The following is a 55,753-nucleotide window of genomic DNA, read 5'->3' on the forward strand; positions in this document are numbered from 1 at the left end:
CCTGAGGAGACAATCGCTGTTTTGATTCAGGGCGAAAAGCCTCCTCCATCAATGAAGCATCTCGATGGTGCGGAGCTCTGTTTTTATTCGGTACGAAAAAAGTACGTGCAGCTTATTGAATGGGATGCCTTAGGACGAACTAAAAGGCTGCGCAGTCCGATAGAGCCTAAGCAAGATTTATAGTTTTCTTGTTTTTTATCCAATACGTTATTATTGCAAAGTTACTATGTTGATACTCGCGTACCCAGACTATCCAAAGCACACAACACTTTTTGACTGGTTGAAAAGCATCCCCGCTGGTGGCGATAAAACCACACGACTCGCGCGAATTTTCTCTGCGATTCGTACTGAGGCAATCTTGAGCAATGGATTGATGATGCTGATTTACGGACCAAGAGCGTGGGGATTTTCGATGAACCGGATCCCAAGAAGCTCGACTTACTACTCCGCTCCCTGGGACGAGGCTTTGCTGGGGGCTACTTGAACGCTATTCAGCAAAAGCGGATTGAGCATTTTCTTCAAGAGGAAGCGTTAGCCTTCAGCAGTTGGTTTCGGCCTGTGAGTCCAAATGCTCCACAGACGAGACCGATGCTACCTGATCCTGATGATTCTATTGCTCTCAATCAAGCCCCAGATCCTTATGATGACGATGATCGACCCACGTCCCGGGGCGCCTATCCCAGAGTCTAGATTGAAGCCTAAATCGTCCCTGGCCTCTTAGGCACCTGGAATGGCGGCTTAGGGTCGGAAGCGGTCGGTCATGAGCGGCCGCTTCTGGCCGATTCTGTTGAAAAAGCCGTACTCGCTTAGCCAAGGTGACCGCCTGCATCAATGAATAGCTTGCGGAGTTTTTTTCGAGCCGCCTCTGAAAGACGCTGTGAATAGCGTTGAAACTCTTCTTCGGCTGTATCGGGCTTGCCGTTCATGGCCAATACAAACGCGTATGCAAGAGGATGTTGTATGTAGTTGTAGAAACCCAGGCCACCCGTCGACAAATGCTGCTTGACCCGCTCGAAAGCACCAGGCAGGGCGGCTATCGAACGAGCCTCGTCCCAAAACGATTCAGCTTTTGGAATGGCAGCCCGGAGGATATTGGGTGCGCTGGTTGCTATGGCATCAGGTCCGTAGCTGCATGAGATATCAAACGCTCGATCGCGCACATCGAAAGTCAGATCAGGTCGTGCTGATTTTGACGTCCTGTGCCATTTGATTTCATTGCCGGAAAGATGGGGAACGAAGTCCAGTGACAGAGCCCATGACGGCGCTAGCGCGCCGCCTTTCCACTGCTCAAGGCGAAAGAGTTGGCGAATGGGAGCATCGACGCTACGAAGCCAGGACAGCGGGCCCTGAACTTCGAATCCTAACGGCTGTAAAAGTGACTCTACGGTTGGCGAAACAATTTCGTGGATCTGATCTATTCGCACTATCTCGAACGTTTTTCCCTGCATCGGCGGCCCCATGCTCAAAAGTAATCCCATTTCGACAACTTCGGTCGTTGGTTCGACCTCAGATAATTGATGGAGTCTTCTTCATCCTCATTCGGGAATCAAGGCACACGAAACTTCTCTCGGCGAACTGTCTTTTACATCTGGCAGATAGTGAAAACGTGGTCTGACCCCTTTTCCGTTGTGGTCCTTGCGTAGAAATCACCCACCCCCTCCCTGGATAGCTCCCCGCCTTACCTGGCTCAAATCCTGCCTGCATCACTCCCACCAAGTCGCTACTAACTACGCGGACGACTCTTTTGAGCCCCGCCGCCCAATCCCCGCCCCCGATAATCAAGCATCCCCTTACCACCGCCGAGGCCTTCCCCCATGACGAGCCCATCCACCGACCAGGTCAGCCCCCAAACCCTGCGCAGAGTGATCATCGCCGCCGGCATCGGTAACTTCGTGGAGTGGTTCGACTTCGCCGTCTACGGCTTTCTCGCCACCACCATCGCCCAGCAATTCTTCCCCAGCGGTGACGCCAGCGCGGCGTTGCTCAAGACCTTTGCGGTGTTCGCGGTGGCCTTCGCCTTCCGGCCCCTGGGCGGGATTTTCTTTGGCATGCTCGGCGACCGGATCGGGCGCAAACGCACGCTGGCCATGACGATTTTGCTGATGGCCGGCGCCACCACGCTGATCGGCCTGCTGCCCACCTATGCCGCCATCGGCGTGGCGGCGCCGATTCTGTTGTCGTTGATTCGCTGCGCCCAGGGCTTTTCCGCCGGGGGCGAATACGCCGGGGCCTGTGCCTATCTGATGGAGCATGCGCCCAGTGACAAGCGCGCCTGGTATGGCAGTTTTGTGCCGGTGTCGACGTTTTCTGCGTTCGCTGCGGCGGCCGTGGTGGCGTACGCACTGGAGGCTTCGCTGTCCGCCGAGGCGATGGGCAGCTGGGGCTGGCGCTTGCCGTTCCTGATCGCGGCGCCGCTGGGGCTGGTGGGGCTTTACCTGCGCTGGAAGCTGGATGAGACGCCGGCCTTCCAGGCGGTGAAGCAGGAGCACGCGGTCGCGCACTCTCCCCTCAGGGAAACCTTGCGCAACCATGGTGCGGCGATCTGTTGCCTGGGCGCTTTTGTGTCGCTTACGGCGTTGTCGTTCTATATGTTCACCACCTACTTCGCGACGTATCTGCAGGTGGCGGGTGGCTTGAGTCGGGCGGTGGCGTTGCTGGTGTCGCTGATTGCGCTGATTTTCGCGGCGGCGATCTGCCCGCTGGCGGGGTTGTATTCGGATCGGGTGGGGCGTCGGGTCACGGTGATGACGGCGTGTGTGTTGTTGATTGTGGTGGTGTACCCGTCGTTCCTGATGGCCAGTTCCGGGTCGTTCGCGGCGTCGGTGGTGGGGGTGATGTTGCTGGCGGTGGGCGCGGTGTTGTGTGGAGTGGTGACGGCGGCGTTGTTGTCGGAGACCTTTCCGACACGCACTCGGTATACGGCTTCGGCGATTACCTACAACATGGCGTACACGATCTTTGGCGGTACGGCGCCGTTGGTGGCGACGTGGTTGATCAGTACCACGGGCAGCAACCTGTCGCCGGCGTTTTATCTGATTGCGGTGGCGGTGCTGGCGTTGGCGGGCGGGTTGGCGTTGCCGGAGACGTCGCGGATTTCGCTGCATGAGGTGGGCGTGGAGGAAAAAGGCGCAGCGCCGGTGTTGTCGCGCTAGGTTCGGCTGGTGTGAACGCAATGCCCAATCCAACAAAGATCAACTGTGGGAACGGGCTTGCTCGCGAATGCGGTCTGTCAGTGAAAAATGTGCTGACTGGCCCACCGCATTCGCGAGCAAGCCCGCTCCCACATTGGTTTTTCTTTGCTTGTTAGATCTCCACTTCCGGACTGAACAGTGTGGGCGTCAGCCGGCGTAACTATTTAGCCACTTCCCCAATCGCCCGCGCCGCCTGAGCCAAACGCTGCGTAGCGACGCGGATTTCCTCCGAATTGAGCGAGGCGAAGCCCAGGCGCAAGGCATTTTCAGGATGATCAAACGGTGAAAACAGGCGACCGCTGCGCACCACCAGGTCCAGCTCCAGTGCTTTTTCGGCCAGTCGGTCGACGTCGATTGAGTCGGCGAACTTTACCCACAGCGCCAGCCCGCCTTCGGGTTCCTGCACAGAGATCTGCTCGCCAAAAGCTTCCAGCAAACAACTGAGCAGGGTCTCCCGGCGCCGACGGTATTCCCTGGAAACCCGCCGCAGGTGCTTCTTCAATTCGCCATCGTTGATCAGGTCCGCGAGCATCCGCTGCATCACGGCATCGCCCTGGCCCAGGCTCACCGCCGCCGTACGTTCGAGCACTTCGATGAGGTTCGACGGGGCAACGATATAACTGCAACGGAAGGTGCTGCCCAGGGACTTGGACAGCGAGCCGATGTAGATCACATGACGCTGCGCGCTGTCACTGGCCAGAGGCAAATAGGGCCGTCCGGCAAAGTGATACTCGTGGTCGTAGTCTTCCTCGATGATGCAGAAGTCATGCAGCCGGGCCAGTTCCAGGAGCTGCTGGCGACGTCCGGCACGCAGGCTGACGGTGGTAGGAAACTGGTGATGGGGGGTGACGTACATCATCCGTACGTCATGCAGGCGGCACAGCTCGGCGAGCTGGTCGACCCGGCAACCTTCGTCGTCGAGGTCCACGGTGACCAGTTGCGCACCCAACTGGCGGAAAATCTCCCAGGCCGGTGGGTAACTCAGGCGTTCGACCACCACCACATCACCGGGTTTGAGCAGCGCGCTGGCGGTCAGGTACAGCGACATCTGCACGCCTTGGGTCAGGCAAATCTGCGGCGCGCCGACCGTCAGGCCGCGATTGTGGCGCAACATTTCGGCCAGGGCGTTGCGCAGGTACTGGCCGCTGCCTTCGCTGCCATGGCGCACGGTGTTGGTGGTAAAGCTGTTGCGCAAGGCATTGCGGTAATAGCGGTGCAGCACGGCTTGCGGCAGCAAGCGATGGTCACAGGCGCCATTGTCGAAAAACAGCGCGCCGGGCCGGTGTTGCAGGGCTGTCACCTGTTCGCCTGGGGTGAAATAGGCCGCCGCAGGCACCTCCCGCAATGCCGGGGCAAACGACTTCGGTGCGCGGGTGGCCGGCACCGCGCCTGTCGCCAGCTGCGAACTGACGAAGGTACCGCGACGTTGAAGGCTGACCAGCCAGCCCTTGGTCACCGCCTCCTCGTAGGCAAGGATCACCGTCTTGCGGTTGACGTCCAGAAGTTGCGCCATCTCCCGCGTGCCGGGCAACAGCGCTCCGGGGCGCAGGCGGCCCTCGACAATCGCGCTCACCAGGCCCTCGACGATCTTTCTGTAGGACGCCTGCGGCTGCTCCCCATCGAGTTTGAGCAGCGGGCGCCATTTGCGAAGCTGGACCATATGAATTATCCAAAACTGGAGGTTCTCCTGGTCCTAGTCTACCGCAACAATCGAGCCTCAATTGCCCCGAGGTGTTTATGCAAAACCGCCATGTCGTTGAATTGTTGCCCTCGGGCAAATCCTTCGAAGCTGCCGATCAATTGCTGCTCGACGCCATGCTGGCCAGCGGTCTCGCCGTACCCTTTTCCTGCCGGCGCGGCGCCTGCGGGTCGTGCAAGGTCAAGGTGGTGTCGGGCCAGCACCGGGAAAAGCTGCGCACACCCGACACCCCTGCCCCTTCTTATCCGCTCGCGGCTGACGAGATGTTGCTGTGCCAGAGCCATGCCTGCAGCGACATGCGCCTGGAAATCCCCGGCTGGTCACTGGACACGCCCGCGCTGGAAGCCAGCGCACAGGTGATCAGCAAACGCGCGTTGAGCGCCGACATCGTCGAGCTGGTGTTGCTGACTGCCCAGCCACTCGAAGTCCGGGCCGGCCAGTACCTCAGGTTTCGCCTCGACGATGGCGACAGCCGCTGTTTCTCCGTGGCCAATCTGCCCGCGCAGGATCAAGGCCGGTTGGTATTTCATATTCGCCAGGTCAGCGGCGGCCTGTTTTCCGAACGCATCCTGCCGACCCTGCAAGTGGGCGATGCCGTGAAACTCGAAGGCCCCGTGGGCGCCTGCACCTGGCAACACGACGATGGGCGCCCTGTTGTGCTGTTCGCTACCGGGACCGGTTATGCCGGTATCAAGCCCTTGTTGCTGACGGCCCTGGCCCGCCAGGCCGAGGTCACCCTGTATTGGGGTAACTCGGCACCGGCGGACTTCTACGACGTCGAGTTTCTCGAACGGGCCAGCCAGGCCCATCCACGCTTTCTCTGGCATCGGGTTTTGTCGGCAAACGCCCGCGTACAGCAGGTCGCGTTGACACAGCCCCATGACTGGGCCGAGAGCCAAATCTACGCCTGCGGCAATAGCACGATGATCAACCAGGCCCGCGAAGCCTGCCTGGCGGCAGGTGCGCAGGCGCATCGTTTTGTCGCCGAAGCCTTCGTCCCCAGCGGTGCATTGACGCCAGCGGAGTCGCTCAACACGCGGCACCCGGTGCTGGAAAAAGTCGGCCCGCGCTACTCGCTGGACGGCATGCTCGCGGCCCGCGAGCAAACGGTCAGGGCCCTGGCCGCCATCGCCGATCAATTGAAAGTCGGCATGACCACGGCGCAAGCCCTCGCAATGGCCAGTGAGACATTGCAGGCCATGGGCGCGTCTCACACCTGGCATCCCACCTATATCCGCTTTGGCGAAGACACCGTCCGCACACCCCGCCAAGGCATCGACCTGCTGCGCAAGCTGCGGCCCACCGATATCGCCGTGGTGGACCTTGGCCCGGTGTGGGATGGCTATGAAGGCGACTATGGCGACACCTTCGTATTCGGCGAGCACCCATTGCATGACGCTTGCACGAAGGCCCTGCATGAAGTGTTCGACGAGACCCGCGATGCCTGGCACCGCGGGCTGACCGGGCGCGAGCTGTACGACTTCGCTGAGGGTAGCGCCCTCTCCAAGGGCTGGCGCCTTGAGCGCAACCTGGCCGGACACCGCATCGCCGACTTCCCGCATGCCCTGTTCGGGCAGGACAAGCTGGCTGAAGTCGAGATCGTACCGAGCGAGATGGTCTGGGTGCTGGAGATACAGATCTGCCATCCCACACAACCGGTCGGGGCGTTCTTCGAGGATATTCTGATTGGCGAGGCCAACGGGGGCGTGTAGGGACGGGCCGTACGGTGGACCCGGTGAGTCCAGAGCGGTAACGTTATCCGGGCATTATCACCTCAGCAAAAAGGGAGTTTGCATCATGACCGACGACACAAAAACAAAAGGGCCAGCGTCGTACTTCCCCTCCATCGAAAAAAACTATGGGCAACCCATTAGCCACTGGCTGGATCTGCTCAAGGCCGCCAGTTCCAGGAAGCATATGGAGCTTGTGGCCTTGCTCAAGACTGAACACGGCATGGGCCATGGTCACGCCAATGCGTTGGTTGCGTACTTCTTGGCGGCTGAAAAAGGCAATTGATCCACCTCCCGGCGGGCGGTGAACGTGCCTACCCGCCGGGCGTTGCGGCTGTCTCTTGCAGCGTTCGTTCAAGTCGTCGCAGGTGAGCATTCACGATGAGTTTGTGCGCTGGCCCCACTGACAGCATGTAGAGGCGCCCATAGGTGTTATGGGTGACAACCGACGAGGTGATCGTGAGTACACGGTCAGCGATTGAAAGGCAGATCATCACATCCAGGTGCCGGTCACGTTCGGTCAGCACCAGCATGTCGGGCGCGCTGCGTTCCACCAGGAAGAAGTCCAGCCGGTCGCCGACCTGCACAGCCTCGCGCAAGGTGCCGGAGAACCCACCGATGCGCTTCACACCAAACAACGAGGAAATGGCATCCCTGATTCGGAAAGCCACCTGCATCAACGGCCCCGGTTCGCCGGTCATGATGTTCCAGGCATCCAGCGCGGTGATTTCAGTAGGCAGCGGGGCTGACCGGGTGTCGTAGTAATCAAGCTCTGACGGTGCACGCAGCGTGTGAACAACATCGGTAGTCGTCAACATTATCTTCCCTGACTGCTCGGTTAGAGCGGCTGACCTACATCAATACGATTCCCGTCCGGGTCTTCGAACACAAACGCCCGCAACCCGTAATCCTGATCCTTGAGACGCTTGATGATCCTCGCCCCATGCTGCACGCAAGCGGCGTGCAGCCTGTCGACATCGTCCACCATCAGGTGGGCAATCGTGAACGCGGCGGCTGGGTGGTTGGGTTGCAAGGTCAAATGCAGCTCGCCCTGGTCGCGCTGCAGAATCATGAAGCCGATCGGGTTTCCATTTTCGAAGGCTTTCGTAAACCCCAGCACCCTGGTGTAAAAATCATGGGCCCTGCCCATGTCCTTTACGGGAAGCGTTACTGCAATTCGTCCGAAACGGACGCCATGATCAACGACTGCGCTCATCGCAGAACCTCAACGTGCAAGCACCATGACACCTGCCAGGCGGTGCTGGTGAGTGTGAAGCGCCTTGCCAAACCTGAAGGAGCAGGACGGTGCCTGCGAGGCAGAGGTTATTTTGCGCAGCTACTGAAGTAAAGAGAGATACGAGGGTCGCTGCCGGGCAATGATCAGCAGGCGGTCGTTCAGCTACGATTGCTCGGAGTCGGAACTGAGCCCAAAACCAGCAGGATTGATCAAGCGAACTGAAAGGGGGCGAAGCGCATGCGTTTATTCTCGCCCCCTGCCTCTAACACGGTTTCAGAGATGAAACGCCGGCCCCGCCTCTGCACCTTGTGGAGGCGCTTCAACCTTCACCTTCAGCGCAATCAACAGTGCCGCCAACAGCATCAAGATACCTGCCGCGACAAAGACCCCGCCGATACCACTGAAACTGAACATCGCGCCGCCTGCCGCCGCCCCGGCGGCAATCGCCGACTGCACTGAAGCCACCACCATGCCCCCGGCGCTTTCGGCCTGGTCAGGCACTGCCCGCGCCACCCAGTTCGACCAGGCCACCGGCACCCCGCCAAACGCCAGGCCCCAGAGCATCAACAACCACACCTGGCCGGTCACGGTTGCCGGCAACAGCGCCAGGGCGAGCGCCGCAACGCCCACCAGCGCGGGCATCAGCACCAATGTTCCACGCGGCAGACGCACCAGCAGCCAACCAGCCAGCAGCGTGCCGGCAAAGTTCGCAACGCCAAACCCCAGCAACATCAACGCCAGCCCCTCGGCATCGACGCCAGTGGTGCTTTCCAGGAATGGCCGGATATAGGTGAACAGCGCAAAGTGCCCGGTGTGCACCAGCACGCACCCCAACATGCCCACGGCAATGCCCGGACGCAACAGCACTTCCAGCACCGTCCTCAAGCGGGCGGTCCTGCGGGGTGCGAGCGGCGGCAGGGTGAACAGCTGGAACACCAGGGTCACGCCGCCCACTGCTGCGGCGGCGAGAAACGCGCTGCGCCAGCCGTACAGCCCACCCAAAAAGCTGCCCAGCGGCACCGCCACGACAGTGCCCACCGCGATGCCGCTGAAGATGATCGACAAGGCACGCGGCAGCAGGGCCGCCGGTACAAGCCGCATCGCCACCGCCGCCGCCATGCTCCAGAAGCCACCCAGGGCGATGCCCAGCAGGACGCGCATCAGCAGCAACACCGTGAGGCTCGACGAGACCGCCACCAGCAGGTTGGAGCAGATCATCAGTGCGCTGAAGCACAACAGCACCACGCGCCGGTCGATCCCGCGGGTCAGGCCCGGGACCAGCAACCCGGCGAACAACGCCACCACCGCCGTGACTGTCACCGCCTGCCCTGCCAAGGCTTCCGAGACGCCGAGTTCGGCCGCCATCGGCGTCAACAAACTGGCCGGCAGGTACTCCGCCGTGAGTAATCCGAACACGCCCATCGCCAACGAAAACACCGCCATCCAGGCCGGTGTCGCGGGCGCCACATCTGCACCGATTACGGCGTCACACACACAACTGCTCATCACTGGTCACCCTCCAAAAGTTATCGCGACCGCCAGTCTAGGTACGCAGGGCAGGATGATCTATGATGCAAAATCTTGAATCCTTTACCGAAACCCCGAAAATGATGCCTCCAGAACCGTTCGACGTGTCCTCTGACCTCATCAACGAGCTGTTGCGCGGCATGCGCCTGCGGGGCGTCGAGTACCGCCGTATCCAGGCCGGGCCGGCGTTTGGCCTGGGCTTTGCGGCCAAACCCGGGCATGCGTACTTCCACCTTGTCGCCGCCGGCGGCGTCACCCTGCGTACCGAGGACGGCACGCAGTACGAACTGACGCCGGGCAACGCCGTGTTCATCTCCCACGGGGGCGCCCATCAGTTGCTCTCCAGCCCGGAGGTGCCGGTGCAGGACATCGACAGCTTCAACGCCGCAGCCCTCGGCGATGCGGTGTGTGCCGTGGATGCCCGCGCCGATGCAGGCGTGGCTCAAAGCACCCTGCTCTTCAGCGGCTGCATGGAGTTTGAACTGGGGAGTTTGCACGGCCTTGGCCGCCTGATGCCGGACCTGATGCTGATCGACGCCAAGGGCCAACGTTATCCGGGGTTGATGCCGATCCTGGCGGCCATGGAGCGTGAAGTCAGCAGCGCCCGCATCGGCTTCGCCGGCATTCTGGCACGCCTGGCGGACGTGGTGGCGGCCATGGTTGTTCGGGGCTGGGTCGAATGTGCCTGCGGGAATGCGTCCGGCCTGGTGGCCGCGCTACGCGACCCGCGCCTGGCCAAGGCCCTGCTGGCGTTGCATCAACAGCCTGGGCGCGACTGGACGGTGGAAGAGCTGGCGGCGCAGTGTCATACCTCGCGCTCGGTGTTCGCCCAACACTTTCAAACCACGATCGGCACGCCACCGTTGCGCTACGCCACCGAACTGCGGATGCGCCTGGCCAGCCAGTGGCTGACGCTGGAGCGGCTGCCCATTGAAACCGTGGCGCAGCGCCTTGGCTATAACTCCCAGGCCGCGTTCAGCCGGGCATTCAAGCGCGTCACCGGGCAGCCACCGGGGGCCAGCCGGCGATCTTGAGCCGCTAGGAAAAGTGCGTGATCAACATTTCTCGCACTGCACTGACCAGCGAAGCCTCGCCCGGACGCGGCGGTAACAGGCTGAACTCGACATCGGGCAACGCCGGAAGCGTTTGAATCGTCCGGCATGCCTCGGCCCCGGCAGGCACGGCCGAGCTGTTCAGGCACGCCACGCCCAGCCCCGCCAGCAGTGCCGATTGCAGGCCCGCCACCCCGGACGCGGAATGCGCGATGACATACGGCACCCCGCGCGCATCCAGCAGGTCGATGGTGAACCGCTGCAAGCTGCAATCCTGGGGAAGTACCACCAACGGCAGCGGCGCCGCGAGTTGGTGCTGTGCGTCGAACCCACTGAGTGCCACCCACCGCAGGGCCTCTCGTCGTACGGGAATGCCTTCGGGAAGGCTGCGACCATCGAGGATGCGCATCGACAGGCCAATGTCGAATTCGCCGCTGTTGGCGCCCTTTTCGATTTGCAGGCTCTTGCGCACCGAAACATGCAACCGAAGCTGCGGATATCGCGTGCGCAAACCCTTCAACATGCCCGCGATGGCGCTCGGCAAAAAATAGTCGGTGATGGCCAGGCGCAGTTCGCCGCTCAAGGTCACGCCGCGCATGTCCTCAAGCACGCAGTCACTCAGCGCGAGCAATTCACGCGCATGTGCCAGCAGGCGCTCTCCGGCAGGTGTGGGGCTCACGCCTTTTTTGCCGCGCTCCAGCAGCGTCACGCCGGTGAAGGTTTCCAGCTTGCGAAGTTGCTCACTGAGCGCGGACTGGGAACGGCACAGCTTGGGCGCGGCCGCCGAAAGGCTGCCGGATTCCAGGATGGTGACGAAGGAGCGCAGTTGCTCAAGGTCAAAGGGGCGCATGTCTAACCTGCGTTTTTTCCGATAGATATCATTATATCTTCCCGTTTTTCAGATCCGAATAATTTTCTTAATCTGGCACCTCACCCTACCCTTACGAGGAATTCGCCATGCCAGGCATCACCCTGAAAATCTCCGGAGAACGCAATCCCGAACTGGTCCGCCAGCTCGTCCCGCAGCTCACTGCACTGACCTGTGAAGTGCTCGAGAAACGCCCGGAGCAGACCTTGCTGATTCTCGATTTTGTGCCGCACGACCAGTGGTTCATTCATAACCGCTCGCTGGCCGAACACGGGCGCAACGCATTCCGCCTGGAAGTCACCGTGACCGATGAGACCAACACCAAGGCGCAAAAGGCGCGTTTTCATCGTGAGGCCTACACGCTGTTGGCGGAGTTGATCGGCAACCTGCACCCGCACTCCAATGTGCACATCATCGACTGCCGGGCCAGTGCCTACGGCTATGAAGGGGTGACTCAGGAGTACCGCTATCAACACACTTGATAGGCCGGGAAAAAGCCGCGCATGCATGTCGATCAGGTCAATGCGCGGCTCATCAAGTCCGTGAACAGTTGCAGAACCCGTTCATCATCCACGTCCAACAATCGGTCACCCACATAGCATTCGGTCTTGCACCATCCCGGTCCATGAACGACAGCACGCCCAGCCGCGACACCAGGTAACGCCCCGGCAAAAGGACCGTCGACGCGGGCTTTTATGACAAAAATTTCATACAGCTAAACTGTACAGTTTTTCTGCACGCATGCTAACGTCCGGGCATGAACAAACCTTCCATCACCTCCGAAACCCAATCCGCCGCCCTGGCTGCCGAGCTGCGCATCTCCCTGGGCAAGCTGATACGCCGGCTTCGGGAACAAACCCATCCGAACGATTTCACTTCCGCCCAGAAGTCGGTGCTGCTGCGCCTGGACCGAGACGGGCCCAGCACCGTCTCGGCCCTGGCCCGGGCGGAGAGCGTGCGGCCGCAGTCCATGCGCATCACCGTGGCCGGGCTGGAAACGATGAAAGCGATCAGGGGCAAACCCGACCCCAGCGATGGGCGCCAAACCCTGATCGAGCTGACTCCCGGCTTTCGTAAACACCTCATCGCCAGCCGCGCAGCCAAGGACGATTGGCTGCTGCGGGCGCTGCAGGAGCAACTGTCTGCCGAAGAGCAAGCTGAACTCGCGGCAGCGGTAAAGCTGCTGGAGCGCCTCGCCGACTTTTGAGCCACTTCTATCCGTTCGAGGACCTCCCATGGCCGTCACCTTGCTGGATCCCAACACCGCGCTGATCATCGTGGACTTGCAAAAAGGCATCGCCGAATACCCGTTCATCCACCCCATCGGCGCCGTGGTGGAACGCTCCCGTGCACTGCTCAACGCGTTCCGTGAGCGCGGGATGCCGGTGGTGCTGGTCAACGTCACAGGCTTCGCCCCCGGGCGCACCGAGCGGCCACGGCGCAGTGATGTGTTTCCACCAGGATGGGCCGACCTGTTGCCCGAACTCGATCAGCAACCCGGCGACATTGGGGTGACCAAACGCACCTGGGGTGCCTTCGCCAGCACTGATCTTGAGGCGCAACTCAAAGCACTCGGCGTGACCCAAGTGGTGATCACCGGCGTTGCTACCGGAACCGGCGTGGAGTCCACCGCGCGCCAGGCCTACGAGGCCGGCTTCAACGTGACCCTGGCCGTCGACGCCATGACCGACGCGAACGCCGAGGCCCATCACTACAGCCTGAACCAGGTATTCCCGAAGCTGGGGGAAACCGGCACGGCGCAAGAGATCATCGGCTTGCTTGCAACAAGGGGGGCGTGACGATGCAATGGCATGAGCTGGTGTCTTATTTCTTCGGCGGCGTATTGCTCGCCAACGCGCTGCCCCATTGCCTCAGTGGCTTGATGGGCCAGTCCTTCCAGACGCCGTTTGCCAAGCCGCGCGGCCAGGGGCGGTCCTCCTCGACGCTGAATGTGCTCTGGGGTTTTCTCAACCTGGTGATCGGCTACGTGCTGGTCTGCCGGGTTGGGGACTTCGACCTCAAAAACACCGCTGATGTGCTCGCCCTCGGGCTCGGGGCCTTGGCCCTGAGTGTTTTCCTGGCGCAGCATTTCGGGCGCTTCAACGGTGGTCATTCCTCAGGGCCGGTGTGAGTTCGATGGGCATTTTCCGCTCGCTGCGCAGCGTCAACTACCGCATTTGGGCCGCCGGCGCCCTGGTGTCGAATATCGGCACCTGGATGCAACGCACGGCCCAGGACTGGCTGGTGCTGACCCAGCTCACGCCGCATAACGCGTCGGCCGTCGGCATCGTCATGGCGTTGCAGTTCGGGCCGCAATTGCTGTTGCTGCCCTGGACCGGCTTCGCCGCCGATCACTACGACAAGCGCAAGCTGCTGATGGTCACCCAGGGCGTGATGGGCGTGCTGGCGCTGATGCTGGGGGTGTTTACCCTGACCGGCATCGTGCAGCTGTGGCACGTGTATGTGTTCGCGTTTTTGTCTGGCTGCGCCTCGGCCTTCGATGCACCGGTGCGGCAGATATTCGTGGCGGAGCTGGTGGGCGAAGCGGACCTGTCCAATGCCATCGCGCTCAATTCCACCTCGTTCAACATGGCGCGCATGATTGGCCCGGCGGTGGCCGGCGTGACCATCGCATCGGTGGGCACCGGCTGGGCGTTCCTGCTCAATGGCGCGAGTTTTTTCGCGGTGCTGGCCTCGCTGTTTCTGCTGCGGGTTTCCGGCCTGCACACCAGCCTGCGGGCGCTGCGCACCAAGGGCAGCCTGACTGAAGGCCTGCGTTATGTGTGGGCGCGGCCGGACCTGATGGCGATCCTGATCATGCTGTTCTTGATCGGCACCTTCGGCATGAATTTTCCGATCTTCATCTCGACCATGGCCGTCACCGTGTTCCACGCCGATGCCCGCGGCTATGGCCTGCTGACGTCGACCCTGGCCATCGGCACCGTTGCCGGGGCGCTGCTCGCAGCCGGTCGCGAGCGGCCACACTTCAAGGCGTTGTTGATCGGCGCGCTGGTATTCGGGGTGGGCTGCACGCTGGCGGCGATTGCCCCGAACTATTGGTTGTTCGCCGGGGCGCTGGTGATCATCGGCGTGGGCGCCCTGACCTTCAGCAACACCACCAACAGCCTGATGCAACTCACCACCGAACCTTCCATGCGCGGCCGGGTAATCGCCCTGCGGGTGGGCGTGGCCCTGGGCGGCACACCGATTGGCGCACCGATTGTGGGCTGGGTGGCCGACCATCTTGGCCCGCGCTGGGCGTTGGCGGTCGGCGCGGCCTCGGGCATCCTGGCGGCCGGAGTGGCGGTGTACACCATGACGCGCAAGCTGGATCGGCCTAAAAATATCTGATGGGCAACACAGCTCCCACAGTTGATCTTCGCAGGCTTGCACAGTTGATCGTTCCCACGCTCTGCGTGGGAATACATCCTGTGACGCTCCGCGTCACCATTGCGCAGGACTTGAACCTTGCATCGTCAGCTGGACGCAGAGCGTCCGAGACGGCGTTCCCACGCAGAGCGTGGGAACGATCAATATCTGAAGGGCAACACGAATCCAGTGTGRGAGCTGTCGAGCTTYAGCGAGGCTGCGAAGAGGYCCTGTCAGGCAATAAAGATGTCGCCTGCCAGTCCGCCATCGCAGCCTCGCYAAAGCTCGACAGCTCCTACAGTKGATCTTCGCAGKCTCGCACAGTTGGATTGTTCCCACGCTCTGCGTGGGAATACATCCTGTGACGCTCCGCGTCACTCACTCATATCAGCGCACGTTCAGCGTGAACCCAACCCGCGTCAGCCACTCGGCTTCCTGGGCGAAATCCGCCTGGGTCAGCTGGTTTTCATCCAGCCAGTTCTTCGGGAATACCACGTCCAGGCTGTCGGCATTGGCCCGCAGGACCACTTGCGGCATTTCCTGGGTACCACGGATGTGGTGGAACAGGATCGCAAACCGCAGCAGCGCGCACAGGCGAATCAGCTTGATGCCCTCGGCACCGAACTCGGCAAACTTGTCCCGCGGGATGTTGCGGCGGTGGCCGCGTACCAGCAGCGCGAGCATCTGCTGGTCTTCACGGGAGAAACCCGCCAGGTCCGAGTGCTCGATCAGGTAGGCGCCGTGCTTGTGGTAATGGTAGTGGGCGATGTCCAGCCCCACTTCATGGACCTTGGCCGCCCAGCCCAGCAGTTCACGCCACACGCCGTCTTCCAGGTCCCAGTCCGCTGCGACCTGGTCGAAAGCATGCAGCGCCTTGCGTTCAACCCGCGCCGCCTGTTCCAGGTCGACGTGGTAACGCTCCATCAACGAGCTGAGGGTGCGCTCACGGACGTCTTCATGATGATGACGGCCCAGCAGGTCGTAGAGCACCCCTTCACGCAGGGCGCCATCGCAGTGGTCCATGCGTTGCAGTTCAAGGGCGTCGAAAATCGCTTCGAGAATCGCCAGGCCCGCCGGGAAAATGGTGCGGCGATCAGGCTTGATGCCTTCGAAGTCGATCTTCTCGGCATCCCCCAGCTTGAACAGCTTGCGCTTGAGCCAGGCCAGGCCTTCGGCGTTGACCTCGCCAGTGCCATGGCCGCCGGCCTTGAGGGCCAGGCCGATGGCGCGGATGGTGCCGGACGAACCGATGGCCTCATCCCAGGTCAGGCGGTGCAGGGCGTGCTCGATGCTCATGATCTCCAGCCGCGCCGCCGTATAAGCCTGGGCGTAGCGGGCCGGGGTGATCTTGCCGTCCTTGAAATAGCGCTGGGTGTAGCTGACGCAGCCCATTTGCAGGCTTTCGCGCAGCAGCGGCTCGAAGCGCTGGCCAATAATGAATTCGGTACTGCCACCGCCGATGTCGGCCACCAGGCGCTTGCCCGGAGTGTCGGCCAGGGTGTGGGACACGCCGAGGTAGATCAGGCGTGCTTCCTCGCGGCCGGAGATGACCTCTACCGGGTGCCCGAGGATCTCCTCGGCGCGGCGGATGAACTCGCCCCGGTTGCGGGCTTCGCGCAGGGCGTTGGTGCCGACGATCCGCACGGCGCCCGGGGGCATGCCGTTGATCAGTTGGGCAAAGCGCTTCAGGCAATCGAGCCCGCGCTGCATGGATTCTTCATTGAGCTGACGCTCGTCGTCGATCCCGGCAGCCAGCTGCACTTTCTCGCCGAGCCGCTCAAGGATGCGGATTTCGCCGTTCTGGGCCTTGGCCACGACCATGTGAAAGCTGTTGGAGCCCAGGTCGATGGCGGCGATCAGGGACAGATTCTTGGCTTGGGATTGCGGCATGGTTAAGGGGTCTCGGTCGATAACCTCGCCATCGTGCCACGATCAACCGCTGACGCCAACGCGTAGTGCTTCCGGAATTCGCTCATCGGTGTCTTGGAGGAAAATCTGCAGGATATGTAGGGCGATTCTTGATGCGCCTGGCGATTGTTCCGTAGGGCAAGTGGAGTAACGGAAATCTCCAGCTTTAATAGGCTTCCTGAATATGCCTACATGGCTGGGTTATTTGTTCCAGTCGATAATTAAGTCAGGACTACTGCAAGGATGATCTAAGGGGACATTGTTTTTTTACCGCTCTGACACTAGTTCAGGCGTCGTCTCATTCTTTCTTCGGGTGTTTACGAGAGAGACTGTCACTCGGCAATTAGGCCGTGGTGTTAACTATTTGTAGTTTGCCTATCAAGGTTGATAGCAGTTGGGCATGGAATAGCCCGGCGAACCACATGCACCTGAGAACTTCAGTGACAGGATGAACATGAACAGAACATTTGGTTTGGCAATAGTTGTCGTTGGCCTGGCGGTAAGCATGGGTACTCAAGCAAATACAAGTGGTGCCGGGAACCTGAGAGTCACCGGAACCATTAAACCAGCTGCATGCACGGTAAACCTCGGCGCCACAGGCGGCACCGTTGATTACGGTACGATCAATGCGTCGAGCATTCCGCTGACCTCTTTCTATCCTCTGCCGGAAAAGTCGCTGCCGTTAAACGTCAACTGTGGTGCGGCGGCTGCCCAGATGGCACTGTCCGTTACTGACTCACAAACAAACAGTGTCGTAAGGGGGATCCTGGGAACCGGCTTCACCGACAACCACAACTTTGGTCTTGGCGCGGTCGGAACCAGGAATACCGGTGGCTATTCGATCAGGCTCGCCACCTTGACCACTGTCGGCGCTACGCTGTACCCGCTTAGAAGGACAAGCTCCGGCGGTGCCTGGAGCACCAGTGACGGCAAGGTCGAAAAATCTCCTTACCAGCACTCCTGGAGCCGTAATAACAACACAACTCCAGCCGCGGTCTCTTCCGTTACCGGCACTCTCGTAGTCAAGGCTGTGATCAATCGCGGCGATGCACTGGATCTCAGCAGGGATATTCAATTGAATGGAGCTGCTACTTTGGTAGTAACTCGAATCTAACTCTATAAACATGGCCAGCATTTAGCAGGCGGTCGCGCACCGTGGCTTCGTGCTGGCTCTTTATATGCGTATAGGTATTTCGTGATTGTCAACGGTGCGTTATCTGGTTGCGGGTAGAGTTCGATGAGTCGTCTTTTAAATACAGTTAATGCTCTGTTCTGGTGTGCGAATCTTTATTTTTTGGTTTCTGGCAGTGTAAGAGCGGATGGAATGGAGCCGGAAACATCCGTTGTTATTCTTTATGAAGAGAACGGTGAAGCGACGATCAACGTAAAAAATACGGACGCTGGCCCTGCTTTACTTCACACAGTCATTCAAAACGTCCCGGAAGATCCGGAGACACTCTTGATCGTTACGCCTCCTATCGCCCGTGTCGAACCGGGCGAAACACAACTTGTGCGGTTTATCAGTACCTTGAAGCAGCCGCTCAAGACTCAGCGATTGAAGCGCGTCACCTTTGAAGGTATTCCGCAGGCGCGCGCCGAAGGGCGCTCGACCATTGGAGTGACCATTCGACAGGACTTACCGCTGATCCTGCATCCCCAGGGCTTGCCGCGGCATCAGGAGCCATGGAAGTTGCTGAAGTGGAAGCTGCGGGGAAATCGGCTGACGGTTCATAACGACAGTGCCTACGTGGTCCGGATGGGGCTGGAGGTGCACCTGCTGCCGTCGAGGCACCCGGCGATATTGCCGCGCACCTATATCCTGCCTGGCGAAGTGTTATCAACCCGCATCGAAGAGGCGATGGCCCAGGTCAGCGGTGTCGAGATTCAACCGGCGACGGTCTACGGGTATTCGGCAACCGCCTACGAAGCCTCCGTTGTTGTCGAGGCGGGTTGAGCGGTCTATGAGAAATGCTACCCATGCAAACGATTGGAGCCTCTCTGTACGACCCATTCGAACCTCGGTTTCCCGGACTTGTATCGGCCTGGCAACGCTGTGGAGCCTTCCCGCCTACGCGCTGGAGCTCGGATCGGGTTTTGATCTGGCGGTCTTGTCGGCGAACGGGATCGACCCGAAGGTTGCCCATTATTTTCGCAGTGCTGCGCGATTCCGCGAGGGCGTGCACGTGGTGGGGCTGCAGGTCAACGGCACCTCATTGGGCCTGGTGGAGGCACGCTTCGATTACCAGGGGCAGTTGTGTTTTACCCCGGTCCTGCTGGACAAGGCCGGGTTGCGGTTGCCAGCCGCGATTATTCGGCCGGGCATTGCGCCCGATCAGGCGTGTCATGACTTTCTCGGTGCTTACCCCGCGACCATCGTCAAGTTGCGCCCCGGCAGCGATGAGGTATCGCTGGTGGTGCCTACTCAGTCAATGCGCGAGGCCGAATGGGATGTCGGCAGTTTCTCCCAGGGCGGCACGGCAGCCTTGTTCAATTACGATGTGCAGGGGTTCGAAGAGCGCTTCAACAGCGGCTCTTCCCGCTCGGTTTCGGCCTACACCGAGGCGGGATTCAATATCGGCAACTGGATCGTCCGAAGCCGCCAATTCTTCGTCTCCGATAACGGCAAGCGCAGCAGCGAGCATGTGAATGCCTACGCCCAGCGCGATTTCGCGCCCCTGAAGTCGACCTTCCAGGTCGGGCAGATTTCCAGCAACAACCCGGTGTTCGGTGGGTTACAGCTGTCGGGTTTCCAGCTCTCGCCGGATGGCCAATCGCGCAGTCCGGGTGGCAGCAGCGTGGTGGTCGAAGGTTTGGCCCAGAGCCCATCCCGGGTCGAGATGCGCCAGGCCGGGGTGTTGATCCATACCACACTGGTACCGGAAGGCCCGTTCACGTTGACCGGATTACCCATACTCAATGGCACCAGCGATCTTGAGGTCAGTGTCATTGGCACTCGCGGTGGCAGGCATGGGTTCACCGTCCCTGCCGCGTCCTTTGCGGGGGCGGTACCGATAGAGCCCGGTTATTACTTCTCCCTGGGCAAGGTGCGCGGGGCAAATCCGGGTGCCGGGGAGCCTCCGGTCGTGGCGATGGGCAGTGGGACCTGGGGATTGGGGCGCAACTCGTCACTGGGATTCGGCCTGTTGAGTACCGACGAATACCAGGCGGCGGGTGGCGTGTGGAGCAGTGTTTTTTTCCAGCACCTTTCGGTTGGCGTGCGCCAGAACCTGTCTCGCGATGGCCGGGACGAAGTTACCGGGGCTCGCAGCTCAGTCACCGTGGGAAGTCCGCTGTTCGCCGGCATTGAAATGACGTCGAGTGCCACTACCCAGACGCGGGATTATCGCGAAGTACTGGAAGTGGGGCAGTCGACGCGGCGTGACCAGCGGGATGCCCGCTTCAAGGACCAATACACGGTAGGTTTGAGTTGGGTCGACCCGTCCCTGGGAGGCTTTTCCGTCAGTTATTCCCGCAGCTCGCAATTTGATGATCGCTCCGCCGAACACGTCTTTGCCTCATGGAACCAGCAGTTCAATGGCACCCAGGTGGCTTTGATTGCGGATTCCCGGGTGGGCGGCTCTCGACCGCGCAAGGTCAAGAACACCGTTCGAGACGAGCGCAGCGATGTGTCGGATAAGGGGCTTTCGCTTCGGTTGCAGGTCACCGTGCCGTTCGGTGGGGATCGCCGCGTCACCTCGTATGCCAGTCGGCGGGGCGACAGGTTCGATCTTGGGACCGCCTTCAGCGATCGGGTCAACGACTATGTGAACTATGAAGTGGGGGTTGCGCGTGAGCAGGCGAGCCGTACACAGGCTGTTCACGCCCGCGTGAATGCCATGCCGCGTTACACCCAGATAGGGTTGGGTGTGCGACATGATTCATTGAGCACCGGGTATACCGGCCAATTGCAGGGCGGCGTGGTGGCCCACGACAGAGGCATGACGTTCTCGCCCTATGCCGTCCAGGACACCTTTGGAATTGTCTCGGTGGGTAATGTCGGGGCAGCCAAGGTTTCGACGCCGCAGGGGCCGGTCTGGACTGACTACCGCGGGCAGGCGGTGATCGCCAGCCTGCCTGCCTACCGCAGCAGCAATGTCGAGGTGCAAACCCAATCCCTGCCCAAGCGCATCGATCTGAAAAACGGCACCAAGGTCCTTGCGGCCGGACGCGGTTCTTTCAACACGATCGATTTCGAAGTAGTGAAAGTGCGCCGTGTATTGCTTGAGGTCCGTGACGCGCGGGGCCAACCCTTGCCCCAGGGAGCCTCGGTTTTCGACAGCAACAATGCTTTCCTGACCAGCGTCGTGGGCGAGGGCATGGTCTTCCTTAACAGCCTGGATGAGTCGCGAGCGCTGAACATCTCCTTGCCAGATTCAAGCACCTGCTTGTTGCAACTGAACCTTGAGCCAGAATCCAATGACGACAAATTCTATGAAACAGGTTCGGCGCTCTGCCGTACCCTCTGAGCCGGTGGGGCCTTTTGACGGTGGACGCCTGCGTCATGGGCTTATCCTTTACCTGCTGCTGTTTGTCGTGGTGTTGGCCAATGAGGCGCGGGCAAATAACTGCCAGGTGTCCTTGAGCCAGCCCCGGGTTGATTACGGTCTGGTTCGCCAGGCCGAGCGGGGCGACCCACAGATCGCGCTGGGCAAGCGCACGCTTCGCCTGAGCATGGCCTGTGAGGTGCCGGTATCCATGGCGCTGCGCTTTACGGGCGTACCCGCAGGCCTGGAGGGCTTTCGGTTTGGGCGCCAGGGGCATTTCACCCTGAGCCTGCAGTCCGCTCAAGTCGATGGAAAATCCGTTGAGCTGGTAATGCCGCACCTGTCTGAAGAGCCGGCGACCGGACGATTGCTGCCGGGCCATAGGCTTGTTGCACACGTAGCGGGTATGCCGGTGCATGGGCGCCGCTTCACCGCCCTGGTCAACGTCGAGACCTTCCTGCCTGCGGCTTTGCTGGCCGTCAGGGATGAAACGACATTTGAGGGGCAGGGCGGTTTTGAGTGGGCGCCCGGGGCTTGATGCCTCAGTCCGTGCGCTCCACCGAACCAATGAAGTTGGCCAGCTCGGCGGTCTGCGGATTGGCAAACAGGATTTTCGGGTCGCCCACTTCATGCACCTTGCCCTGGTGCATGAACACCAGCTTGTCACCCACTTCCCGGGCAAAACGCATCTCATGGGTGACCATGATCAGTGTCATGCCATCCTTGGCCAGTTGGCGCACTACGCTGAGCACTTCGTTGACCAGCTCCGGGTCCAGGGCCGAGGTGATTTCATCGCACAGCAGCACTTTGGGCGACATCGCCAGAGCCCGGGCGATTGCTACCCGCTGCTGCTGGCCGCCGGACAAACGATCGGGGAACGCGTCGAACTTCTCCCCCAGCCCAACGCGCTCGAGCATTTGTCGCGCCAATTGTGCGGCCTTGGCTTTCGGCACTTTCTGCACCACTTGCGGCGCAAGCATGACGTTTTCGCCCACCGTCAGGTGTGGGAACAGGTTGAACTGCTGGAACACCATGCCGACTTTCTGCCGCAGGGTGCGCAGGTCGGCGCGGGCGGCGTCGAGGTATTCGCCGTCGACCTCGATCACGCCGTCGTTGATCGACTCCAGGCCATTGAGGGTGCGCAGCAGGGTGGATTTGCCCGAGCCGCTGCGACCGATGATCGCCACCACCTGGCCTTCTTCGACACTCAGGTCGATGCCCTTGAGTACGTGGTGATCGCCGTAATACTTATGCAGGGCGGAAATTCTAAGCAGAGGCATGCAGTCTCCTTTCCAGGTAGCGCGCACTGAGGGACAAGGGGTAGCAGAGCAGGAAGTAACCCAGCGCCACCAGGCCATAGACCATGAAGGGTTCGAAGGTAGCGTTGGCGAGCATGCCGCCGGTCTTGGTCAGCTCGGTGAAGCCGATGATCGAGGTCACGGCGGTGCCCTTGACCACTTGCACCGAGAAACCCACGGTTGGCGCCACGGCAATGCGCAGGGCCTGGGGCAGGATCACGTAGCGCAATTGCTCCAGCGGGTTCAGGGCCAGGCTCGCGGACGCCTCCCATTGGCCGTGGGCGATGGAGTCGACGCAGCCACGCCAGATTTCGGCCAGGTAGGCGCTGGTGAACAGGGTCAAGGCAATCGCCGCCGCCAGCCAGGGCGAAATGTCCACGCCGAGCAAGGCGATGCCGAAGAACACCAGGAACAGTTGCATCAACAGCGGCGTGCCCTGGAACAGTTCGATATAGGTGCGGGCGACATTGCGCGGGAACGCCTTGGTGCTGATGCGCATAGTCATCACCAGCAAACCGATCACGCCGCCGCCGATGAACGCTACCAGCGACAGCAGCAAGGTCCACTGCAAACCGGTGAGCAGGTTGCGCACGATGTCCCAGAACGAAAAATCACTCATCGGGCGTTCCTCATGACATAGCGCCGGCCGATCCAGTTCAGCAATTGGCGGATCATCAGCGCCATGCACAGGTAGACCAGGGTCGTCAGCGCATAGGTTTCAAAGGCGCGGAAGTTGCGCGACTGGATAAAATTGGCGGCAAAGCTCAGTTCCTCGGTGGCGATCTGCGAGCAGACCGCCGAGCCGAGCATCACGATGATGATCTGGCTGCTCAGGGCCGGCCAGACCTTGCCCAGCGCGGGCAGCAACACCACATGGCGGAACGCCTCGAAACGTGTCATGGCCAGCGCGGCCGCCGCTTCCAGTTGCCCGCGGGGGATCGCCTGGATCCCGGCGCGGATGATCTCGGTGGAGTACGCCCCCAGGTTGATCACCATCGCCAGCACTGCCGCCTGCCATTCGGTAATTTTCAGGCCGAGGGACGGCAGGCCGAAGAAGATGAAAAACAACTGCACCAGGAACGGCGTGTTGCGGATCAACTCGACGTACACGCCGAAGATCCAACTGAACGGCTGGATCTTCCACGCCCGCACCACGGCGCCGACGATTCCCAGCGCCACGCCCAGTACTGCACCGATGGCGGTCAGTTCAAGTGTGAACAGCGCGCCGCGCAGCAGCAGATCGGTATTGGCCAGGACCGGCACAAAGTCGAATTGATAGGCCATAGGCTAACCCTCGTTACCGCGCTCAGAGATCAACCGGCAGCGGCTCTTTGAGCCACTGCAATGCATTCTTTTCCAGGCTGCCGTCGGCCTTGGCCGCGACCAGGATCTGGTTCACCTTGTCCAGCAGCGCCGGCTCGTTCTTGTTCACGCCCACGTACACCGGCGAGTCCTTGAGCTTCACTTTCAGTGCCGGCACGCGCTTGGGGTTGCGTTCGCTGATGGCCACCATCACCACATTGCCGCTGGCGATCAGGTCCACCTGGCCGGCGAGGTAGGCGGCGATGGTCGAGTTGTTGTCTTCAAAGCGCTTGATCGTCGCCTCTTTAGGCGCCACGGCGGTCAGCTCGATGTCTTCGATGGCGCCACGGGTCACGCTGATGGTTTTGCCCTTGAGGTCGTCAACGGTGCTGATCGGCGCATCGGGAGGGCCGAATACGGCGAGGTAGAAGGGCGCGTAGGCCTTGGAGAAGTCGATGACCTTCTCGCGCTCGGCGTTCTTGCCCAGGCTGGAAATCACCAGGTCGACCTTGCCGGTGGTGAGGAACGGGATGCGGTTGGTGCTGTTGACCGGGGTCAGTTCAAGCTTGACCTTGAGCTGGTCGGCCAAAAGCTTTGCGGTGTCGATGTCCAGGCCGCGGGGCTTCATGTCCGGGCCGACCGAGCCGAACGGCGGGAAATCCTGGGGCACGGCCACCTTGAGGGTGCCACGGGCGACGATATCGTCCAGACCGTTGGCCTGGGCGGGCGCCTGGCTCAGCATCAGGCTGGCAAACAGGGCAGTGAGCAGGGCGCTGCAACGCTTGGTCATGGCGACTCTCCGAAAAGGACGAAAGGTTTTTCCGGTTTTTGCCAGTGCACAGCCCATGCCAGCACCGCCGTATTTCGCGCCAGAGCCGGTGGCTGTTGAGTCTTGGCGGTCTTACTGGTCTGAACAGTTACTGGGTTTTCTGCACCCTTTTCGAGCGCCGTCAAAACCGCGCGAGCCCCTTTGGGGCGTGGCTTGCCGGGCGCTGCGAATAGCTTTACAACTAGCCGCTCAGTTGACTGGAAACCTGAGTTTCTTATGAATTCCATCGCCCAAGCCGTACCGGAAGTGGCGCTACAGGCCATCCGCAAATTGATCGCTGACGAGGGCTTCGGGCCGGGTGATGCGTTGCCCTCCCAGCGCGACCTGGCGCTGCAATTGGGCGTGAGCCGGGCCTCTTTGCGTGAAGCCTTGTCGTCACTCAGTGCCTTGGGCGTGGTAAGTGTGCAGCCGGGCAAAGGCGTGTTCGTGCAAGCAGTCGAAGAGCTGCCGGGGTTGGCCTGGCCGTTTACGGCGCAGGCGACGCCGCTGGATATCTTTCAACTGCGCTACGCCCTGGAAGGTTTTGCGGCGGGGCTGGCGGCGGTGACGCTGACCACCGGGGAGTTGGACATCCTGGAAGATAACGTCGAGGCGATGCGCAAGGAGCTGAAGGCCGGTGATTTCGAGGCAGCCGCCCGGCTGGACTTCGAATTCCACCGGCGCATCCTGCTGGCCAGCGGCAATCAGGCGATGGTGAGCATCCTCAGCGCCAGTGCCGAGGTGTTCCTGGAGAGCCAGAAACTACCGTTCATCCGGCCGGAGCGGGCCATGGAGACCTGGCAGGAGCACCGCAAGGTCCTCCGTGCCCTGGCCCGACGCGCCAGCGGGGCGGCGCAGAAAAGCATGCAGGAACATGTGCGTAACGCGGCGTTGCGTACAGGGATTGCCTTCATCACTCCCGTAACTCCATGAGTTGGGCTATACCCAAACTCATGCGTCATCATAGGAAGAGTCAATCAGCTGCAGCTTCCTGAACGCGGGAAGGGCGGCTATGATGGGCAACGTTTTTTTTGCTTACAACCCGGAGACATCCATGAGCAACGATCTTATCAAGCACGTCACCGACGCGACCTTCGAGGCCGAAGTACTGAAGGCCCAGGGCCCGGTGCTGGTTGACTACTGGGCTGAGTGGTGCGGTCCTTGCAAAATGATCGCTCCGGTCCTGGACGACATTGCCACCACTTACGAAGGCAAGTTGACCATTGCCAAGCTGAACATCGATGACAACCAGGAAACTCCGGCCAAGCACGGCGTGCGTGGTATCCCGACCCTGATGCTGTTCAAGAACGGCAACGTCGAGGCCACCAAGGTCGGCGCGCTGTCGAAGTCCCAGCTGCAAGCTTTCCTCGACGCCAATATCTAAGCGTCCTCAAAAAGCCCCGCAATTTGCGGGGCTTTTTCGTGAAACAGGGCTAGACGCTCTGAAACTCAGGTGGTACATTCGGCCCCGCACTGGTTTCTCCACTGCCCCCTGCAAGCCGTCGCCGACGCTCTCCTTTTCGATTAGTACGCGATCCTGTCGCCTTCTCTGCGGCGCGGCCTCATTAAGCCAAAAGCTTAATTTCCCCCCCTCCATAAATGATTACGTCATTCCTATATGAATCTGACTGAACTCAAGCAAAAGCCGATTACCGAACTGCTCGAATTGGCCGAACAGATGGGCATAGAAAATATGGCCCGTTCGCGCAAGCAGGACGTGATTTTCTCCCTGCTGAAAAAGCACGCGAAAAGCGGCGAGGAAATCTCCGGTGATGGCGTGCTGGAGATTCTCCAGGACGGCTTCGGCTTCCTCCGCTCTGCAGACGCTTCCTATCTCGCCGGCCCAGACGATATCTACGTCTCGCCGAGCCAGATCCGTCGCTTCAACTTGCGCACCGGTGACACCATCGTTGGCAAGATCCGCCCTCCAAAGGAAGGCGAGCGTTATTTCGCCCTGCTCAAGGTCGACACGATCAACTACGATCGTCCCGAGAACGCGAAAAACAAGATTCTCTTCGAGAACCTGACGCCGCTGTTCCCGACCGTGCGCATGAAGATGGAAGCCGGCAACGGTTCCACCGAAGACTTGACCGGTCGTGTCATCGACCTGTGTGCCCCGATCGGCAAAGGCCAGCGCGGCCTGATCGTGGCCCCGCCGAAAGCCGGCAAGACCATCATGCTGCAGAACATCGCAGCGAACATCGCCCGTAATAACCCTGAAGTTCACCTGATCGTGTTGCTGATCGATGAGCGTCCGGAAGAAGTAACCGAAATGCAGCGCACCGTGCGCGGCGAAGTGGTTGCCTCGACGTTCGATGAGCCGCCAACCCGCCACGTGCAGGTTGCCGAAATGGTGATCGAGAAGGCCAAGCGCCTGGTCGAACACAAGAAAGACGTGGTGATCCTGCTCGACTCCATCACCCGTCTGGCCCGTGCCTACAACACCGTGATCCCAAGCTCCGGCAAGGTGCTCACCGGTGGTGTCGATGCCCACGCCCTGGAGAAACCGAAACGTTTCTTCGGCGCTGCGCGGAACATCGAAGAAGGCGGCTCGCTGACCATCATCGCCACCGCACTGGTTGAAACCGGTTCGAAGATGGATGAAGTGATCTACGAAGAGTTTAAAGGTACCGGCAACATGGAACTGCCTTTGGACCGTCGTATCGCCGAGAAGCGGGTGTTCCCGGCCATCAACATCAACCGTTCCGGCACGCGCCGCGAAGAGTTGCTGACCGCCGATGACGAACTGCAGCGCATGTGGATCCTGCGCAAGCTGCTGCACCCGATGGACGAAGTTGCGGCCATCGAGTTCCTGATCGACAAGCTGAAAACCACCAAGACCAACGACGAGTTCTTCCTGTCGATGAAGCGCAAGTAACACGACGCTTCGGTCAAAAAGGATGGCGCCCCATGGGGCGCCATTTTTTTTGTTTCTGGAAAAGGAGGTTTGGCTTTAGTGTGTGTCTGTTTAGAAACAAACTCGCGTGTGTGACTACACTCGCTGTCCATCCGATCAGGCAAATTACAAGATTTTATGACCATTCTCGCTTATCGCAGGGACATTGACGGCCTGCGTGCCATAGCTGTGCTCGCTGTTGTGCTGTTTCATTTTGGTGTACCGGGCTTTACCGGCGGCTTTGTCGGCGTCGACGTGTTTTTCGTGATCTCCGGCTACTTGATCACCTCGATCATCTGGCGCGAGCGTGAGGCCGGCCGTTTCAGTTTTGTCAGCTTCTGGGCCAGGCGAGCGCGGCGTATCCTGCCGGCACTGTTCGTGATGATGCTCGGCGCGCTGGTGGTGGGCTGGTTCCTGCTGGCGCCCAAGGATTACAGCGAGTTGGGGCGCTCGATACATAACCAGGTGGTGTTTATCTCCAACCTGTTTTTCATGCGTCAGGACGGTTACTTTGATGTGGCCTCCGATATCAAACCGTTGCTGCATACCTGGTCATTGTCGGTTGAAGAACAGTTCTACATCCTCTTCCCACTCCTGCTGACACTGCTGTCGAGCCGGCTCAAATATTGGCGCACGGCGCTGTTCGTGTTGTTGCTGGTGTCATTCGGCATGAGTACATGGGCGGTGGCCCACGCTCCGGAACGAGCCTTTTTCCTGCTGCAGATGCGTGCCTGGGAGCTGTTGGCGGGTGCAATGCTGGCGGTAATGCCGGTACGCGAGTACCGCGCCAGCCCGGCGTTGGCGCAGGCCGTCAGCCTGGCCGGCCTCGGCCTGATCCTGCTGGCGGTCTTCGCGTATGACCCGAGCACGCCGTTTCCCGGCGCCGCAGCGCTGTTGCCGGTGGCGGGCGTGGTCTGCCTGATTTGGGCCAACGGCCAGCAAACTACCCTGATGAGCAAGCTGCTGGGTAGCCGCTTGCTGGTGGGGATTGGCCTGATCTCCTACTCCTGGTACCTGTGGCACTGGCCGGTGTACGTGTTTGGCAAGTACGCCAGTGTCGACGGGCTGGGTCCGTGGGAGCTTGGTGCACTGTTTGTGTTGAGCCTGGTGCTGGGTTATGCGTCCTGGCGGTTTGTCGAGGCGCCGTTCCGTGAGCGTCGGCTGTTGGCAGGGCGCAAGCAAATCCTGGTGGCGGCTGGTATCGCGCTGCTTGGGGTGGGACTGCTCGGCAAAGGCCTGGTCTTGACGAAGGGCTTGCCTTGGCGCCTGTCGCCCGAGGCGCTGCAATTTGCCCAGGCGCGCGAGTGGAGCCCGGACCTCATGGCCTGCCTGGTGGATGGTGGGAAAAATCGCCACCATGGATTTTGTCATTTCGGACCTCAGTCCGCGCCGACGCGCGCGCTGGTCTGGGGCGATAGCCATGCCACGGCGCTGGTTCCGGCGTTGCGAGACGGCGCCAGCAAGTACGGTGTCAGCGTCACGCAGGCAGGTTATGCCGGTTGCCTGCCGTTTAATCGCAAGGAAAGCGTTCCGGGCTGCCTGGCCTTTAACCAGCAGGTCACGCAGTTGCTCGGCAAGGAAACCTTTAGCGACGTGGTGCTGGTGGCGCGCTGGAGCCTGTATGTCTATGGGCAGCGCGATGGTGACACCGAGGCTTCGTTGCTGGACCCGGCGACCGGAACCTATGACCGCGCCTTCGCCGAGCGGCGCTTCGCTGAAAGTCTGGGCGCCCTTGTGCAGCAATTGCGCGCCAGCGGTCATCGGGTGTGGCTGGTCAAGGAAGTCCCCCTGCAGGAATTCAGTCCGCCTTACCGCCTGAGTCGCCTGGCGATGCTCGGCCGGCCCACCGACAAAGAAGGCATGCCCCTGGATGAGCACCTCCAGCGCCAGGCCTATATCAGTAGCGTATTCGAGCGCATGGCGGCGGCTGATCCCGGGGTAAAGGTAATGGATCCGGCGCCCAAGTTATGCAGTGCGAATGACTGGTGCCGGGTGGAACTGGACGGTCAGTCGCTGTACACCGACGACAATCACCTCTCGGCGGTTGGTTCGCGGTATGTCGAGGCGTTTCTTGAACCCTTGTTCAAAGCCTTGCGCGATGAAACCCAGGCATCGGCTCTTTGAGTCTGTGTCGTCGGCAATGCTGCTCAATAAGCTGCCAGCGACCGTAAGAGCAGGTAGGATGTACGCCTATTTTACGGGTGGCATGGTTAATGAAATTCAAGGATCTTCGGGATTTCGTGCAGCAACTTGAGCAGCGCGGAGAGTTGAAACGTATCCAGGTGCCGATTTCCCCGGTCCTGGAGATGACTGAGATTTGCGACCGCACCTTGCGCAACAAGGGCCCGGCGCTGCTGTTCGAAAACCCGGTGGGCTTTGATATCCCGGTGCTCGGCAACCTGTTCGGCACTCCCGACCGCGTGGCGTTTGGCATGGGCGCCGAGTCGGTCAGCGAACTGCGCGAGATCGGCAAGCTGCTGGCCTTCCTCAAGGAACCCGAGCCACCCAAGGGGCTCAAGGACGCCTGGTCGAAGCTGCCCATCTTCCGCAAGATCATCGCCATGGCCCCCAAGGTCGTGAAAGACGCGGTTTGCCAGGAAGTGGTGATCGAAGGCGAGGATGTCGACCTCGGCATGCTCCCCGTGCAGACCTGCTGGCCTGGCGACGTCGGCCCGCTGATCACCTGGGGCCTGACCGTCACCAAGGGCCCGAACAAGGACCGCCAGAACCTCGGCATCTACCGTCAGCAAGTGATCGGCCGCAACAAGGTCATCATGCGCTGGCTGAGCCACCGTGGCGGCGCCCTGGATTTCCGTGAGTGGTGCGAAAAGCATCCCGGCCAGCCATTCCCTGTTTCCGTGGCCCTGGGCGCCGACCCGGCGACCATCCTCGGCGCCGTCACGCCGGTGCCCGACAGCCTGTCCGAGTACGCTTTCGCCGGCCTGTTGCGCGGCAATCGCACTGAGCTGGTGAAATGCCGCGGTAACGACCTGCAAGTGCCGGCCACCGCCGAAATCATCCTCGAAGGCGTGATTCACCCGGGCGAGATGGCCGATGAAGGCCCCTACGGCGACCACACCGGCTACTACAACGAAGTCGACAGCTTCCCGGTGTTCACCGTCGAGCGCATCACCCACCGGATCAAGCCGATCTACCACAGCACCTACACCGGCCGCCCGCCGGATGAGCCGGCGATCCTCGGCGTGGCGTTGAACGAAGTGTTTGTGCCGATCCTGCAAAAGCAGTTTCCGGAAATCACTGACTTCTACCTGCCGCCCGAAGGCTGCTCGTATCGCATGGCCATCGTGACGATGAAGAAGTCGTACCCCGGCCACGCCAAGCGGGTAATGCTGGGTGTGTGGTCGTTTTTGCGACAGTTCATGTACACCAAGTTCGTTATTGTCACCGACGACGACATCAACGCCCGGGACTGGAACGACGTGATCTGGGCCATCACCACGCGCATGGACCCCAAGCGCGACACGGTGATGATCGACAATACGCCGATCGACTACCTCGACTTTGCTTCCCCGGTATCGGGCCTCGGCTCGAAAATGGGCCTGGACGCCACCCATAAATGGCCGGGTGAAACCACCCGCGAATGGGGCCGCGTGATCGTCAAGGACGAAGCGGTCACTGCCCGTGTCGATGCGCTCTGGAAAGAATTAGGAATAGATTGATGCGTGTAACCCTGCAGCCTTCCGGTGCGGTACTTGAACTGACGCCCGGCGAGCGGATCCTCGAGGGTGCGCGCCGCCTGGGCTACGATTGCCCCCAGGCCTGCCGCAATGGCGTGTGCCACGTGTGCGCGGCGCTGCTGGTGGAAGGCCGGGTGCAGCAAGCCGGTGAGGTGCGTGACCATGGCGAGTTCTATACCTGCATTGCCGAACCGCTGGAAGATTGCATTGTGTTGTGGGATGGCGTGCTGGCGCCGGGAGAATTGCCGGTGCGCAAACTGTCTTGCCAACTGAGTGAATGCGTCGAGGTGGGCGGTGACGTCTGGCGCGTACGCCTGCGGGCACCAGCCGGCAAGGCGGTGCGCTACCACGCCGGGCAATACCTGATGATCGAGCGGGAAAACGGCGAGAAGTCGGCGTTCTCCCTGGCCTCGGCGCCCCACGCCGGGCGCGAGCTGGAATTGCACGTGCTGGCCCGGGAAGACAGCGCCCGCAGCCTGCTGGAGCAGTTGCAGCGCAACCAGATGGCCCGCATCGAAATGCCGTTTGGCGACACCCACCTGGCGGAACTGCCCGACGGCCCGCTGGTGCTGATCGCCGCCGGCACCGGCATGGCCCAGATGCATAGCCTGATCGAGCACTGTCGCGCCAGTGGCTTCAAGCACCCGGTGCATCTGTATTGGGGGGTACGTCGACCGGAAGACTTCTACGACATCGAGCACTGGGACCAGTGGCTGCAACTGCCCAACCTGTTCCTGCACAAAGTGGTCAGCGACCTGTGTGGCTGGGAAGGGCGCTGCGGGCTGTTGCATGAAGCGGTGTGTGAAGACATCAGCGACCTCAAGGCCGTGCATGTCTACGCCAGCGGTTCACCGGCGATGATCTACGGCACCCTGGATGCGCTGGTCGAGGCCGGCATGGATGCGCACCAGATGCGTGCTGACGTATTTGCCTACGCACCCCGCCCGTAACGTGTGGCGAGGGAGCTTGCTCCCGCTGGGCTGCGCAGCAGCCCCAAGACAGTCGCTGTGTTCTATCTGTAAGACCGCAGAACTTCAGGGGCCGCTTCGCGACCCAGCGGGAGCAAGCTCCCTCGCCACAGAAGCCCTTCAGTGGCTTGATCAGAAACGAACGCCCGTGGTCACCATCGCCGCATTGAACCCGAGCAACACCAGCTCGGCGGCGACCGGCCCGTAGTGGGTGCCCACCGAGGGGATGATCACCGGCGCTACCCCCAGTCCATTCAGCGGAATCTTGTCGCGGTACTTGCCGCGATAGCCCTGGATCACACCCCCTGTCAGCTTCAAGTACACCGGGTAATCGGGCATGTCATAGCGTTTGCCGGCATAGGCGTAGTACGAACGCTGGCTGAACGAGTTGCGAAACGTCGCCCCGCCATACACCAGGCCTGACGCTTCATTGCGCTCCAGGCCGATCAGGTCCTGGTTGTTGTTGTGGTCCTTGTCCGGCGCAAAATGCCGGGTGTAGACGCTCGTCTGGGCATACCAGAAGCCTTTTTCGTCCTGGGTCGGCACTTCCGCCGCCAGGGCGGTGGTGGCCTGTGCCAGGAACAACAGGCTGGGCAGTCGGTATTTCATGGAGTGACCTCGGTAGTCGATTCGGTTGGCGGCCAGGTGGGTCGTGACAGGCGCCTATTTTGAAGGCTCAGCGTGCCCCCAGGCTGAACCTGCGCTGAAACTACAGGGATTGAGGCAGCCAATCCTGATGAGCGGAGCGGCCTGGGCTTATGCATTCGCTTATTCTTTAAAGGTATTTAATTTGTTACATAAATATCATTAAGCTATATGCCAACGGACTACCGACTTTCTGCCAATAACCAATAAATGACCGCCACCGTCCGCCACACGGATCGATCGTACGAGCTCAGAGCATTGACGTTCTGGCTTTTGATTCCAAGGGGAGCGGTATGGGGAGCAACAAGCAGCACCTGCTGTACACGGCGATTTTGTCGGCTAATTTGCTGACCGCTGTGGGATTCAGTCCAGTGGCATCCGCCGAAACGGCCACTGCCGATGTACCCAAACTCGATACAGTCATTGTCACCGGCACCCGCGCCCAAGAGCGCACCGCCAGTGCCTCGTTGTCACCTATCGATGTGATTTCCGGCGACACCTTGCGCAGCACCGGCTCTGATGAGTTGGGCGCGGTGTTGGCCCGATTGATTCCTTCCATCAACTTTCCACGCCCGAGCCTGGTAGACGGTGCCGAACTGGTGCGCCCGGCGCAGCTGCGTGGCCTGTCACCGGACCAGGTGTTGGTGCTGGTCAACGGCAAGCGCCGCCACACCAGTGCCTTCGTCAATCTCGGCGGTGCGGTTGGGCGTGGCTCGGCGCCGGCGGATTTGAATGCGATCCCGTTGTCGGCGGTCGACCATATCGAGGTGCTGCGTGACGGCGCATCGGCCCGCTACGGCTCCGATGCGATTGCCGGGGTGATCAACGTGATCCTCAAGCATGACGACCACGGCGGCTCGATCACCAGCAAGTTTGGTGAGTACAAGAAGGGCGACGGTATCCAGCGCAACCTCAGCGGCAACACCGGTGTGGCGCTGGGCGATAACGGGTTTATCAACATCTCTGCCGAAGGCGCCGACAACGATTACACCAACCGCGCCGGCAAGGACCTGCGTCCGGGCAGCGTTGGTTCGACGACCTACGGCCAGCGGGTGTTCCGCCAGGGCGAGCCGGCCACTGACCAGGGCAAGCTGTTTCTCAACTCGGAATATTCCTTCAGCGATGCGGCCGAGTTCTATGCGTTTGGCGGCTACAGCAAGACCCGCGGCGAGACGGCGGCGTTCTACCGGGCCAGCAACGCGAGCAACAACATTCCTGCGCTCAACCCCAATGGTTACCTGCCGTTGATTCGCGGTGACGTGGAAGACACGTCCCTGGCGGTCGGCCTGCGCGGCTTGTTGGCCTATGACTGGCACTACGATGTGTCGGTCAACTACGGCAAGAACCAGTACCAGATCGGTACCGAAACCATCAACACCTCGCTGGGCCTGGCCACGCCGCGCAAGTTCGACAATGGCACGTTGGTCAATGACCAGAAGCAACTCAGCCTGGACCTGTCGCGGGAATTCAGCCTGGGCTGGTTGCCGTATCCAGTGTCGGTGGCGTTTGGCGGCGAATACCTGGACCAGGGTTACCAGATCAAGGCGGGCGACCCGGCGTCCTACTACCAGACCGGCAGCTCGGGCCTGGGCGGCTTCCGTGATTCCGACGCCGGCACCAGCACGCGCCACAACTGGGCGCAGTACCTGGACCTGGAAACCAACTTCACCGAAAAACTCAGTGCCTCCGCCGCCGTGCGTCACGAGGACTACAGTGATTTTGGCTCCAACGTCAGCGGCTCGCTCTCGGCGCGCTACGACTTCACCCCGCAAGTGGCCTTGCGCGGCAGTGTATCCAACGGTTTCCGTGCGCCGTCCCTGGCACAGCAAAACTTCGCCTACACCTCGTCGCAACTGATCGGCAACACCATCCAGGAAGCCGGCACCTTCCCGGCCAACAGCCAGGTGGCGCGCCTGCTCGGCGCTGAAGACCTGAAAGCCGAGAAGTCCCGCAACTACAGTCTCGGCCTGGTGCTGGAGCCGACCGACAACCTGACCGTGACCGCCGATGTCTACCGTATCGACATCAGCGACCGCATCAGCCTGTCCTCCAACCTGGACCTGAGCAAGAACCCGGCTGCGCTCGCGTATCTGCAGGCCAATGGCGTCGGCAACATCAACTACACCACGGTGCGCTACTTCACCAACGCCACCGACACCACCACCAATGGCGTCGACCTGGTGGCCAACTATCGCTACCAACTGGACAACGGTGTGCGCTGGAACAGCACCGTGGGCTACAACTACAACCACACCAAGGTCACCGACGTAAAAGCCAATCCGTCCGTACTGGATAGCCTGGGCGCGAGCCTGGTTCGGGTGGACCGTCGCGAGCGCATCGGCCTGCTGGGCGATACCACGCCACAGCACAAGCTGAGCCTGGGCAACGACCTGAGTTTCGGCAACTGGGCGCTGCACAGTAATTTGGTGCGCTATGGTTCATTCACCAGCTACCAGGCCGACCCGACCAACGACCAGAGCTTCAAGGCCGCCTGGCTGTTGGATCTGTCAGCCGACTACAAGCTGAAAAACTGGACCTTCACCGTTGGCGGCGACAACGTCACCGACAAATACCCGGAAAAACTCAATGCCTACGCCAGCAGTGGTGGCAATTTGGCCTATAGCACTTTTTCGCCGTACGGTTACAGCGGCGCGTTCTATTACGGTAAAGTTGCTTACAACTGGTAACAGCTTCTCGTAACAACAAAGGAGACCTAAGCGATCTGCCATGACCGCCATTGAATCTGATCTTTTGCAATTGGCTTACCCTCCGCGGCTCGATCTGGGGCCGCAACTCACTCACGAACAGTTGATGAGCTCGATGCAAGCCACCATGGCGCTGCACAAGGGTGGGCCGGTCTGGCTATTCGCTTACGGTTCGCTGATCTGGCGGCCTGAATGCTCGTCGACACAACGCATGCGGGCGCGGGTCCACGGTTATCACCGGGGCTTGTACCTGTGGTCTCATGAGCACCGGGGCACGCCGGAAATACCGGGGTTGGTGTTTGGCCTGGATCGCGGCGGCTCGTGCAGCGGGTTTGCCTACCGCTTGCCGGAAGATCAACTGGAGGCCTCGCTGTATGCCCTGTGGCAGCGCGAGATGCCGTATCCCTCTTACCGGCCGCACTGGCTCAGCTGTCGTCTGGAAGATGGCAGCCAGGTGCAGGCATTGGGATTTGTCCTGGAACGGCACCTGCCCAGTTATGCCGGCAATTTGCCCGACATCGTGCTGAATCACGTGTTGCAGAGCGCTTGCGGGCGTTACGGCACTACGCGCGATTATGTCGAGCAGACCGTCAACGCCCTGCGTAGCCACGCTATGCCAGACAAGAATCTGGAGGCGCGGCTCAAGCGGTGTTCCAAAGGCTGTTCCGACGATTAACGTGCGGCACTGACGCTATTGGTGTGCCACAAGGTGGGGATCAGGAACGCGATGGCCAGCAGGCACGCGCCGATCAGCAATACGAAACCACCGTCCCAGCCGAAATGGTCAACGGTGTAGCCCATGGCCGCACTCGCTGCCACTGAACCACCCAGGTAACCGAACAAGCCCGTAAAGCCCGCTGCGGTACCGGCGGCTTTCTTCGGTGCCAGTTCCAGCGCCTGCAGGCCGATCAGCATCACCGGACCGTAGATCAGGAAGCCGATGGAGAACAGCGCGATCATGTCGATCATCGGGTTGCCCGGCGGGTTGAGCCAGTAAACCAGGGTCGCCACGGTGACCAGGCCCATGAACACAATGCCGGTCAGGCCACGGTTGCCACGGAAGATCTTGTCCGACATCCAGCCGCACAGCAGCGTGCCCGGAATGCCCGCCCACTCGTAGAAGAAGTACGCCCACGAGGTTTTATCCACGTCAAAGTGCTTGGCTTCCTTGAGGTACGTCGGTGCCCAGTCCAGCACGCCGTAGCGCAGCAGGTAGACGAAGACGTTGGCGAAGGCGATGTACCAGAGCATTTTGTTGCGCAGCACGTACTTGACGAAGATTTCCTTGGCGCTGAATTCGTCTTCGTGGCTGGCGTCGTAGCCTTCCGGGTAGTCGTTCTTGTATTGCTCGATAGGCGGCAGGCCCACCGATTGCGGGGTGTCGCGCATGGTGATGAAGGCAAATGCCGCCACCAGCAGGGCCACGGTGGCCGGCACGTAGAACGCCGCGTGCCAGTCGTTGAACCAGGCCATGCCCAGCAGGAACAGCGGGCCGATCAAGCCGCCGCCGACGTTATGCGCCACGTTCCATACGGAAACCACACCGCCGCGCTCCTTCTGCGACCACCAGTGCACCATGGTCCGCCCACTTGGCGGCCAGCCCATGCCCTGGGCCCAACCGTTGATGAACAGCAAAATGAACATCATGGTCACGCTGGACGTAGCCCAAGGTGCGAAACCGAAAATGAACATCACCCCGGCGGACACCAACAGGCCGAAGGGCAGGAAGTAGCGCGGGTTGGAGCGGTCGGACACCAGGCCCATGAGGAACTTGGACAGGCCGTAGGCAATTGCGATCGCCGACATTGCCAGGCCCAGCTGGCCACGGGTGTAACCCTCGTCGATCAGGTACGGCATGGCCAGGGAGAAGTTCTTGCGCAGCAGGTAGTACCCGGCGTAACCGAAGAAAATACCGGCGAAGATCTGCCAGCGCAGGCGTCGGTACGTGCTGTCTATTTTTTCTTCAGGCAGGGGCGCCTGATGTGCGGCAGGACGGAAGAAAGCAAACATTCAAGAGCTCCAGATTTCTTGTTTTGACTGCGGATGCGAATGTTACAGTTTCGTTACCGAAAATAGCACCGCCTCTTATCTGCGGGCATAGGAATTGAGTGCAATTGCATGTTCTTTTACGAACATGTCGCTTAGAGGCAAGTGAGGGACGTTTTCAGGAGGGGATGCCAAGAAGCTGTGGTGAGGGAGCAAGCTCCCTCACCACAGGCAGTGATTCGGTTCAGTTGCCGTTGGCGGCTGCGATATCACCTGGAAGCAGGTGTTCCTGGATCTTCTGGCTGCGGGATTCCACCAGTTGACCCTGGTCGTCGAAGCGCAACACGATCAGCCAGTCATACACATTTTCCGGCCATTTCTTCATGCCGGTCAGCGCCGCGCCGTCACCGCCGAAGGCCTCGATCAACTTGTCGATATGCCCGTGATGCCAGGCGATCAACACGGTCTGCGCCTGGTTGGACTTGCGCAGGGACTTCACCAGCTTGCCGACTTGATCATCTGAGTAGGGGGTTTCAAGCGGGAGCTGCAGGCGCTGGGCCAGGGGTGTCAGGGTCAGGCGCGGGCGAGAGCTTTCCTTGCTGTCGCTGGTAGCGATCAGCCGCTGGGGCACCACGGAGATGCCGTTCAACAGCAGCGGGTCGAAATAGCTGGCGTAGGCCGCCGCCCGCTGTTCGCCCTTGGGGCTCAGCAACGGACCTTCATCGGGTTTTTCCGCATGGCGCACGATCAGCACCGTCACGTTGTTCAGCCCGCGTACATCCTTGCCCTCTTTATGGGCAAAGGCGTGAGCCGACACCATCATCAACAACCCCAGAAACAGCGCGCGCAGCGGTGTGACCATTATTCATTCCTGCCAGTGAGTGCCTCGGCCGATCATGGGCCCAGGCACTCCGCGGACAAAATGAAACAATAGTCAGCGTAGCTGCACCACGACCTTGCCCACAGCCTTGCGCTGGCCGAGGTCGTTGATCGCCTGCGCCGCCTGCTCCAGCGGGTACACCTGGGACACCAGCGGCTTCAACTTGCCCTCGGCGAACCAGCCGAACAGTTGCTGGAAGTTGGCGGCATTGTCCTGCGGCTGGCGCTGGGCGAACGACCCCCAGAACACCCCGACCACCGCCGCGCCCTTGAGCAGCGCCAGGTTCACCGGCAACTCAGGAATGCGCCCGCTGGCAAAGCCCACCACCAGCAGCCGGCCATTCCAGGCGATGCCGCGAATGGCCTGGTCAAACAGGTCGCCGCCCACCGGGTCGTAGATCACATCCACGCCGTTGCCGCCGGTAAGGCGTTTGATCTCGTCCTTGAGGCTGGCTTCGCTGTAGTTGATCAACTCATTGGCACCGGCAGCCTTGGCCACCGCCAGCTTGTCGGCGCTGCTGGCCGCGGCGATCACCCGGGCGCCCATGGCCTTGCCGATTTCCACCGCAGCCAGGCCGACGCCGCCGGAGGCACCGAGCACCAGCAGGGTTTCCCCGGGTTGCAGGTTGGCCCGTTGCTTCAGGGCGTGCATCGACGTGCCGTAGGTCATGCTGAAAGCGGCGGCGGTATTGAAGTCCATGCTCGGCGGGATCGGCAGCACGTTGTAGCCCGGCACCGCGACCTGCTCGGCGAAGCTGCCCCAGCCGGTCAGGGCCATCACCCGGTCACCGACCTTCAGGTGGCTGACGTTCTCACCGACTTGGCTGATCACGCCTGCCGCTTCACCGCCCGGCGAAAACGGGAAGGGCGGCTTGAACTGGTACTTGCCCTCGATGATCAGGGTGTCCGGGAAATTGACCCCGGCCGCATGCACGTCCAACAGGATTTCGTTCTTCTTGATCGCCGGGCTTTCGACGTCTTCCAGCACCAGGTTTTCGGCGGGGCCGAAGGCTTTGCACAGCACAGCTTTCATCGGACTATTCCTTTTGGCGTGTTGGCCGATAAGTGTAGGTGGGCAGGGCGACGGGTCAACGAGCATGCCCCGGCCTGATAAGTCGCCATAAGCTTGTGCTCAGGGCTGCTAGCGTTATGCTACTGGGCAACCGAATTGAGGAATGAACTGTGAAAGCGTGGATCCTGTTGATGCTGGCCCTGACACTGCCGATGGCCGCCCAGGCCGAAGAAGCCAAAGAAGGCGAAGCGCCGAAGGTCAGCTATATCAGCCTGAGCCCGCCGTTTGTCGGTAACTACGGCCTGGATGGCACCGCGAAGCTGCGGGTGTTCAAGGCGGATATCGCCCTGCGGGTCACCGGTCCCGAGGCAGCCGCTGCCGTGAAAGCCAACGACGCGCTGATTCGCAACCAATTGGTGGCGCTGTTTACCCAGCAGACCAACGACACCATGAGCAGCGTTGATGGGAAGGAAAAACTGCGCCAGGAAGCCCTGAAGCAGACCCAGCAAGTGATGAACGACGAAACCGGCAAGCCGCAGGTTGAGGATCTGTTGTTCAACAACCTGATCATCCAGTAAGCCGATCGCTTCGCGCCCTTCGCGAGCAAGCCCGCTCCCACATTTAACCGCATTCTCATGTTAGAACTCGGTCAAGTGTGGGAGCGGGCTTGCTCGCGAAGAGGCCCTGACAGACACCTCAGGAAGCCAGGCTCTTCCTGAACCGCGCCAACGCCACCGCAAAGAACAGCAACCCAATCCCCGCCAGCGCCAGCAAGTCCGGCCACACCACATTCACACCCGCATCCCGGAACAGAATCGCCGCACTCAGGCTCACAAAGTGCGTCGACGGCGAGCCCTGCATCACCCATTGCAACCACTGCGGCATGCTGTCCAGCGGCGTGCTGCCGCCGGACAACAGCAGCATCGGGATAATCACCGGGATCGCCAGCAGGCCAAACTGCGGCGTCGAGCGGGCGAGGGTGGCGAGGAAGATGCCGAGGGCAGTACTGGCAAACAGGTACAGCGCCGTCACCAGCAAAAACAAAGTCAGCGACCCGGCCAGCGGCACGCCGAGCAAGCCTTTCACCACCACTTCCAGCGACAGCCAGGTGCACAGCACCACCACCAGCATGTTGCTCCAGATTTTCGCCAGCATGATTTCCAGCGCAGTCAGCGGCAGCACCAGCAAATGGTCGAGGGTGCCGTGTTCGCGCTCACGCAGCAGCGCGGTGCCGGTCAGCACGATGGCGAGGATGGTGATGTTGTTGACGATCTGGATCACCGCCAGAAACCAGCCGCCTTCCAGGTTGGTATTGAACAGCGCCCGGGTGGTCAGCAGCGCCGGCGCCTTTTGGGCGGCATCGGCCTGGTTGCCATAGGTCAGCAATTCCCGCTGGAAAATCCGTCCGATATACCCGGCACCCATGAATGCCTGGCTCATGGCCGTGGCATCGACGTTGACCTGCACCCCCGGCTGGCGCCCGGCCAACAGGTCGGCCTGGAAATTCGCCGGCACGTTGATCACGAAGGTGTACTGGCCGCTGTCCATCACCTTGTCCAGTTGGTCGTACGGCAACGGCACCGCCGCCTGGAATTCCGGCGGTTGCAGCGCTTCGGCCAGTTGCCGGGAAAGCGCGCTGTGGTCTTCATCCACAAAGGCCACGCTGGCGTTGTGCACGCCGATCACCGAGCCGGCGGCGGGCATATAGATGGCGACGGTAAAGGCGTAGAACAGGAACAGCAGCAACACGCTGTCGTGGCGCAGGCTGGTCAGTTCCTTGATGCCGAGGCGCAGGATATGGGCGAACTTGTGCATCTCAGGCCTCCTGCTTCTTGAGCATGATCAGGCTAAGCCCGGTGAACCCCAGGAAAAACCCGAACAGCGCCAGGCACTGTGGCCATAGCTGACGCAGGTCCAGGGCCTTGGTAAAGGTGCCCACCGCAATGTCGAGGAAGTAGCCCGCCGGGAACAACATGCCCATCAACGCGGCGGCGCCTTCCAGGGACGAGCGCGGCACGATCAGCCCGGAGAACTGGATGGTCGGCAGGCTGGTGATGATCATGGTGCCGAGGATCGCTGCGATCTGGGTGCGGGTGAACGCGGAAATCAGCAGGCCCATGCTGGTGGTGGCCAGCACATACAGCAGGCCGCCGAAAGCCAGGGTCACGCCGCTGCCCTTGAACGGCACGCCGAACAGCCAGCGGTTCATCGCCACCAGCAGGCCCAGGTTGATCAGGCTCACGGCCAGGTACGGCGCCTGCTTGCCCAACAGGAATTCCAGGCGGGTCAGGGGTGTGGCGTAGAAGTTGGTGATGGAGCCCAGTTCCTTCTCGCGCACGATCCCCAGGGCCGTGAGCATCGCCGGGATAAACGCGAGGATCAGCGCCATCACGCCGGGACCGATAGCGTTCACGCTGACCACGTCCTGGTTGTAGCGAAAGCGGGTTTCCAGTTTGGCGGCCGCTTGCTGATTCAATGGTGTGCTGTTCAGTTCGGCCAGTTGTTGGAGGTTGGCCTGGTGCACGGCCTCGACATAATTGCGGCTGGTTTCCGCACGGAACGGCATGCCGCCATCGAGCCAGGCGGCCACGGCGGGTTGGCGGCCGGCGTAGAGATCGCGGCCGAACCCTGGCGGAATCTCCAGCGCCAGTTTGATTTCCGAGCGTTGCAGGCGTTTGTGCAGTTCGTTGGAGTCAGTGATCGGCGGCTGTTCGGCGAAATAGCGCGAACTGCGAAAGGCTTCCAAGTAGGCCCGGCTTTGCGGCGTCTGATCCTGGTCGTAGACGGCGAAGGCGAGCTTCTCCACGTCCAGGGAAATGCCGTAGCCGAAGATCACCATCATGAAAATCGCCCCCAACAGGGCGAAGGCCATGCGCACTTTGTCCCGCAGCAGTTCCTTGCCTTCGCGGCTGGCCACGGCCAACAGGCGGGCGACGCTGAACCCGCGTTTGCTGACGGGTGGGGCCATGGGTTCGCTGACGGTTTCGGAGGGCGCGGTGGTCGCTTCGGGCGCGCCTTGGGCCTGTTCGAGGCAGGTGACGAACGCCGCTTCCAGGGTTTCGCCGTGGAACTGCTGTTGCAGCGCGTCCGGCGTGTCGCAGGCCAGCACCTTGCCCGCGTGCATCAGCGAGATGCGGTCGCAGCGCTGGGCTTCGTTCATGAAGTGGGTGGACAGGAAGATCGTCACGCCCTGTTCCCGGGACAGTTCGATCAGCAGCCGCCAGAAGTCATCCCGCGCGGCCGGGTCGACGCCCGAGGTCGGCTCATCGAGGATCAGCACTTCCGGGCGGTGCAGCACCGCCACCGCCAGGGACAAGCGCTGGCGCAGGCCCAGCGGCAACTCGCCGGACGGCTGCTCGGCAACGTCGCCCAGGTCAAAACGCTTGATCAACTCGTCGATGCGCTGGCCGCTCTCGGCCTTGGGCAGGTCGAACAACTGCGCATGCAGCACCAGGTTCTGGCGCACGCTGAGTTCGCCGTACAGCGAGAAGCTTTGCGACATGAAACCCACGCGCTTGCGGGTGGCCAGGTCCTTGGCGTTGACCGGGTTGCCCAGCAGCGTGGCGGTGCCCTCGGTGGCGGGCATCAACCCGGTGAGGACTTTCATGGTGGTGGTCTTGCCGCAGCCGTTGGAGCCGAGGAAACCAAAGATCTCGCCCCGGCCTATGGCGAAGCTGACCTTGTTGACTGCCGTGAAGTCGCCGAAGCGCAAGGTCAGGTCGTGGGCTTCGATGGCGATGTCGGTGTTGTCGCTTTGCCGGGGCGGAATCACCAGCGGTTCATTGTTATGGGCACTGTCGCCCTGGAAATGGGTGAAGGCTTCATCCAGTTTGCCGCTGGGCGTCGCGGCGGCGAGTTCGCTGCTCAGGCCGTCGGCGATCAGCTTGCCGCGGTCGAGCATCAGGCAGTGTTCAAACTGCTCGGCTTCTTCCATGTAGGCGGTGGCCACCAGCAGTGTGAGCTGCGGGCGTTCGCTGCGTACGGTTTCCACCAGTTCCCAGAAGCGTCGACGGGACAGCGGGTCGACGCCGGTGGTGGGTTCGTCGAGGATCAACAGGTCAGGGTCGTGGATCAGTGCACAGCACAGGCCGAGTTTCTGCTTCATGCCGCCGGAGAGCTTGCCGGCAGGTCGCTCGGCGAAGCGTGCGAGGTCGGTGGCGAGCAGCAGGTTGTGCATGCGCTGGTCGCAATCGGCTTTTGACAGGCCGAACAGCGTGGCAAAGAACCGGATGTTTTCGCTGATGGACAGCTCGGGGTAAAGGTTACCGCCCAGGCCTTGAGGCATGAAGGCGATACGCGGGTACAGGCTGTTGCGGTGGCGGCGGTCTTCGATGGCGCCACCGAGTACTTGCAGCTCGCCCTGTTGAAGCTTTTTGACCCCGGCGATCAAGCCCAGCAGGCTCGACTTGCCGGCGCCGTCCGGGCCGATCAACCCGCAGCGTGTGCCGGCAGGCAGGCTGAAGGCGATGTCGATCAGCGCCTGTTGCTTGCCGTAGCGATGGTTGATCCCCGTGGCGTGCAGCGCCAGGCCGTTCATTGCAGGTTGGCCGGCCAGTCCAGGTCAGCGGTGCGCACATAGCCGGCGCCGGGCATGCCCGGTTTGGCTTGGGGCACGGCGCTTGGTTGGGTCAGGCGCAGCTTGACCCGGAACACCAGCTTCTGGCGTTCGTCGCGGGTTTCCACTTCCTTGGGGGTGAACTGCGACTTGGCGGCGACGAAGCTGATTTTCGCCGGCAGCGGTTGCTTCGGCAGGGCGTCGAGGACGATCCGCGCTTCGCTGCCGACGGTCAGGGCGCCGGTCACCGAGGCCGGCAGATACAGGTTCATGTACTGATCGTTGGGGTCGATCAGCAGCAACACGCGGCCACCGGCGCCGAGTACTTCACCCGGCTCGGCCAGGCGCAACTGGATGATGCCGTCGATGGGCGCCCGCAGGCTGCTGTCTTCGATTTCGCTGGTGAGCTGCGCGACCTGGGCCTGGGCCGCACCGATGGCGGCTTTTACCGAATTGACCTGGGCCTGTGCAGCAACCACCGCGGCATTGCCGGTGTTCTGGCGGGCTTGCTGCTGGTCGATCAACTGGCCGCTGGCGAAGCCGCGCTTGTACAGCTCCTGGGTGCGCTTGAGTTCCTGGCTGGCCAGCAGTTGTTCGCTCCGGCGCAGTTGCACATTGGCTTCGGCAGCAGCGAAATTCTCCCTGGCCCGCAGCACTTCGGCTTCGGCCTGGGCGCGCTGGGCTTCCAGGGTGCGGGTGTCCATGCGCGCCAGCAGTTGGCCCTTGAGCACCTTGTCGCCTTCGTCCACCCGCACTTCGGCGAGGCGCCCGGGGATCTTGGCGGCGATCTGCACTTCAGTCGATTCCAGCCGGCCATTGCCCATGCTCAAGCCTTCGGGCAGGCGGTCCTGGGTGGATTGCCAATAGCCGAAGCCGCCGGCGGCCAGCAGCAAGACAATCAATGGAATGGCGAAAAGATGGGAGGTACGGTGGTTCGTCGACATGGGTGCATCCTGCGGCGTTAGCGTCCTAGTTTGACCGATCCTGCCCGGAGGCCCTTGATGCGGGTCAAATGAAGCGCCAGCCTAACCCGGTTGGCGCGCAGATGCATGCGCCATGGGCGTGACCGCAGGGTTCTGCTGTTTCAGCGCAGGCCGAGTACGGCGGCCCATTGCTCGGCGGTGACCGGCATCACCGAAAGGCGGCTGCCTTTTTGCACCAGGGGCAACTCGGCGAGGGCGGTTTGCTGTTTCAGATAGCCCAGCCCCAGGACCTTCGCAAAGGTCTCGACGTGGGCAACATTGATCGCGCTCCACGGATTTTTTTCAGGGCTGGCCTTGGCGTCGAAATAATGACTGTCGGGCTCCAGCGCGGTCGGGTCCGGGTAGGCTGCCTCGACGATTTTACCGATGCCGGCAATCCCCGGTTCCGGGCAGCTGGAGTGGTAGAAGAAGAACTGGTCACCCACCGCCATCGCCCGCAGGAAGTTCCGCGCCTGGTAGTTGCGCACCCCGTCCCACCGGGCCTCGCCGAGCTTTTCCAGGCCCTTGATGGACAGTTCATCAGGCTCGGATTTCATCAGCCAATAGGCCATGTTTTCGCTCCTCAAAAGTCGATTGGGAAAGTTGTCCTGCAATTTTATGACAAACCGACAGTCGGTTGGCGTCAAGGTTTGCGTGTTGGTTCACGTTAACGCAGAATGCCGGGGTTTTGAGCTTGACGCAGCTGGCACGGACTACTAATGGAACGTTGCTGTCATCGTGTGCAAGATGCCTGAAGGGGGGCAATCGATGAAACGCAAACCGGATTTACTATGGATTTTGGTTATTTTGTTCGGCCTGGGCGTTGTGACCACCGGCTATGCGCAGAGCTTGTGGTCGAACAAGACTGACGCACCGATTGAACTCGCACAGCAACAGCCGCAACCGTTCAAACGCTGACCCGTCTTCAAGGCGCTGCTGATTCCAGTAGCGTCTCTGCTATATACCAATCCTTATCGGTGACTGTGCCCTCAAGCGGTACATCCCAGCTTGCCTGTGCCAATCGTTCGACCTTCTGGCATTCATGGGCCAGGCCCAACAGCGTCGGCTTGCGCCAGGATTTCCGGCGGGCCATGTAGGCCAGGCTGCGGTCATAAAACCCGCCGCCCATGCCCAACCGTCCGCCCACATCATCAAAACCAACCAGTGGCAGCAGCACCAGGTCCAGCGCCCAGACCTTGCGTTGCCGGCTGGCATTTACCTGGGGCTCGAGGATGCGAAAACGGTTGGGCCTCAGCTTTTCGCCGGGGCGCACTCGCTGGAATACCATCTTGGTTCGCGGCCATGCACTGAGCACCGGCAGGTACGTCGCCTTGCCCCGGCGCTGTGCAGCGCGCAGCAGCAGGCGCGGATCGATTTCACCGTCCGTCGGTAGATATAAGGATAGGTGTTTGGCCCGGCGAAACAGCGGGTGCTGTGCCAGTTGCCGATACAGGCCCAGGGCGGCCTGGCGTTGCTCGCTTGGCGTCAGGGCGCGGCGGGCGTTGCGCAGCATGCGTCGAAGTTGCGGGCGGGAAAGCGGCGCAGGTTCGGTCATGGTTTTCGGCTCATAAAACAATGCCAGTCCTGGGACTGGCATTGGATTTGGGAATCAGGCTCCCCGACAGAACCGCTGTCGACTTAGCCCTTGAACCCGAAAGTTCAAGGTGGAAGAAACAGTAGGCTTTAAGGCTTTCCGTCTAGCGGACATGCACACCAGCCCAACGTGTAACTTCCAGGGTAGTGCGAATCGGCTCAGGGACATCGCCGACTGGCAAGCACGCCAGGGAGTCGGGCGAGTATACCCGAAACCGACGCCGCAATCAGCCCTTGGGTGGCTCTGGATCGGTAGAAAGTACCAGATCGACCCGCTCCAGCAGGTCGCGCACCTGCTCGCGCGTCGAGCCGCTGGCCTGCACGTCAGGCCGTTCCTGCTTATGCAGCAGATCGTGGGTAATGTTCAGGGCGGCCATCACGGCGATGCGATCGGCGCCGATGACTTTGCCGCTGCTGCGGATTTCGCGCATCTTGCCGTCCAGGTAGCGGGCAGCGCTCACCAGGTTGCTGCGTTCTTCCTGGGGGCAGATGATCGAATATTCTTTGTCGAGAATCTGCACGGTGACGCTATTGCTTGAACTCATGAGTCTTGCTCCAGGGCCTTCAGGCGCGAAATCATCGATTCGACCTTACGCCGGGCGATTTCGTTTTTTTCAATGAGGTGAGCGCGTTCCTCGCGCCAGGTCTTTTCCTGAGCTAATAGGAGTCCGTTTTGGCTCTTAAGTTGCTCGACCCGGTTAATTAGCAGCTCGAGTCTGGCCATCAGCGCTTGCAGGTCGGTGTCTTCCATTGGGTTCCACTGGATTTTGTCTGATGAATGGCAACTGCTGGATAAACGATCTGACGCCCTCGATAGTCTTGGTACGTCTGCCGATGCTAGGATACAGCGCTTCATTCTAGACATTGCGCCGTCTGGCGCCTAGCTCACCATGCCCATTCAGAACTCCCCGTACGATGCTTTTTCCAAACTGCTGAGTTCCAGCGGTCATCCTTGCTCGCCTGCCGAACTGCACGGCGTGCTGCTGGGCCGCAGCTGCACCGGTGTCGGCTTTGATGCCGACAACTGGCTGGCCGACGTCGCCGAGCTGCTGGAAACCGAGCCTACCGAAAACGTGCGCAATGCGCTCATCGGCCTGCAAGAGATGGTTAAAGGCGAGCTGACCGGTGATGACGTCACCGTCGTCCTGCTGCTGCCTACCGATGACGCGCCGCTCACCGAGCGTGCCGCCGCGTTGGGCCAATGGTGCCAAGGCTTCCTCCACGGTTTCGGCGTGAACGCCGGCGGCCTCGACCTGAGCACCGATGCCCAGGAAGTGCTGCAGGACCTGGCCGCCATCTCTCAGGTGCAAGACGCCCTGGAAGAGTCCGAAGACGGCGAAAGCGACTACATGGAAGTCATGGAATACCTGCGCGTCGCGCCGCTGCTGCTGTTCACCGAGACCCGTAAATCGGCTGAGCCCGCTGCACCCAAGCCGTCGCTGCACTAAGAAAGGAAGCCCATCTGCCCATGATCCATATCCCCAAAGCGGAATACACCCGGCGCCGCAAGGCGCTCATGGCGCAGATGGAACCCAACAGCATCGCCATCCTGCCGGCGGCCGCGGTAGCCATCCGCAACCGTGACGTCGAGCACGTCTACCGCCAGGACAGCGACTTCCAGTACCTGAGCGGCTTCCCGGAACCGGAAGCGGTGATCGTGCTGATGCCTGGCCGCCAACACGGCGAGTACGTGCTGTTCTGCCGCGAACGCAACGCCGAGCGCGAACTGTGGGACGGCCTGCGAGCGGGCACCGAAGGCGCGATTCGCGAGTTCGGCGCCGATGACGCCTTCCCGATTACCGATATCGACGACATCCTGCCCGGCCTGATCGAAGGCCGTGACCGGGTGTATTCGGCCATGGGCAGCAATGCCGAATTCGACCGGCACCTGATGGAGTGGATCAACGTGATCCGCTCTAAAGCGCACCTCGGCGCCCAGCCGCCGAACGAATTTGTTGCCCTGGATCATCTGCTTCACGACATGCGCCTGTATAAATCGGCGGCAGAAGTGAAGGTGATGCGCGAGGCGGCACGGATTTCCTGCGCGGCCCATGTACGGGCGATGCAGGCCAGCCGCGCCGGGTTGCATGAGTTCAGCCTGGAAGCGGAGCTCGACTACGAGTTTCGCAAGGGCGGGGCGAAGATGCCGGCCTATGGTTCCATCGTCGCCTCGGGGCGCAACAGCTGCATCCTGCACTACCAGCAGAATGACGCGGTGCTCAAGGATGGTGACCTGGTGCTGATCGACGCCGGTTGCGAGATCGACTGCTACGCCAGCGACATCACCCGCACCTGGCCGGTGAGCGGCAAGTTTTCCGCCGAGCAGAAGGCGATTTATGAAATCGTGCTGGCTTCCCAGGAAGCCGCCTTTGCCGAAATCGCCCCGAACAAGCATTGGAACCAGGCCCACGAGGCGACGGTGCAAGTGATCACTGCCGGGCTGGTGAAGCTGGGATTGTTGCAGGGTGATGTCGACGAACTGATCGCCAGTGAAGCCTATAAAGCCTTCTACATGCACCGCGCCGGCCACTGGCTGGGGATGGATGTGCACGATGTGGGCGAATACAAGGTCGGCGGCGAGTGGCGGGTGCTGGAAGTTGGCATGGCACTGACCGTGGAGCCGGGGATTTACATCTCGCCGGACAACCAGAACGTGGCGAAGAAATGGCGTGGCATTGGCGTACGCATCGAGGACGACGTGGTGGTGACCAAGCAAGGCTGTGAAATTCTGACCGGTGGCGTGCCCAAGTCCGTCGCCGAGATCGAAGCATTGATGGCGAGCGCCCGATGAGCCGGGTCAACCTGGCGATTATCGGCGGCGGCCTGGTGGGTGCCAGCCTCGCATTGGCCTTGCAGGCCGGGGCCAAGGCCCGGGGCTGGAAGATCGTGCTGATCGAGCCGTTTGCCCCCGGCGACAGCTACCAGCCGAGCTATGACGCGCGTTCTTCAGCGCTGTCCTTTGGCGCGCGGCAGATCTATCAACGGTTGGGCGTGTGGCAGGAAATCTCTCGCCGCGCCGAGCCGATCAAACAGATTCATGTGTCGGACCGTGGCCGCTTCTCTACTGCGCGCCTGTCGGCCATGGAAGAGGGCGTGCCGGCGCTTGGCTACGTGGTGGAAAACGCCTGGCTGGGCCAATGCCTGTGGCAAGGGCTGGACAAGGACGTGGTCAGTTGGCGTTGCCCGGCGGAAGTTACGCGCATGGAGCCGCTTGCCGATGGCTACCGCCTGACCCTCAATGACGAAACCGTGCTGGAGTGCGACCTCGCGGTGCTGGCCGATGGCGGTCGCTCAGGTTTGCGCGAGCAACTGGGCATCGGCGTTAAAAAGCGGCCGTACAACCAGAGCGCGCTGATCGCCAACATCACCCCAAGCGAGGCCCACAACGGCGAGGCGTTCGAGCGGTTCACCGACGAAGGCCCGATGGCCTTGCTGCCGTTGCCGGACAACCGTTGCGCGCTGGTCTGGACCCGCATCGGCATGGACGCCAAGCGCCTGGCCGAGCTGGACGAACGCAGCTTCCTGAGTGAACTGCAGGGCGTGTTCGGCTACCGCCTGGGCACCCTCAAGCAAGTCGGTGCGCGCCACCTGTACCCGCTGACGCTCGTGGAAGCGGAAGAACAAGTGCGCTCTCATCTGGCCGTACTTGGCAATGCCGCCCACAGCCTGCACCCGATTGCCGGTCAGGGCTTCAACCTGTCCCTGCGGGATGCCTACGCGTTGGCCGAGGCGCTGCTGGCCGGGCCGGCGATTCCGGGCGACCTGGCGACACTGCAGGCTTACCGCGAGCGTCAGCGCATGGACCAGAAACTCACCGTCGGCTTCTCCGATCAGGTCACCCGCCTGTTTGGCAGTGCGCAACCGTTGGTCGCGCTGGGCCGCAACATGGGCTTGCTGGGCCTCGACTTGCTGCCGCCGGCCAAGCGCTGGTTCGCGCGCCAGGCCATGGGCCTGGGCACCCGTCCCGATGCGTGAGTGGCTGACCCGACGCCTGGGCAAGGCGCGGCTGTTGCGCTGGATCATGACCCTGTACCCGCCGTACCTCGGGGCCGGAGTTCGGGTGTTGCACATCGGCAGCGATTTCCGCGAGGTCAAGGTGCGCATGGGCCTGGGCTGGTACAACCGCAACTACGTCGGCACGCAGTTTGGCGGCAGCCTGTATTCGATGGTCGACCCGTTCTACATGCTGATGCTGATGGAGAACCTGGGCCGCGACTACATTGTCTGGGACAAGGCTGCCGCTATCGACTTTATCTCGCCGGGCAAAGGCCCGGTGTTCGCCGAATTTTCCATCGACCAAGCGTTGCTGGACGAGATTCGCCAGCACACCGCCAGCGGCGACAAGTATTTACCGCAGCTCAAGGTACAGATTCATGACGGCTCCGGCACCCTGGTGGCGCGGGTCGACAAAACCCTTTACGTGCGGCGCAAGCTGCAATCGAGACAGGCTTAAAGCATGGACATGCGCGCAGATGTGCTGATTGTCGGGGCCGGAATGGTCGGAAGCGCCCTGGCGCTGGCGTTGCAGGGCAGTGGCCTGCAGGTGCTGCTGCTCGACGGCAGCCCCCTGAGCGTCAAGCCGTTCGACCCTCATGCTGCGTTCGAACCGCGGGTGAGCGCCTTGTCGGCCGCCAGCCAGCGCATCCTCGAGCGCCTTGGCGTGTGGGGCGGCATTGTCGAGCGACGTGCCAGCCCGTACGGCGAGATGCAGGTGTGGGACGGCAGCGGCACCGGGCAGATCCACTTCTCGGCGGCCAGCGTGCATGCCGAGGTGCTGGGGCATATCGTCGAAAACCGTGTGGTCCAGGACGCCTTGCTCGACCGCCTGCACGACTGCGACCTCGGCCTGTTGGCCAATGCGCGCCTGGAACAGATGCGCCGCTCCGGCGATGACTGGCTGCTGACCCTCGCCGATGGCCGCACCTTGCGCGCGCCACTGGTGGTCGCGGCGGACGGTGCCAACTCGGCAGTACGTCGCCTGACCGGCACCGCTACCCGTGAGTGGGATTATTTGCACAACGCCATCGTCACCAGTGTGCGCAGCAGCCAGGTGCATCAAAAGACGGCCTGGCAGCGTTTTACCGACAATGGCCCGCTGGCGTTCCTGCCGCTGGTGCGGGACGGGCAGGAAGACTGGTGTTCGATCGTCTGGTCGACCACCCCGAGTGAGTCCGAGCGCTTGATGGCGCTGGACGATGAAAGCTTCTGCCGTGAACTGGAAAATGCCTTCGAAGGCCGCCTGGGCAGCGTGATAAGCGCCGATCCACGGCTGTGCGTGCCGTTGCGTCAGCGCCACGCCAAACGCTACGTGGCCGAAGGCCTGGCATTGATTGGCGACGCGGCCCACGTCATTCATCCGCTGGCGGGGCAGGGCGTGAACCTGGGCTTCCTCGATGCGGCCGTGCTGGCCGAGGTGCTGCTGGCGGCCAACGAGCGCGGCGAGCGCCTGGCGGATGTGAAGGTGCTCAGCCGTTACGAGCGTCGGCGCATGCCGCACAACCTGGCGCTGATGGCGGCGATGGAAGGCTTTGAGCGGTTGTTCCAGGCCGATCAACTGCCGTTGCGCTGGCTGCGTAATGCAGGGCTGAAGGTGGTTGAGCAGATGCCGGAGGCCAAGGCGTTGTTTGTGCGTCAGGCATTGGGTTTGACCGGGGATTTGCCGGAGCTGGCCAAGGCCTGAGTACGCTGTGCAACATCTGGTAACGGCTCCGTTGAGCGTTACCAAATGTGAGTCCTTATCATTTGCGCTCTTTTTGCAAATGAGAGACCGCACCCATGCTGGCACCCAAGCGCCTCCTGACTGCCCTGGCACTCACTCTTATCGGCAGCACCACCGTGCAGGCGGCCGATGAGGTCGTGGTCTACTCCTCGCGCATCGACGAACTGATCAAGCCGGTGTTCGACGCCTACACCAAGAAGACCGGCGTGCAGGTGAAGTTCATCACCGACAAGGAAGCGCCGCTGATGCAGCGCATCAAGGCCGAAGGTGAAAACGCCACCGCCGACCTGCTGCTCACCGTCGACGCCGGCAACCTCTGGCAGGCCGAGCAGATGGGCATCCTGCAGCCGTTCACCTCTGCGGTGATCGACAAGAATATTCCCCTTCAATACCGTTCTTCGGCCCATGCCTGGACCGGCCTGAGCCTGCGAGCGCGGACCATCGCCTACTCCACCGATCGCGTGAAACCGGGCGACCTGACCACCTACGAAGCCCTGGCCGACAAACAGTGGGAAGGCCGCCTGTGCCTGCGCACCGCGAAGAAGGTCTACAACCAGTCGCTGACCGCCACCCTGATCGAAACCCACGGCGCGGCCAAGACCGAGGAAATCGTCAAGGGCTGGGTCAACAACCTGTCCACCGACGTGTTCTCCGATGACATTGCCGTGCTGGAAGCGATCAACGCCGGGCAGTGTGACGTGGGCATCGTGAACACCTACTACTACGGCCGCCTGCACAAGCAGAAGCCGGACCTGGCGGTGAAGTTGTTCTGGCCGAACCAGGGCGACCGCGGGGTGCACGTCAACCTGTCGGGCATCGGCCTGACCAAGCATGCACCGCACCCGGAAGCAGCCAAGGCGCTGGTGGAGTGGATGACCACGCCGGAAGCGCAGAAGATCTTTGCGGATGTGAACCAGGAATTCCCGGCCAACCCGGCGGTGCCGCCGTCGGCGGAAGTGGCGACCTGGGGCAAGTTTGTAGCTGACACATTGCCGGTGGAAGTGGCGGGCAAGCGTCAGGCTGAGGCGATTCGCTTGATGGATCGCGCTGGCTGGAACTAGATACAATTTGCAAGGCGCCGCCGATCTAAATGTGGGGGCGGGCTTGTGTGGGAGCGGGCTTGCTCGCGAAGAGGGTGTATCAGTCACATAGGCGTTGACTGACACGCCGCTTTCGCGAGCAAGCCCGCTCCCACACAAGCCCGCTCCCACATTGGTTAGCGCTGGCTTCAAGCTATTCATTCTCTGAGAATTAACCTTTGGCCCATCCCGCCCAACGCCGCTGGTACCTGCCGGTCTTCACCGTCGCCGCCCTGGTGCTGCTGCCGTTGAGCGTGCTGTTGCTGTCGTGGCAGACCATCGACCACCAGATCTGGTCCCACCTGTGGGAAACCCAGATGCCACGTCTGCTGGGCAACACCTTGACCCTGGTGCTGGGCGTCGGTGTGGGCGTTACGCTGCTGGGCGTCAGCCTGGCCTGGCTGACCAGCCTCTGCGAATTCCCCGGCCGGCGCTGGCTGGACTGGGCGTTGATGCTGCCCTTCGCGATTCCCGCCTATGTGCTCGCCTTCGTCTTCGTCGGCCTGCTGGACTTCTCCGGCCCGGTGCAAACCCTGCTGCGCGAATGGTTTGGTACAGGCTTGCGCCTGCCGCGTGTGCGCTCGACCAGCGGTGTGATCATCGTGCTGGTGCTGGTGTTCTACCCCTACGTTTATCTGCTGGCACGCACCGCGTTCCTCGCCCAGGGCAAAGGCCTGATGGAAGCGGCGCGTGTCTTGGGGCAGTCGCCGTGGCAAGCGTTCTGGCGGGTGGCCCTGCCCATGGCGCGTCCCGCCATCGGTGCGGGCGTGGCCCTCGCGCTGATGGAAACCCTGGCGGATTTCGGTGCCGTCTCGGTGTTCAACTTCGACACCTTTACCACCGCGATCTACAAGACCTGGTACGGCTTTTTCAGCCTCTCCAGTGCCGCGCAACTGGCCAGCCTGTTGCTGTTGGTGGTGATGCTGGTGCTGTACGGCGAACGCCGTGCCCGGGGCGCCAGCCGGCCGAGCAACGAGCGACCTCGCGGCAAGGCGCTTTACCATCTGCGCGGGTTCAAGGCGGCGTTGGCCAGCGGTTGGTGCGGATTGGTGTTCGCCTGCGCGTTCGTGATCCCGATGCTGCAACTGGTGGCCTGGTTCTGGCAGCGTGGCCGTTTCGACCTGGACGAGCGCTACGCCGGTTTGATCGTCCATACCCTGTACCTGGGCGGTATGGCTGCCCTGATCACCGTCAGCGTGGCCCTGGTGCTGGCGTTCGCCCATCGCCTGGCGCCCACCCGGGCCATCCGCTCCGGCATCAGCCTGGCCAACGTAGGCTACGCGCTGCCCGGCTCGGTACTGGCGGTGTCGATCATGCTGGCGTTCAGCTACCTGGATCGTGAACTGGTGATCCCGGTCTCCGGCTGGCTGGGGGGCGCCGGCAAACCGCTGTTACTGGGCAGTTTGTCGGCCTTGCTGCTGGCGTATCTGGTGCGCTTCATTGCGGTGGCCTACGGGCCGCTGGAAAACAGCCTGGCGCGAATCCGTCCATCCTTGCCGGAAGCCGCCCGCAGTCTTGGGGTCAGCGGGCCGCGACTGTTTTGCAAAGTGTATCTGCCACTTTTGCTGCCGGGCACCCTGAGCGCGGCGCTGCTGGTGTTTGTCGATGTGCTCAAGGAAATGCCGGCGACCCTGCTGATGCGCCCGTTCGGCTGGGACACGCTGGCGGTGCGGATTTTCGAGATGACCAGCGAAGGGGAGTGGGCGCGGGCTTCGCTGCCGGCCCTGACCCTGGTATTGGTGGGGCTGTTACCGGTCATCGGGTTGATCCGACGTTCGGCGCGACGAATCGGTTAGGTGCCAGTCCTACGGCTTGAGGCTACAATGCGCGGCATTCGGTGCGGTCGATCTTTCAGATCGGGTTGCTGAACGCGGCTACAGGCCTTGTATTTCAAGGCGTGCGGCCCGAACGGCGACCGTCCGCACCTTCGCCACGCCCGGAAGGAGAAACCCATGGGACAGCGCACGCCTCTGTATGACCTGCATCTCGCCCTTGGCGCGAAAATGGTCGATTTTGGCGGTTGGGATATGCCTTTGCACTACGGCTCGCAGGTTGAGGAGCACCATCAGGTGCGACGCGACTGCGGGGTGTTCGATGTATCCCATATGACCGTGATCGATATCACAGGCCCCCAGGCCAAGGAATGGCTCCAGCATTTGCTGGCCAATGATGTTGACCGATTGCACGGCTGCGGCCGCGCGTTATACAGCGCCATGCTCAACGAGCAGGGCGGCGTGGTGGACGACATGATCGTCTACCGTACCGAGGGCGGTTACCGGCTGGTGGTCAACGCCGCCACCCGTGACCAGGACATGGCCTGGATGCAGGCTCGGCTCGGCAGCTATCAGGCCCAGCTCCGCGAGCGGCCCGAATTGGCCATGCTCGCCATTCAAGGCCCCCATGCCCGGCAAAAGATCGCTGAACTGGTGACCCAGTCCCGCGCCACCCTGATCCATCAGCTCAAGCCCTTTGAAGGCCTGGCTGACGGCGACTGGTTTATCGCGCGCACCGGTTACACCGGCGAAGACGGTCTTGAAATTGTCCTGCCGGCCGATCAGGCCCCGGCGTTCTTCAACGACCTGG

General features: G+C 61.5%; 54 protein-coding genes and 1 other RNA gene (2 of these 55 running past the window's edge). 32 read left to right on the plus strand and 23 right to left on the minus strand.

Annotated features, from left to right (window positions below; translation table 11 throughout):
• Positions 1 to 183, plus strand: partial view of a hypothetical protein gene (locus A462_RS34505; protein WP_157222889.1) — the 3' portion only. 165 nt of this gene lie to the left of the window's left edge; only the last 183 of its 348 coding nucleotides appear in the window; its start codon lies off the left edge, out of view; it ends in the stop codon at positions 181 to 183.
• 623 nt (positions 184 to 806) lie between these two features.
• On the opposite strand, the gene A462_RS03980 is transcribed toward A462_RS34505, so the two are convergent.
• On the minus strand, positions 807 to 1,478 hold the full coding sequence (locus A462_RS03980) for a hypothetical protein (protein ID WP_008438842.1): 672 nt from the start codon (positions 1,476 to 1,478) through the stop codon (positions 807 to 809).
• Between the two features lie 336 nt (positions 1,479 to 1,814).
• Between A462_RS03980 and A462_RS03975 the strand changes: the two genes are divergently transcribed.
• On the plus strand, positions 1,815 to 3,152 hold the full coding sequence (locus A462_RS03975; protein ID WP_008438844.1) for an MFS transporter: 1,338 nt from the start codon (positions 1,815 to 1,817) through the stop codon (positions 3,150 to 3,152).
• 199 nt (positions 3,153 to 3,351) lie between these two features.
• Here A462_RS03975 and pdxR read toward each other — a convergent pair whose 3' ends face one another.
• Positions 3,352 to 4,851: a MocR-like pyridoxine biosynthesis transcription factor PdxR gene (gene pdxR / locus A462_RS03970; protein ID WP_008438849.1), complete on the minus strand. Its 1,500-nt coding sequence runs from the start codon at positions 4,849 to 4,851 to the stop codon at positions 3,352 to 3,354.
• Positions 4,852 to 4,928: 77 nt separating this feature from the next.
• On the opposite strand from pdxR, the gene A462_RS03965 reads away from it, so the two are divergent.
• Together A462_RS03965 and A462_RS03960 are read left to right on the plus strand one after the other, a co-directional pair.
• The gene (locus A462_RS03965; protein WP_008438851.1) at positions 4,929 to 6,602 is read left to right on the plus strand and encodes a M24 family metallopeptidase; all 1,674 of its coding nucleotides are present in this window, start codon (positions 4,929 to 4,931) and stop codon (positions 6,600 to 6,602) included.
• An 85-nt stretch (positions 6,603 to 6,687) separates the two neighbouring features.
• Entirely contained in the window at positions 6,688 to 6,906 is a 219-nt protein-coding gene (locus tag A462_RS03960) for a DUF4287 domain-containing protein (RefSeq protein WP_003214516.1), read from the plus strand.
• A gap of 28 nt (positions 6,907 to 6,934) precedes the next feature.
• On the opposite strand, the gene A462_RS03955 is transcribed toward A462_RS03960, so the two are convergent.
• From A462_RS03955 to A462_RS03945, 3 genes are all read right to left on the minus strand, one after another.
• On the minus strand, positions 6,935 to 7,438 hold the full coding sequence (locus A462_RS03955) for a DUF2867 domain-containing protein (protein ID WP_008438852.1): 504 nt from the start codon (positions 7,436 to 7,438) through the stop codon (positions 6,935 to 6,937).
• 20 nt (positions 7,439 to 7,458) lie between these two features.
• Complete coding sequence (locus A462_RS03950; RefSeq protein ID WP_008438853.1) at positions 7,459 to 7,836, minus strand: VOC family protein; 378 nt, start codon at positions 7,834 to 7,836, stop codon at positions 7,459 to 7,461.
• Positions 7,837 to 8,130: 294 nt separating this feature from the next.
• Positions 8,131 to 9,363, minus strand: a complete 1,233-nt coding sequence (locus tag A462_RS03945) for an MFS transporter (RefSeq protein ID WP_008438854.1) — start codon at positions 9,361 to 9,363, stop codon at positions 8,131 to 8,133.
• 65 nt (positions 9,364 to 9,428) lie between these two features.
• On the opposite strand from A462_RS03945, the gene A462_RS03940 reads away from it, so the two are divergent.
• Positions 9,429 to 10,418, plus strand: coding sequence for an AraC family transcriptional regulator (locus A462_RS03940; protein ID WP_008438855.1), 990 nt, complete (start codon positions 9,429 to 9,431; stop codon positions 10,416 to 10,418).
• A gap of 4 nt (positions 10,419 to 10,422) precedes the next feature.
• On the opposite strand, the gene A462_RS03935 is transcribed toward A462_RS03940, so the two are convergent.
• Complete coding sequence (locus A462_RS03935; RefSeq protein ID WP_003214521.1) at positions 10,423 to 11,286, minus strand: LysR family transcriptional regulator; 864 nt, start codon at positions 11,284 to 11,286, stop codon at positions 10,423 to 10,425.
• Between the two features lie 107 nt (positions 11,287 to 11,393).
• Here A462_RS03935 and A462_RS03930 point away from each other — a divergent pair, with 107 nt between their 5' ends.
• The 5 genes from A462_RS03930 to A462_RS03910 all read left to right on the plus strand — a co-directional run bounded on the left by A462_RS03930 (position 11,394) and on the right by A462_RS03910 (position 14,655).
• Positions 11,394 to 11,786: a tautomerase family protein gene (locus tag A462_RS03930; protein ID WP_003214522.1), complete on the plus strand. Its 393-nt coding sequence runs from the start codon at positions 11,394 to 11,396 to the stop codon at positions 11,784 to 11,786.
• A gap of 275 nt (positions 11,787 to 12,061) precedes the next feature.
• Entirely contained in the window at positions 12,062 to 12,511 is a 450-nt protein-coding gene (locus A462_RS03925; protein WP_003214523.1) for a MarR family winged helix-turn-helix transcriptional regulator, read from the plus strand.
• 28 nt (positions 12,512 to 12,539) lie between these two features.
• Positions 12,540 to 13,103, plus strand: coding sequence for an isochorismatase family protein (locus A462_RS03920; protein WP_008438859.1), 564 nt, complete (start codon positions 12,540 to 12,542; stop codon positions 13,101 to 13,103).
• 2 nt (positions 13,104 to 13,105) lie between these two features.
• The gene (locus A462_RS03915; RefSeq protein WP_008438861.1) at positions 13,106 to 13,435 is read left to right on the plus strand and encodes a hypothetical protein; all 330 of its coding nucleotides are present in this window, start codon (positions 13,106 to 13,108) and stop codon (positions 13,433 to 13,435) included.
• Positions 13,436 to 13,440: 5 nt separating this feature from the next.
• On the plus strand, positions 13,441 to 14,655 hold the full coding sequence (locus tag A462_RS03910; protein ID WP_008438863.1) for an MFS transporter: 1,215 nt from the start codon (positions 13,441 to 13,443) through the stop codon (positions 14,653 to 14,655).
• Positions 14,656 to 15,060: 405 nt separating this feature from the next.
• On the opposite strand, the gene ppx is transcribed toward A462_RS03910, so the two are convergent.
• On the minus strand, positions 15,061 to 16,563 hold the full coding sequence (gene ppx, locus A462_RS03905; RefSeq protein WP_003214007.1) for an exopolyphosphatase: 1,503 nt from the start codon (positions 16,561 to 16,563) through the stop codon (positions 15,061 to 15,063).
• A gap of 472 nt (positions 16,564 to 17,035) precedes the next feature.
• Between ppx and A462_RS03900 the strand changes: the two genes are divergently transcribed.
• The 4 genes from A462_RS03900 (at position 17,036) to A462_RS03885 (ending at position 21,603) form a co-directional block, all read left to right on the plus strand.
• Complete coding sequence (locus tag A462_RS03900; protein ID WP_008438866.1) at positions 17,036 to 17,695, plus strand: DUF1120 domain-containing protein; 660 nt, start codon at positions 17,036 to 17,038, stop codon at positions 17,693 to 17,695.
• Positions 17,696 to 17,818: 123 nt separating this feature from the next.
• Positions 17,819 to 18,535, plus strand: coding sequence for a fimbria/pilus chaperone family protein (locus A462_RS03895; protein WP_178902701.1), 717 nt, complete (start codon positions 17,819 to 17,821; stop codon positions 18,533 to 18,535).
• Positions 18,536 to 18,542: 7 nt separating this feature from the next.
• Complete coding sequence (locus A462_RS03890) at positions 18,543 to 21,047, plus strand: fimbria/pilus outer membrane usher protein (protein ID WP_274517802.1); 2,505 nt, start codon at positions 18,543 to 18,545, stop codon at positions 21,045 to 21,047.
• A complete protein-coding gene (locus A462_RS03885) occupies positions 21,013 to 21,603 on the plus strand; it encodes a hypothetical protein (protein WP_008438869.1) in 591 nt (196 codons plus the stop codon). The genes A462_RS03890 and A462_RS03885 overlap by 35 nt, the downstream gene beginning before the upstream one ends.
• A 4-nt stretch (positions 21,604 to 21,607) precedes the next feature.
• Here the strand turns inward: A462_RS03885 and A462_RS03880 are convergent, their stop codons facing one another.
• From A462_RS03880 to A462_RS03865, 4 genes are read right to left on the minus strand one after another with little or no spacing between them, the layout of a single operon-like run.
• On the minus strand, positions 21,608 to 22,345 hold the full coding sequence (locus A462_RS03880; protein ID WP_003213999.1) for an amino acid ABC transporter ATP-binding protein: 738 nt from the start codon (positions 22,343 to 22,345) through the stop codon (positions 21,608 to 21,610).
• Entirely contained in the window at positions 22,332 to 22,982 is a 651-nt protein-coding gene (locus A462_RS03875) for an amino acid ABC transporter permease (RefSeq protein WP_003213996.1), read from the minus strand. Before A462_RS03875 ends, A462_RS03880 begins: the two co-directional genes overlap by 14 nt.
• Positions 22,979 to 23,647, minus strand: coding sequence for an amino acid ABC transporter permease (locus A462_RS03870; RefSeq protein ID WP_003213995.1), 669 nt, complete (start codon positions 23,645 to 23,647; stop codon positions 22,979 to 22,981). Before A462_RS03870 ends, A462_RS03875 begins: the two co-directional genes overlap by 4 nt.
• 22 nt (positions 23,648 to 23,669) lie before the next feature.
• Positions 23,670 to 24,455 carry a transporter substrate-binding domain-containing protein gene (locus tag A462_RS03865; RefSeq protein WP_008438870.1) on the minus strand — a complete coding sequence of 262 codons (786 nt, stop codon included), beginning with the start codon at positions 24,453 to 24,455 and terminating at the stop codon, positions 23,670 to 23,672.
• A gap of 255 nt (positions 24,456 to 24,710) precedes the next feature.
• Between A462_RS03865 and A462_RS03860 the strand changes: the two genes are divergently transcribed.
• The 6 genes from A462_RS03860 to A462_RS03835 all read left to right on the plus strand — a co-directional run bounded on the left by A462_RS03860 (position 24,711) and on the right by A462_RS03835 (position 32,017).
• Positions 24,711 to 25,406, plus strand: coding sequence for a FadR/GntR family transcriptional regulator (locus A462_RS03860; protein WP_008438871.1), 696 nt, complete (start codon positions 24,711 to 24,713; stop codon positions 25,404 to 25,406).
• Positions 25,407 to 25,527: 121 nt separating this feature from the next.
• A complete protein-coding gene (gene trxA, locus A462_RS03855) occupies positions 25,528 to 25,857 on the plus strand; it encodes a thioredoxin TrxA (RefSeq protein WP_003213989.1) in 330 nt (109 codons plus the stop codon).
• Between the two features lie 234 nt (positions 25,858 to 26,091).
• On the plus strand, positions 26,092 to 27,351 hold the full coding sequence (gene rho / locus A462_RS03850) for a transcription termination factor Rho (RefSeq protein ID WP_008438874.1): 1,260 nt from the start codon (positions 26,092 to 26,094) through the stop codon (positions 27,349 to 27,351).
• Between the two features lie 156 nt (positions 27,352 to 27,507).
• On the plus strand, positions 27,508 to 29,493 hold the full coding sequence (locus tag A462_RS03845; protein ID WP_008438877.1) for an acyltransferase family protein: 1,986 nt from the start codon (positions 27,508 to 27,510) through the stop codon (positions 29,491 to 29,493).
• 89 nt (positions 29,494 to 29,582) lie between these two features.
• Positions 29,583 to 31,049 (plus strand): 4-hydroxy-3-polyprenylbenzoate decarboxylase, encoded by a 1,467-nt coding sequence (ubiD, locus tag A462_RS03840; RefSeq protein ID WP_008438879.1) that lies wholly within the window; start codon positions 29,583 to 29,585, stop codon positions 31,047 to 31,049.
• A complete protein-coding gene (locus tag A462_RS03835; RefSeq protein WP_003213981.1) occupies positions 31,049 to 32,017 on the plus strand; it encodes a CDP-6-deoxy-delta-3,4-glucoseen reductase in 969 nt (322 codons plus the stop codon). The genes ubiD and A462_RS03835 overlap by 1 nt, the downstream gene beginning before the upstream one ends.
• A gap of 150 nt (positions 32,018 to 32,167) precedes the next feature.
• Here A462_RS03835 and A462_RS03830 read toward each other — a convergent pair whose 3' ends face one another.
• Complete coding sequence (locus A462_RS03830; protein WP_003213979.1) at positions 32,168 to 32,644, minus strand: hypothetical protein; 477 nt, start codon at positions 32,642 to 32,644, stop codon at positions 32,168 to 32,170.
• A gap of 329 nt (positions 32,645 to 32,973) precedes the next feature.
• On the opposite strand from A462_RS03830, the gene A462_RS03825 reads away from it, so the two are divergent.
• On the plus strand, positions 32,974 to 35,367 hold the full coding sequence (locus tag A462_RS03825) for a TonB-dependent receptor plug domain-containing protein (protein ID WP_008438880.1): 2,394 nt from the start codon (positions 32,974 to 32,976) through the stop codon (positions 35,365 to 35,367).
• A gap of 40 nt (positions 35,368 to 35,407) precedes the next feature.
• Positions 35,408 to 36,061, plus strand: a complete 654-nt coding sequence (locus A462_RS03820) for a gamma-glutamylcyclotransferase (protein WP_003213974.1) — start codon at positions 35,408 to 35,410, stop codon at positions 36,059 to 36,061.
• On the opposite strand, the gene glpT is transcribed toward A462_RS03820, so the two are convergent.
• The 3 genes from glpT to A462_RS03805 all read right to left on the minus strand — a co-directional run bounded on the left by glpT (position 36,058) and on the right by A462_RS03805 (position 39,283).
• Positions 36,058 to 37,395: a glycerol-3-phosphate transporter gene (gene glpT, locus A462_RS03815; RefSeq protein ID WP_003213972.1), complete on the minus strand. Its 1,338-nt coding sequence runs from the start codon at positions 37,393 to 37,395 to the stop codon at positions 36,058 to 36,060. The genes A462_RS03820 and glpT overlap by 4 nt on opposite strands.
• Positions 37,396 to 37,615: 220 nt before the next feature.
• Entirely contained in the window at positions 37,616 to 38,233 is a 618-nt protein-coding gene (locus tag A462_RS03810; protein ID WP_008438881.1) for a flagellar basal body-associated protein FliL, read from the minus strand.
• A gap of 72 nt (positions 38,234 to 38,305) precedes the next feature.
• Entirely contained in the window at positions 38,306 to 39,283 is a 978-nt protein-coding gene (locus A462_RS03805) for an NADPH:quinone oxidoreductase family protein (RefSeq protein WP_008438882.1), read from the minus strand.
• Between the two features lie 149 nt (positions 39,284 to 39,432).
• On the opposite strand from A462_RS03805, the gene A462_RS03800 reads away from it, so the two are divergent.
• On the plus strand, positions 39,433 to 39,840 hold the full coding sequence (locus A462_RS03800) for a flagellar basal body-associated protein FliL (RefSeq protein ID WP_008438883.1): 408 nt from the start codon (positions 39,433 to 39,435) through the stop codon (positions 39,838 to 39,840).
• Positions 39,841 to 39,958: 118 nt separating this feature from the next.
• Here the strand turns inward: A462_RS03800 and A462_RS03795 are convergent, their stop codons facing one another.
• The 4 genes from A462_RS03795 to A462_RS03780 form a co-directional block, all read right to left on the minus strand.
• Positions 39,959 to 41,077 carry an ABC transporter permease gene (locus A462_RS03795; protein WP_003213965.1) on the minus strand — a complete coding sequence of 373 codons (1,119 nt, stop codon included), beginning with the start codon at positions 41,075 to 41,077 and terminating at the stop codon, positions 39,959 to 39,961.
• A 1-nt stretch (position 41,078) separates the two neighbouring features.
• A complete protein-coding gene (gene rbbA / locus A462_RS03790; protein ID WP_003213964.1) occupies positions 41,079 to 43,799 on the minus strand; it encodes a ribosome-associated ATPase/putative transporter RbbA in 2,721 nt (906 codons plus the stop codon).
• Positions 43,796 to 44,761 carry an HlyD family secretion protein gene (locus A462_RS03785; protein WP_003213963.1) on the minus strand — a complete coding sequence of 322 codons (966 nt, stop codon included), beginning with the start codon at positions 44,759 to 44,761 and terminating at the stop codon, positions 43,796 to 43,798. The genes rbbA and A462_RS03785 overlap by 4 nt, the downstream gene beginning before the upstream one ends.
• A gap of 140 nt (positions 44,762 to 44,901) precedes the next feature.
• Positions 44,902 to 45,351: an EVE domain-containing protein gene (locus A462_RS03780; protein WP_003213961.1), complete on the minus strand. Its 450-nt coding sequence runs from the start codon at positions 45,349 to 45,351 to the stop codon at positions 44,902 to 44,904.
• A gap of 196 nt (positions 45,352 to 45,547) precedes the next feature.
• Between A462_RS03780 and A462_RS34675 the strand changes: the two genes are divergently transcribed.
• Positions 45,548 to 45,697: a hypothetical protein gene (locus A462_RS34675; protein ID WP_003213959.1), complete on the plus strand. Its 150-nt coding sequence runs from the start codon at positions 45,548 to 45,550 to the stop codon at positions 45,695 to 45,697.
• A 7-nt stretch (positions 45,698 to 45,704) separates the two neighbouring features.
• Here A462_RS34675 and A462_RS03775 read toward each other — a convergent pair whose 3' ends face one another.
• The 4 genes from A462_RS03775 to A462_RS03765 all read right to left on the minus strand — a co-directional run bounded on the left by A462_RS03775 (position 45,705) and on the right by A462_RS03765 (position 47,123).
• Positions 45,705 to 46,334, minus strand: a complete 630-nt coding sequence (locus A462_RS03775) for a 5-formyltetrahydrofolate cyclo-ligase (protein WP_008438889.1) — start codon at positions 46,332 to 46,334, stop codon at positions 45,705 to 45,707.
• 56 nt (positions 46,335 to 46,390) lie between these two features.
• Positions 46,391 to 46,569, minus strand: a non-coding RNA gene (gene ssrS, locus A462_RS33920) — 6S RNA.
• Positions 46,570 to 46,599: 30 nt separating this feature from the next.
• Positions 46,600 to 46,917 carry a cell division protein ZapA gene (locus A462_RS03770; RefSeq protein ID WP_003213956.1) on the minus strand — a complete coding sequence of 106 codons (318 nt, stop codon included), beginning with the start codon at positions 46,915 to 46,917 and terminating at the stop codon, positions 46,600 to 46,602.
• Positions 46,914 to 47,123, minus strand: a complete 210-nt coding sequence (locus A462_RS03765; protein ID WP_003213954.1) for a TIGR02449 family protein — start codon at positions 47,121 to 47,123, stop codon at positions 46,914 to 46,916. Before A462_RS03765 ends, A462_RS03770 begins: the two co-directional genes overlap by 4 nt.
• Before the next feature lie 139 nt (positions 47,124 to 47,262).
• Here A462_RS03765 and A462_RS03760 point away from each other — a divergent pair, with 139 nt between their 5' ends.
• From A462_RS03760 to gcvT, 8 genes are all read left to right on the plus strand, one after another.
• Positions 47,263 to 47,820, plus strand: coding sequence for a YecA/YgfB family protein (locus tag A462_RS03760; RefSeq protein WP_003213952.1), 558 nt, complete (start codon positions 47,263 to 47,265; stop codon positions 47,818 to 47,820).
• Positions 47,821 to 47,840: 20 nt separating this feature from the next.
• A complete protein-coding gene (gene pepP, locus A462_RS03755) occupies positions 47,841 to 49,163 on the plus strand; it encodes a Xaa-Pro aminopeptidase (RefSeq protein ID WP_008438890.1) in 1,323 nt (440 codons plus the stop codon).
• Complete coding sequence (gene ubiH / locus A462_RS03750; RefSeq protein ID WP_003213948.1) at positions 49,160 to 50,347, plus strand: 2-octaprenyl-6-methoxyphenyl hydroxylase; 1,188 nt, start codon at positions 49,160 to 49,162, stop codon at positions 50,345 to 50,347. The genes pepP and ubiH overlap by 4 nt, the downstream gene beginning before the upstream one ends.
• Entirely contained in the window at positions 50,340 to 50,825 is a 486-nt protein-coding gene (locus A462_RS03745) for a DUF4442 domain-containing protein (protein WP_003213946.1), read from the plus strand. Before ubiH ends, A462_RS03745 begins: the two co-directional genes overlap by 8 nt.
• Positions 50,826 to 50,834: 9 nt before the next feature.
• On the plus strand, positions 50,835 to 52,052 hold the full coding sequence (locus tag A462_RS03740; RefSeq protein ID WP_177020368.1) for a 2-octaprenyl-3-methyl-6-methoxy-1,4-benzoquinol hydroxylase: 1,218 nt from the start codon (positions 50,835 to 50,837) through the stop codon (positions 52,050 to 52,052).
• A 95-nt stretch (positions 52,053 to 52,147) separates the two neighbouring features.
• Entirely contained in the window at positions 52,148 to 53,152 is a 1,005-nt protein-coding gene (locus tag A462_RS03735) for an extracellular solute-binding protein (protein WP_008438892.1), read from the plus strand.
• A gap of 197 nt (positions 53,153 to 53,349) precedes the next feature.
• A complete protein-coding gene (locus A462_RS03730; RefSeq protein ID WP_003213940.1) occupies positions 53,350 to 54,966 on the plus strand; it encodes an ABC transporter permease in 1,617 nt (538 codons plus the stop codon).
• Between the two features lie 156 nt (positions 54,967 to 55,122).
• Positions 55,123 to 55,753: the 5' portion of a glycine cleavage system aminomethyltransferase GcvT gene (gene gcvT, locus A462_RS03725; protein ID WP_003213938.1), read on the plus strand. It continues 452 nt past the right edge of the window; only the first 631 of its 1,083 coding nucleotides appear in the window; the start codon lies at positions 55,123 to 55,125; the stop codon falls past the right edge of the window.

It is taken from the genome of Pseudomonas sp. Ag1 (assembly GCF_000278565.1).
GTDB lineage: Bacteria > Pseudomonadota > Gammaproteobacteria > Pseudomonadales > Pseudomonadaceae > Aquipseudomonas.

What these genes read in the sequence shown, in the direction of transcription:
- rbbA (WP_003213964.1), bottom strand. Translation starts at nt 43,799, where the DNA reads ATGAACGGCCTGGCGCTGCACGCCACGGGGATCAACCATCGCTACGGC.
- A462_RS03935 (WP_003214521.1), bottom strand. Translation starts at nt 11,286, where the DNA reads ATGCGCCCCTTTGACCTTGAGCAACTGCGCTCCTTCGTCACCATCCTG.
- A462_RS03950 (WP_008438853.1), bottom strand. Translation starts at nt 7,836, where the DNA reads ATGAGCGCAGTCGTTGATCATGGCGTCCGTTTCGGACGAATTGCAGTA.
- A462_RS03810 (WP_008438881.1), bottom strand. Translation starts at nt 38,233, where the DNA reads ATGGTCACACCGCTGCGCGCGCTGTTTCTGGGGTTGTTGATGATGGTG.
- A462_RS03875 (WP_003213996.1), bottom strand. Translation starts at nt 22,982, where the DNA reads ATGAGTGATTTTTCGTTCTGGGACATCGTGCGCAACCTGCTCACCGGT.
- ubiH (WP_003213948.1), top strand. Translation starts at nt 49,160, where the DNA reads ATGAGCCGGGTCAACCTGGCGATTATCGGCGGCGGCCTGGTGGGTGCC.
- A462_RS03830 (WP_003213979.1), bottom strand. Translation starts at nt 32,644, where the DNA reads ATGAAATACCGACTGCCCAGCCTGTTGTTCCTGGCACAGGCCACCACC.
- A462_RS03775 (WP_008438889.1), bottom strand. Translation starts at nt 46,334, where the DNA reads ATGACCGAACCTGCGCCGCTTTCCCGCCCGCAACTTCGACGCATGCTG.
- A462_RS03770 (WP_003213956.1), bottom strand. Translation starts at nt 46,917, where the DNA reads ATGAGTTCAAGCAATAGCGTCACCGTGCAGATTCTCGACAAAGAATAT.
- A462_RS03975 (WP_008438844.1), top strand. Translation starts at nt 1,815, where the DNA reads ATGACGAGCCCATCCACCGACCAGGTCAGCCCCCAAACCCTGCGCAGA.
- A462_RS03880 (WP_003213999.1), bottom strand. Translation starts at nt 22,345, where the DNA reads ATGCCTCTGCTTAGAATTTCCGCCCTGCATAAGTATTACGGCGATCAC.
- A462_RS03865 (WP_008438870.1), bottom strand. Translation starts at nt 24,455, where the DNA reads ATGACCAAGCGTTGCAGCGCCCTGCTCACTGCCCTGTTTGCCAGCCTG.
- A462_RS03925 (WP_003214523.1), top strand. Translation starts at nt 12,062, where the DNA reads ATGAACAAACCTTCCATCACCTCCGAAACCCAATCCGCCGCCCTGGCT.
- A462_RS03835 (WP_003213981.1), top strand. Translation starts at nt 31,049, where the DNA reads ATGCGTGTAACCCTGCAGCCTTCCGGTGCGGTACTTGAACTGACGCCC.
- A462_RS03895 (WP_178902701.1), top strand. Translation starts at nt 17,819, where the DNA reads ATGAGTCGTCTTTTAAATACAGTTAATGCTCTGTTCTGGTGTGCGAAT.
- A462_RS03965 (WP_008438851.1), top strand. Translation starts at nt 4,929, where the DNA reads ATGCAAAACCGCCATGTCGTTGAATTGTTGCCCTCGGGCAAATCCTTC.
- A462_RS03945 (WP_008438854.1), bottom strand. Translation starts at nt 9,363, where the DNA reads ATGAGCAGTTGTGTGTGTGACGCCGTAATCGGTGCAGATGTGGCGCCC.
- pdxR (WP_008438849.1), bottom strand. Translation starts at nt 4,851, where the DNA reads ATGGTCCAGCTTCGCAAATGGCGCCCGCTGCTCAAACTCGATGGGGAG.
- A462_RS03860 (WP_008438871.1), top strand. Translation starts at nt 24,711, where the DNA reads ATGAATTCCATCGCCCAAGCCGTACCGGAAGTGGCGCTACAGGCCATC.
- A462_RS03760 (WP_003213952.1), top strand. Translation starts at nt 47,263, where the DNA reads ATGCCCATTCAGAACTCCCCGTACGATGCTTTTTCCAAACTGCTGAGT.
- A462_RS34675 (WP_003213959.1), top strand. Translation starts at nt 45,548, where the DNA reads ATGAAACGCAAACCGGATTTACTATGGATTTTGGTTATTTTGTTCGGC.
- A462_RS03885 (WP_008438869.1), top strand. Translation starts at nt 21,013, where the DNA reads ATGAAACAGGTTCGGCGCTCTGCCGTACCCTCTGAGCCGGTGGGGCCT.
- A462_RS03780 (WP_003213961.1), bottom strand. Translation starts at nt 45,351, where the DNA reads ATGGCCTATTGGCTGATGAAATCCGAGCCTGATGAACTGTCCATCAAG.
- ubiD (WP_008438879.1), top strand. Translation starts at nt 29,583, where the DNA reads ATGAAATTCAAGGATCTTCGGGATTTCGTGCAGCAACTTGAGCAGCGC.
- A462_RS03765 (WP_003213954.1), bottom strand. Translation starts at nt 47,123, where the DNA reads ATGGAAGACACCGACCTGCAAGCGCTGATGGCCAGACTCGAGCTGCTA.
- rho (WP_008438874.1), top strand. Translation starts at nt 26,092, where the DNA reads ATGAATCTGACTGAACTCAAGCAAAAGCCGATTACCGAACTGCTCGAA.
- A462_RS03870 (WP_003213995.1), bottom strand. Translation starts at nt 23,647, where the DNA reads ATGGCCTATCAATTCGACTTTGTGCCGGTCCTGGCCAATACCGATCTG.
- A462_RS03890 (WP_274517802.1), top strand. Translation starts at nt 18,543, where the DNA reads ATGAGAAATGCTACCCATGCAAACGATTGGAGCCTCTCTGTACGACCC.
- A462_RS03980 (WP_008438842.1), bottom strand. Translation starts at nt 1,478, where the DNA reads ATGGGATTACTTTTGAGCATGGGGCCGCCGATGCAGGGAAAAACGTTC.
- A462_RS03955 (WP_008438852.1), bottom strand. Translation starts at nt 7,438, where the DNA reads ATGTTGACGACTACCGATGTTGTTCACACGCTGCGTGCACCGTCAGAG.
- A462_RS03910 (WP_008438863.1), top strand. Translation starts at nt 13,441, where the DNA reads ATGGGCATTTTCCGCTCGCTGCGCAGCGTCAACTACCGCATTTGGGCC.
- glpT (WP_003213972.1), bottom strand. Translation starts at nt 37,395, where the DNA reads ATGTTTGCTTTCTTCCGTCCTGCCGCACATCAGGCGCCCCTGCCTGAA.
- pepP (WP_008438890.1), top strand. Translation starts at nt 47,841, where the DNA reads ATGATCCATATCCCCAAAGCGGAATACACCCGGCGCCGCAAGGCGCTC.
- A462_RS03920 (WP_008438859.1), top strand. Translation starts at nt 12,540, where the DNA reads ATGGCCGTCACCTTGCTGGATCCCAACACCGCGCTGATCATCGTGGAC.
- A462_RS03820 (WP_003213974.1), top strand. Translation starts at nt 35,408, where the DNA reads ATGACCGCCATTGAATCTGATCTTTTGCAATTGGCTTACCCTCCGCGG.
- A462_RS03785 (WP_003213963.1), bottom strand. Translation starts at nt 44,761, where the DNA reads ATGTCGACGAACCACCGTACCTCCCATCTTTTCGCCATTCCATTGATT.
- A462_RS03745 (WP_003213946.1), top strand. Translation starts at nt 50,340, where the DNA reads ATGCGTGAGTGGCTGACCCGACGCCTGGGCAAGGCGCGGCTGTTGCGC.
- A462_RS03940 (WP_008438855.1), top strand. Translation starts at nt 9,429, where the DNA reads ATGCAAAATCTTGAATCCTTTACCGAAACCCCGAAAATGATGCCTCCA.
- A462_RS03795 (WP_003213965.1), bottom strand. Translation starts at nt 41,077, where the DNA reads ATGCACAAGTTCGCCCATATCCTGCGCCTCGGCATCAAGGAACTGACC.
- trxA (WP_003213989.1), top strand. Translation starts at nt 25,528, where the DNA reads ATGAGCAACGATCTTATCAAGCACGTCACCGACGCGACCTTCGAGGCC.
- A462_RS03960 (WP_003214516.1), top strand. Translation starts at nt 6,688, where the DNA reads ATGACCGACGACACAAAAACAAAAGGGCCAGCGTCGTACTTCCCCTCC.
- A462_RS03825 (WP_008438880.1), top strand. Translation starts at nt 32,974, where the DNA reads ATGGGGAGCAACAAGCAGCACCTGCTGTACACGGCGATTTTGTCGGCT.
- A462_RS03735 (WP_008438892.1), top strand. Translation starts at nt 52,148, where the DNA reads ATGCTGGCACCCAAGCGCCTCCTGACTGCCCTGGCACTCACTCTTATC.
- A462_RS03930 (WP_003214522.1), top strand. Translation starts at nt 11,394, where the DNA reads ATGCCAGGCATCACCCTGAAAATCTCCGGAGAACGCAATCCCGAACTG.
- A462_RS03915 (WP_008438861.1), top strand. Translation starts at nt 13,106, where the DNA reads ATGCAATGGCATGAGCTGGTGTCTTATTTCTTCGGCGGCGTATTGCTC.
- A462_RS03900 (WP_008438866.1), top strand. Translation starts at nt 17,036, where the DNA reads ATGAACAGAACATTTGGTTTGGCAATAGTTGTCGTTGGCCTGGCGGTA.
- ppx (WP_003214007.1), bottom strand. Translation starts at nt 16,563, where the DNA reads ATGCCGCAATCCCAAGCCAAGAATCTGTCCCTGATCGCCGCCATCGAC.
- A462_RS03845 (WP_008438877.1), top strand. Translation starts at nt 27,508, where the DNA reads ATGACCATTCTCGCTTATCGCAGGGACATTGACGGCCTGCGTGCCATA.
- A462_RS03740 (WP_177020368.1), top strand. Translation starts at nt 50,835, where the DNA reads ATGCGCGCAGATGTGCTGATTGTCGGGGCCGGAATGGTCGGAAGCGCC.
- A462_RS03805 (WP_008438882.1), bottom strand. Translation starts at nt 39,283, where the DNA reads ATGAAAGCTGTGCTGTGCAAAGCCTTCGGCCCCGCCGAAAACCTGGTG.